The sequence below is a fragment of the Actinomycetota bacterium genome (assembly GCA_004297305.1).
GTDB lineage: Bacteria > Actinomycetota > Actinomycetes > S36-B12 > FW305-bin1 > FW305-bin1.
In genome coordinates this window covers 1-57,671 of the sequence record SCTR01000011.1, presented here as the reverse complement: position 1 = coordinate 57,671, position 57,671 = coordinate 1, and the positions used below count along the sequence as shown (strand labels likewise).

General features: G+C 71.0%; 52 protein-coding genes, 3 tRNA genes and 1 other RNA gene (1 of these 56 running past the window's edge). 40 read left to right on the top strand and 16 right to left on the bottom strand.

Annotation, left to right across the window (positions count from 1 at the left end):
- The 5 genes in view from EPO13_11710 to EPO13_11690 are tightly spaced (at most 46 nt apart) and all read left to right on the top strand, a layout consistent with a single transcriptional unit that may run on beyond the window.
- On the top strand, positions 1–570 hold the final stretch of the coding sequence (locus EPO13_11710; protein ID TAK68213.1) for a sodium-translocating pyrophosphatase. Its footprint begins 1,761 nt before the window's first position; only the last 570 of its 2,331 coding nucleotides appear in the window; its start codon lies off the left edge, out of view; the stop codon is at positions 568–570.
- A 46-nt stretch (positions 571–616) separates the two neighbouring features.
- Positions 617–2,212, top strand: coding sequence for a methyltransferase domain-containing protein (locus tag EPO13_11705; GenBank protein ID TAK68212.1), 1,596 nt, complete (start codon positions 617–619; stop codon positions 2,210–2,212).
- Positions 1,888–5,025 carry a type I DNA topoisomerase gene (gene topA / locus EPO13_11700; protein ID TAK68211.1) on the top strand — a complete coding sequence of 1,046 codons (3,138 nt, stop codon included), beginning with the start codon at positions 1,888–1,890 and terminating at the stop codon, positions 5,023–5,025. The genes EPO13_11705 and topA overlap by 325 nt, the downstream gene beginning before the upstream one ends.
- Positions 5,022–5,768, top strand: coding sequence for a dTMP kinase (locus EPO13_11695; protein TAK68210.1), 747 nt, complete (start codon positions 5,022–5,024; stop codon positions 5,766–5,768). The genes topA and EPO13_11695 overlap by 4 nt, the downstream gene beginning before the upstream one ends.
- A complete protein-coding gene (locus EPO13_11690) occupies positions 5,765–6,943 on the top strand; it encodes a DNA polymerase III subunit delta' (GenBank protein ID TAK68209.1) in 1,179 nt (392 codons plus the stop codon). Before EPO13_11695 ends, EPO13_11690 begins: the two co-directional genes overlap by 4 nt.
- Positions 6,944–6,965: 22 nt before the next feature.
- On the opposite strand, the gene EPO13_11685 is transcribed toward EPO13_11690, so the two are convergent.
- Positions 6,966–7,787, bottom strand: coding sequence for a hypothetical protein (locus tag EPO13_11685; GenBank protein TAK68208.1), 822 nt, complete (start codon positions 7,785–7,787; stop codon positions 6,966–6,968).
- A 246-nt stretch (positions 7,788–8,033) separates the two neighbouring features.
- Between EPO13_11685 and EPO13_11680 the strand changes: the two genes are divergently transcribed.
- The 3 genes from EPO13_11680 to EPO13_11670 all read left to right on the top strand — a co-directional run bounded on the left by EPO13_11680 (position 8,034) and on the right by EPO13_11670 (position 10,672).
- Positions 8,034–9,740, top strand: coding sequence for an alpha/beta hydrolase (locus EPO13_11680; GenBank protein TAK68207.1), 1,707 nt, complete (start codon positions 8,034–8,036; stop codon positions 9,738–9,740).
- 171 nt (positions 9,741–9,911) lie between these two features.
- Positions 9,912–9,988: transfer RNA gene (locus EPO13_11675), tRNA-Thr, on the top strand.
- 363 nt (positions 9,989–10,351) lie between these two features.
- Complete coding sequence (locus EPO13_11670; GenBank protein ID TAK68206.1) at positions 10,352–10,672, top strand: anti-sigma factor antagonist; 321 nt, start codon at positions 10,352–10,354, stop codon at positions 10,670–10,672.
- Here the strand turns inward: EPO13_11670 and EPO13_11665 are convergent.
- Entirely contained in the window at positions 10,572–13,235 is a 2,664-nt protein-coding gene (locus EPO13_11665; GenBank protein ID TAK68205.1) for an AMP-dependent synthetase, read from the bottom strand. The two genes, EPO13_11670 and EPO13_11665, sit on opposite strands and share 101 nt — an antisense overlap.
- A gap of 132 nt (positions 13,236–13,367) precedes the next feature.
- Here EPO13_11665 and EPO13_11660 point away from each other — a divergent pair, with 132 nt between their 5' ends.
- From EPO13_11660 to EPO13_11635, 6 genes are all read left to right on the top strand, one after another.
- Positions 13,368–14,381, top strand: a complete 1,014-nt coding sequence (locus tag EPO13_11660) for an iron ABC transporter substrate-binding protein (GenBank protein TAK68204.1) — start codon at positions 13,368–13,370, stop codon at positions 14,379–14,381.
- A 50-nt stretch (positions 14,382–14,431) separates the two neighbouring features.
- Positions 14,432–15,949, top strand: a complete 1,518-nt coding sequence (locus EPO13_11655) for an iron ABC transporter permease (protein TAK68203.1) — start codon at positions 14,432–14,434, stop codon at positions 15,947–15,949.
- Positions 15,946–16,983, top strand: coding sequence for an ABC transporter ATP-binding protein (locus tag EPO13_11650; protein ID TAK68202.1), 1,038 nt, complete (start codon positions 15,946–15,948; stop codon positions 16,981–16,983). The genes EPO13_11655 and EPO13_11650 overlap by 4 nt, the downstream gene beginning before the upstream one ends.
- Before the next feature lie 145 nt (positions 16,984–17,128).
- Positions 17,129–17,656 (top strand): hypothetical protein, encoded by a 528-nt coding sequence (locus EPO13_11645; protein ID TAK68201.1) that lies wholly within the window; start codon positions 17,129–17,131, stop codon positions 17,654–17,656.
- Positions 17,657–17,669: 13 nt separating this feature from the next.
- Positions 17,670–19,022: an amidohydrolase gene (locus EPO13_11640; GenBank protein TAK68200.1), complete on the top strand. Its 1,353-nt coding sequence runs from the start codon at positions 17,670–17,672 to the stop codon at positions 19,020–19,022.
- Between the two features lie 355 nt (positions 19,023–19,377).
- On the top strand, positions 19,378–20,454 hold the full coding sequence (locus EPO13_11635; protein TAK68199.1) for an ABC transporter substrate-binding protein: 1,077 nt from the start codon (positions 19,378–19,380) through the stop codon (positions 20,452–20,454).
- 99 nt (positions 20,455–20,553) lie between these two features.
- On the opposite strand, the gene EPO13_11630 is transcribed toward EPO13_11635, so the two are convergent.
- Positions 20,554–21,699 carry an acyl-CoA dehydrogenase gene (locus EPO13_11630; protein ID TAK68198.1) on the bottom strand — a complete coding sequence of 382 codons (1,146 nt, stop codon included), beginning with the start codon at positions 21,697–21,699 and terminating at the stop codon, positions 20,554–20,556.
- A 215-nt stretch (positions 21,700–21,914) separates the two neighbouring features.
- Between EPO13_11630 and EPO13_11625 the strand changes: the two genes are divergently transcribed.
- Together EPO13_11625 and EPO13_11620 are read left to right on the top strand one after the other, a co-directional pair.
- Positions 21,915–22,352: an anti-sigma factor antagonist gene (locus tag EPO13_11625; protein ID TAK68197.1), complete on the top strand. Its 438-nt coding sequence runs from the start codon at positions 21,915–21,917 to the stop codon at positions 22,350–22,352.
- Positions 22,353–22,435: 83 nt separating this feature from the next.
- Positions 22,436–22,885: an anti-sigma factor antagonist gene (locus EPO13_11620; protein ID TAK68196.1), complete on the top strand. Its 450-nt coding sequence runs from the start codon at positions 22,436–22,438 to the stop codon at positions 22,883–22,885.
- A gap of 23 nt (positions 22,886–22,908) precedes the next feature.
- Here EPO13_11620 and EPO13_11615 read toward each other — a convergent pair whose 3' ends face one another.
- Together EPO13_11615 and EPO13_11610 are read right to left on the bottom strand one after the other, a co-directional pair.
- Positions 22,909–23,319, bottom strand: a complete 411-nt coding sequence (locus EPO13_11615; protein TAK68309.1) for a hypothetical protein — start codon at positions 23,317–23,319, stop codon at positions 22,909–22,911.
- 5 nt (positions 23,320–23,324) lie between these two features.
- Positions 23,325–24,908 carry a phospholipase gene (locus EPO13_11610; GenBank protein ID TAK68308.1) on the bottom strand — a complete coding sequence of 528 codons (1,584 nt, stop codon included), beginning with the start codon at positions 24,906–24,908 and terminating at the stop codon, positions 23,325–23,327.
- A gap of 256 nt (positions 24,909–25,164) precedes the next feature.
- Here EPO13_11610 and EPO13_11605 point away from each other — a divergent pair, with 256 nt between their 5' ends.
- Genes EPO13_11605 through EPO13_11595 form a run of 3 tightly spaced genes read left to right on the top strand, consistent with a single transcriptional unit; the run spans position 25,165 to position 27,839 of the window.
- Complete coding sequence (locus EPO13_11605; protein ID TAK68195.1) at positions 25,165–26,058, top strand: DUF1206 domain-containing protein; 894 nt, start codon at positions 25,165–25,167, stop codon at positions 26,056–26,058.
- Positions 26,051–26,941, top strand: coding sequence for a phosphatase PAP2 family protein (locus EPO13_11600; protein TAK68194.1), 891 nt, complete (start codon positions 26,051–26,053; stop codon positions 26,939–26,941). Before EPO13_11605 ends, EPO13_11600 begins: the two co-directional genes overlap by 8 nt.
- Positions 26,942–26,954: 13 nt before the next feature.
- Positions 26,955–27,839, top strand: a complete 885-nt coding sequence (locus EPO13_11595) for a diacylglycerol kinase (GenBank protein ID TAK68193.1) — start codon at positions 26,955–26,957, stop codon at positions 27,837–27,839.
- Here EPO13_11595 and EPO13_11590 read toward each other — a convergent pair.
- Positions 27,817–28,584 (bottom strand): phosphatase PAP2 family protein, encoded by a 768-nt coding sequence (locus tag EPO13_11590; protein TAK68192.1) that lies wholly within the window; start codon positions 28,582–28,584, stop codon positions 27,817–27,819. The two genes, EPO13_11595 and EPO13_11590, sit on opposite strands and share 23 nt — an antisense overlap.
- A 211-nt stretch (positions 28,585–28,795) precedes the next feature.
- Between EPO13_11590 and EPO13_11585 the strand changes: the two genes are divergently transcribed.
- Positions 28,796–29,662, top strand: coding sequence for an LLM class F420-dependent oxidoreductase (locus tag EPO13_11585; protein ID TAK68191.1), 867 nt, complete (start codon positions 28,796–28,798; stop codon positions 29,660–29,662).
- A 150-nt stretch (positions 29,663–29,812) separates the two neighbouring features.
- Here the strand turns inward: EPO13_11585 and EPO13_11580 are convergent, their stop codons facing one another.
- The 3 genes from EPO13_11580 to EPO13_11570 all read right to left on the bottom strand — a co-directional run bounded on the left by EPO13_11580 (position 29,813) and on the right by EPO13_11570 (position 33,071).
- Positions 29,813–30,862, bottom strand: a complete 1,050-nt coding sequence (locus EPO13_11580) for a hypothetical protein (protein TAK68190.1) — start codon at positions 30,860–30,862, stop codon at positions 29,813–29,815.
- Between the two features lie 159 nt (positions 30,863–31,021).
- Positions 31,022–32,122: a hypothetical protein gene (locus EPO13_11575; GenBank protein ID TAK68189.1), complete on the bottom strand. Its 1,101-nt coding sequence runs from the start codon at positions 32,120–32,122 to the stop codon at positions 31,022–31,024.
- A 154-nt stretch (positions 32,123–32,276) separates the two neighbouring features.
- Positions 32,277–33,071: an ROK family protein gene (locus EPO13_11570; GenBank protein ID TAK68188.1), complete on the bottom strand. Its 795-nt coding sequence runs from the start codon at positions 33,069–33,071 to the stop codon at positions 32,277–32,279.
- Positions 33,072–33,178: 107 nt separating this feature from the next.
- Between EPO13_11570 and EPO13_11565 the strand changes: the two genes are divergently transcribed.
- The 3 genes from EPO13_11565 to EPO13_11555 are packed head-to-tail and all read left to right on the top strand — an operon-like array spanning position 33,179 to position 35,676.
- On the top strand, positions 33,179–33,838 hold the full coding sequence (locus EPO13_11565) for a hypothetical protein (protein ID TAK68187.1): 660 nt from the start codon (positions 33,179–33,181) through the stop codon (positions 33,836–33,838).
- Entirely contained in the window at positions 33,835–34,035 is a 201-nt protein-coding gene (locus EPO13_11560; protein ID TAK68186.1) for a hypothetical protein, read from the top strand. The genes EPO13_11565 and EPO13_11560 overlap by 4 nt, the downstream gene beginning before the upstream one ends.
- 54 nt (positions 34,036–34,089) lie before the next feature.
- On the top strand, positions 34,090–35,676 hold the full coding sequence (locus tag EPO13_11555; protein ID TAK68307.1) for a Na+/H+ antiporter: 1,587 nt from the start codon (positions 34,090–34,092) through the stop codon (positions 35,674–35,676).
- A gap of 22 nt (positions 35,677–35,698) precedes the next feature.
- Here EPO13_11555 and EPO13_11550 read toward each other — a convergent pair whose 3' ends face one another.
- A complete protein-coding gene (locus EPO13_11550) occupies positions 35,699–35,959 on the bottom strand; it encodes a hypothetical protein (GenBank protein ID TAK68185.1) in 261 nt (86 codons plus the stop codon).
- Positions 35,960–36,129: 170 nt separating this feature from the next.
- Between EPO13_11550 and EPO13_11545 the strand changes: the two genes are divergently transcribed.
- From EPO13_11545 to EPO13_11525, 5 genes are all read left to right on the top strand, one after another.
- Positions 36,130–36,738, top strand: coding sequence for a hypothetical protein (locus tag EPO13_11545; protein TAK68184.1), 609 nt, complete (start codon positions 36,130–36,132; stop codon positions 36,736–36,738).
- 167 nt (positions 36,739–36,905) lie between these two features.
- Positions 36,906–38,885: an AarF/ABC1/UbiB kinase family protein gene (locus tag EPO13_11540; protein TAK68183.1), complete on the top strand. Its 1,980-nt coding sequence runs from the start codon at positions 36,906–36,908 to the stop codon at positions 38,883–38,885.
- 87 nt (positions 38,886–38,972) lie between these two features.
- Positions 38,973–40,085: an NAD(P)(+) transhydrogenase (Re/Si-specific) subunit alpha gene (locus tag EPO13_11535; protein ID TAK68182.1), complete on the top strand. Its 1,113-nt coding sequence runs from the start codon at positions 38,973–38,975 to the stop codon at positions 40,083–40,085.
- Between the two features lie 2 nt (positions 40,086–40,087).
- Complete coding sequence (locus EPO13_11530) at positions 40,088–40,378, top strand: NAD(P) transhydrogenase subunit alpha (protein TAK68181.1); 291 nt, start codon at positions 40,088–40,090, stop codon at positions 40,376–40,378.
- Complete coding sequence (locus EPO13_11525) at positions 40,375–41,748, top strand: NAD(P)(+) transhydrogenase (Re/Si-specific) subunit beta (GenBank protein ID TAK68180.1); 1,374 nt, start codon at positions 40,375–40,377, stop codon at positions 41,746–41,748. The genes EPO13_11530 and EPO13_11525 overlap by 4 nt, the downstream gene beginning before the upstream one ends.
- A gap of 125 nt (positions 41,749–41,873) precedes the next feature.
- Here the strand turns inward: EPO13_11525 and EPO13_11520 are convergent, their stop codons facing one another.
- Together EPO13_11520 and EPO13_11515 are read right to left on the bottom strand one after the other, a co-directional pair.
- A complete protein-coding gene (locus EPO13_11520; GenBank protein TAK68179.1) occupies positions 41,874–42,776 on the bottom strand; it encodes a hypothetical protein in 903 nt (300 codons plus the stop codon).
- Between the two features lie 26 nt (positions 42,777–42,802).
- Positions 42,803–45,796 (bottom strand): MMPL family transporter, encoded by a 2,994-nt coding sequence (locus tag EPO13_11515; GenBank protein ID TAK68178.1) that lies wholly within the window; start codon positions 45,794–45,796, stop codon positions 42,803–42,805.
- Positions 45,797–45,991: 195 nt separating this feature from the next.
- Between EPO13_11515 and EPO13_11510 the strand changes: the two genes are divergently transcribed.
- From EPO13_11510 to EPO13_11490, 5 genes are all read left to right on the top strand, one after another.
- Positions 45,992–46,486 (top strand): hypothetical protein, encoded by a 495-nt coding sequence (locus EPO13_11510; GenBank protein ID TAK68177.1) that lies wholly within the window; start codon positions 45,992–45,994, stop codon positions 46,484–46,486.
- Between the two features lie 75 nt (positions 46,487–46,561).
- Complete coding sequence (locus EPO13_11505) at positions 46,562–46,996, top strand: nucleoside deaminase (protein TAK68306.1); 435 nt, start codon at positions 46,562–46,564, stop codon at positions 46,994–46,996.
- Between the two features lie 122 nt (positions 46,997–47,118).
- Positions 47,119–47,208 (top strand) — tRNA-Ser (locus EPO13_11500).
- A 471-nt stretch (positions 47,209–47,679) separates the two neighbouring features.
- A complete protein-coding gene (locus EPO13_11495) occupies positions 47,680–48,117 on the top strand; it encodes an OsmC family peroxiredoxin (GenBank protein TAK68176.1) in 438 nt (145 codons plus the stop codon).
- 127 nt (positions 48,118–48,244) lie between these two features.
- Positions 48,245–48,652 carry a nitroreductase family deazaflavin-dependent oxidoreductase gene (locus EPO13_11490; GenBank protein TAK68175.1) on the top strand — a complete coding sequence of 136 codons (408 nt, stop codon included), beginning with the start codon at positions 48,245–48,247 and terminating at the stop codon, positions 48,650–48,652.
- A gap of 127 nt (positions 48,653–48,779) precedes the next feature.
- Here the strand turns inward: EPO13_11490 and EPO13_11485 are convergent, their stop codons facing one another.
- The 3 genes from EPO13_11485 to EPO13_11475 form a co-directional block, all read right to left on the bottom strand.
- Entirely contained in the window at positions 48,780–49,451 is a 672-nt protein-coding gene (locus EPO13_11485) for a LytR family transcriptional regulator (GenBank protein TAK68174.1), read from the bottom strand.
- Positions 49,448–49,780 (bottom strand): type II toxin-antitoxin system VapB family antitoxin, encoded by a 333-nt coding sequence (locus EPO13_11480; GenBank protein ID TAK68173.1) that lies wholly within the window; start codon positions 49,778–49,780, stop codon positions 49,448–49,450. Before EPO13_11480 ends, EPO13_11485 begins: the two co-directional genes overlap by 4 nt.
- Before the next feature lie 139 nt (positions 49,781–49,919).
- Positions 49,920–50,007 (bottom strand) — tRNA-Ser (locus EPO13_11475).
- A gap of 61 nt (positions 50,008–50,068) precedes the next feature.
- On the opposite strand from EPO13_11475, the gene ffs reads away from it, so the two are divergent.
- The 6 genes from ffs (at position 50,069) to EPO13_11445 (ending at position 55,769) form a co-directional block, all read left to right on the top strand.
- Positions 50,069–50,165: signal recognition particle sRNA small type (gene ffs, locus EPO13_11470), an RNA gene on the top strand.
- Positions 50,166–50,218: 53 nt separating this feature from the next.
- A complete protein-coding gene (locus tag EPO13_11465) occupies positions 50,219–52,240 on the top strand; it encodes a DNA polymerase III subunit gamma and tau (GenBank protein ID TAK68172.1) in 2,022 nt (673 codons plus the stop codon).
- A gap of 7 nt (positions 52,241–52,247) precedes the next feature.
- Complete coding sequence (recR, locus tag EPO13_11460) at positions 52,248–52,847, top strand: recombination protein RecR (protein ID TAK68171.1); 600 nt, start codon at positions 52,248–52,250, stop codon at positions 52,845–52,847.
- Positions 52,848–52,947: 100 nt separating this feature from the next.
- Positions 52,948–54,246 (top strand): aspartate kinase, encoded by a 1,299-nt coding sequence (locus EPO13_11455; protein ID TAK68170.1) that lies wholly within the window; start codon positions 52,948–52,950, stop codon positions 54,244–54,246.
- Between the two features lie 11 nt (positions 54,247–54,257).
- Positions 54,258–55,316 carry an aspartate-semialdehyde dehydrogenase gene (locus EPO13_11450; GenBank protein TAK68305.1) on the top strand — a complete coding sequence of 353 codons (1,059 nt, stop codon included), beginning with the start codon at positions 54,258–54,260 and terminating at the stop codon, positions 55,314–55,316.
- A gap of 21 nt (positions 55,317–55,337) precedes the next feature.
- Positions 55,338–55,769 (top strand): SRPBCC domain-containing protein, encoded by a 432-nt coding sequence (locus EPO13_11445; GenBank protein ID TAK68169.1) that lies wholly within the window; start codon positions 55,338–55,340, stop codon positions 55,767–55,769.
- Between the two features lie 33 nt (positions 55,770–55,802).
- Here the strand turns inward: EPO13_11445 and EPO13_11440 are convergent, their stop codons facing one another.
- Positions 55,803–57,242 (bottom strand): GuaB1 family IMP dehydrogenase-related protein, encoded by a 1,440-nt coding sequence (locus EPO13_11440; GenBank protein ID TAK68168.1) that lies wholly within the window; start codon positions 57,240–57,242, stop codon positions 55,803–55,805.
- A 233-nt stretch (positions 57,243–57,475) separates the two neighbouring features.
- Here EPO13_11440 and EPO13_11435 point away from each other — a divergent pair.
- The coding region (locus EPO13_11435) for an iron-siderophore ABC transporter substrate-binding protein (GenBank protein ID TAK68304.1) at positions 57,476–57,671 on the top strand (196 nt) is incomplete at its 3' end.

Genomic DNA, 57,671 nt, shown 5'->3' with positions numbered 1-57,671 from the left:
ATCTTCGAGGTACGCCGGCAGTTCCGCGACCACCCGGGGATCATGGCCGGCACCGAGAAGCCCGAGTACGGCCGCGTCGTCGACATCGTGACGCGCGACTCGTTGCGCGAGTTGGCAACTCCGGGCCTGCTGGCCGTCCTGACACCGATCGCGGTCGGTTTCGGGCTGGGCATCGGCCCGCTCGGGGCCTACCTGGCCGGCACGATCGCCACCGGCACGCTGATGGCGGTGTTCCTGTCGAACTCCGGCGGCGCCTGGGACAACGCGAAGAAGTTCGTCGAGGACGGCAACTTCGGCGGCAAGGGCTCCGAGCCGCATGCGGCGACCGTCATCGGCGACACCGTCGGCGACCCGTTCAAGGACACCGCCGGTCCGTCGATCAACCCGCTGATCAAGGTGATGAACCTCGTCGCCCTGCTGGTCGCGCCGGCGGTGGTCATGGTCAAGCTGGAGGACCGGACCTGGCTGTCGTGGCTCATCGCCGTCGTCGCGGTGGCGATCGTGGTCGGCTCGGTCGTGATCAGCAAGCGGCGGCCGATCGCGGTGGGCGACCCGGTCCCGACCGGCTGAACCGCACGCGATCCCTGAACCGCATCCCGACCGCCCGGGCCACGCCATGAGCGGCGTCTCCGGCGACTCAGCCGACGGTGTCGCCGGTGAGGCTGCCAACGCCGTGTCCAGCGACGGCGCCAGCGCCGTGTCCGGCGATGCCGCGGCAGCGGTTGCCGGGTACGGCGCTGCGCTGCGGCGGGCGTCGTACACCGTCGACGGGATCCGGCAGCTCATCGGGGCGGACGCGGATACCGCCCTGGCGGCCGGACGCGTCGGTCCGGCCCGGCGAGCGCTCTCCGCTCCGGACGTCAGCGGGGAGCCGGCGGCGGTCCTCGCCCGGCTGTTCCTGCTGGGAGACCCGGTGCCGGTGCCGGTCGCGCGCGCGGTCCTCGGTGACCTGGCGGCCGCCGTGGGTCTCGGGCTGGTCGCGATCGACGGCGAGATCGTCCGCGCGCCGGTGGACGTGACCCCGTACGCCGAGGACGGCGCCGACTGGTGGGTCGTGTCCGACCGCGGCGATCCGGCGGCTGCCGACCATGTGCTGGGCGTCGGGGGCGCGTCACTGTCGTTGGCCGGGCTGACCCCGCGCCGGCCGGCCGGTTCGGCGCTGGACGTCGGCACCGGTTGCGGCGTGCAGGCGCTGCACCTGTCGCGGCACTGCCGCCGCGTCGTGGGCACCGATACCAACCCGCGAGCGCTGCGGCTGGCGGCACTGACCGCCGGGCTGTCCGGCGTACCCCTGCAGTTGCGGCACGGCTCACTGCTGGCCCCGGTGGCCGGTGAGCGTTACGACCTCGTCGTCTCCAATCCGCCGTTCGTCATCTCGCCGGGACAGGTGTACCGCTATCGCGACTCCGGGCTACCGCTCGATTCCCTCGCGCCCACCTTGCTGCGGGCCCTGCCGGACCACCTTCACGACGGCGGTCACGCGGTCGTGCTGGCGAACTGGCTGCACGTGCGCGGTCAGGACTGGCGTGACCGGGTGGCGCAGTGGGTCGACGGCATCGGTTGTGACGCGTGGGTGGCGCAGCGGGAGGTCCAGGACCTGCCCTCGTACGTCGAGCTGTGGCTGGGCGACGCCGGCCGGCAGGCCGGCGCCGCGCACGAGCATCAGTACGACGAATGGCTCGCGGCGCTGACCGCCGCTGGTGCCGAAGGCGTCGGGTTCGGCTGGGTGGTGCTGCGCGCGTCCGGGCGGGCCGACCCGTGGGTCGAGGTCCAGGACGTGCGTACTGCGCCCCGGCAGCCGCGCGGTGACGAGGTCCTGGATCGGCTGGCCTGGCACGACAGGCTGGGCGCTGCCGATGCCGCGAGCCTGCTCGCGTCGCCGCTGCGATGGTCGGGCCCGGTCCGGATCCGCCGGGAGTACGCCGTACTCGACCAGCAGGCCTCGGCGACGGTCGAGTTGCCGGCCGCCGTGGATCGGTGGGACGGCTGGCAGGCACCGATCGGTGTCGCGGTGGAGGTCCTCGACGTCATCGACCACATCACGACCCACGGCGTGCCGCTGGCCGATGCGATCGACGCGAGGGTGGCCGCGACGGCCGGCGAACCGGCCGCTGCCGATCCCGACGAGCTCCTCGCGGCGTGCCTGATCAGCGCGCGCGAGCTCATCGACGCGGGATTGCTCGTGCCGGCGGCTCCCCCGATCCCGGGTTGACACGGGTCCCCGGGTTACCGTCAGACTCCGCGCTGTCCGCCCGGCGGGGTGGGCAACCAGCCGGTGATCCGGCGACCGGAGTCTCGTTCGACCCTGTTGAGAGGACACCTGTGCCCCCGAAGGCCAAAGCAGGCGGCGGCCGCCGCCTGGTGATCGTCGAGTCGCCGGCGAAGGCGAAGACGATCCAGGGCTACCTGGGCCCGGAGTACGACGTGGAGGCCTCGGTCGGGCACGTCCGCGACCTCGCCACACGGGCGTCGCAACTGCCCGACGACGTCCGCAAGCAGCCGTGGGCCAAGCTCGCGGTGAACGTCGACGACCGCTTCCAGACCTTCTATCTGGTGGACGCGGACAAGAAGTCGAAGATCGCCGAGTTGAAGAAGAAGCTCGCCGCCGCCGACGAACTGCTGCTAGCGACGGACGAGGACCGCGAGGGCGAGGCGATCGCCTGGCACCTGCTGGAGGTCCTCAAGCCGCGAGTCCCGGTGCGCCGCATGGTGTTCCACGAGATCACCCAGGACGCGATCCGCGCCGCGGCGGCCGACACCCGCGAGCTGGACATGAAACTGGTGGACGCCCAGGAGACCCGGCGAATCGTCGACCGTCTCTACGGGTACGAGGTGTCGGAGGTCCTCTGGAAGAAGATCGGCCGCGACGCGCGCTCGGCCGGCCGCGTGCAGTCGGTCGCGGTGCGGCTGGTCGTCGACCGCGAGCGGGAGCGGATCGCCTTCCGGTCCGCGGAGTACTGGGACCTCGACGGACTGTTCGACCCCGGTTCGTTCTCGGCCCGGCTGACGTCGCTGGACGGGACCCGGGTGGCGGCGGGCCGGGATTTCGACGACCAGGGCGCGGTGACGACCAGCGGGGTCGCCGTCCTCGACGAGCCGACCGTGCGGTCGCTGGCCGATGCCTTGCAGGGCAGCCAGTTCACGGTCCGGTCGGTCGACGAGAAGCCGGGGACCCGGCGCCCTTCGGCGCCGTTCATGACCTCCACGTTGCAGCAGGAAGCCTCGCGCAAGCTGCGGTGGGGTGCGCAGCGGACGATGCGGGTCGCGCAGGGCCTCTACGAGCGCGGCTACATCACATATATGCGAACCGACTCGACGACGTTGTCCGAGACCGCGTTGAGCGCGGCGCGGGCCCAGGCCGCTCAGCTGTACGGCGCCGACCACGTGGCCAGCGCCCCGCGCCGCTACGAGCGGAAGGTGAAGAACGCGCAGGAGGCGCACGAGGCGATCCGGCCGTCGGGCGACACCTTCCGTACCCCCGCCCAGGTCGCCGGTGAACTGCGCGGCGACGACTTCGCGCTGTACGACCTGATCTGGAAGCGGACCGTGGCTTCGCAGATGGCCGATGCCCGGGTGTCGACCACCACGGTCCGGCTCGGCGCGCAGACCGCTGCCGGGGTGGATGCGGAGTTCGCCGCGTCTGGCACCGTGATCGTGTTCGCCGGGTTCCTGGCGGCGTACGAGGAAGGCACCGACGAGGACCGCGACAGCGGCGCTGCCGACGACGAGCGCCGGCTGCCGGTGCTGACCGCGGGCCAGACGTTGACGGTGCGCGCCCTGGAACCGGACGGCCACCGCACCAACCCGCCGGCCCGCTACACCGAAGCCTCGCTGGTGCGGGCGCTGGAGGAGCGCGGCATCGGCCGGCCCTCGACGTACGCGTCGATCATGTCGACGATCGTCGACCGGGGGTACGTCTGGAAGAAGGGGTCGGCGCTCGTGCCGTCCTTCCTGGCGTTCGCCGTGGTGCGGCTGCTGGAAGAGCACTTCACCGATCTGGTCGACTACTCGTTCACGGCCCGGATGGAGGAGACCCTCGACCTCATCGCCGGCGGTGAGGTCGACCGGTTGTCCCAGCTGGAGTCCTTCTGGCGTGGTGGACAGTCCGCGGGCCGGCAGTTCCCCGGACTGCGCGAACTCGTCGGCGATCTCGGCGACATCGACGCGCGGGCCATCGCGTCGTTCCCGATCGCCGGGTCCGACGCGGTCCTGCGGGTGGGGCGCTACGGGCCGTTCCTCGAGCGGGGCGAGGAGAAGGCTTCCGTGCCAACGGATATCGCCCCGGACGAACTGACCGCGGCGCGGGTCGACGAACTGCTGTCGATGCCGTCCGGCGATCGCCCGCTGGGGGTGGATCCCGCCACCGGTCACGAGGTCGTGGCCAAGGCGGGCCGATTCGGGCCGTACGTGACCGAGGTCCTGCCGGACGGTTCGCCGAAGAGCGCCAAGCCGCGGACGGCGTCGCTGTTCAAGGACATGTCGCTGGACACCGTGACGATCGAGGACGCGCTGCGGTTGTTGTCATTGCCCCGCGTCGTCGGGATCGACCCGTCCGACGGCGTCGAGATCACCGCGCAGAACGGGCGATACGGCCCCTACCTGAGCAAGGGCAAGGATTCCCGCTCGCTGACCAGCGAGGACCAGCTGTTCACCGTCGGCCTCGACGAGGCCCTCGCGCTGTATGCCCAGCCGAAGACCCGGCGCGGCCAGGCCGCCGCGGCACCACCGCTGCGCGAGATCGGGGTCGACCCGGCCTCCGGGCAGCAGATCGTGCTCAAGGAGGGGCGTTTCGGTCCCTACGTGACCGACGGCGAGGTCAACGCCTCGCTGCGCCGCGCCGACGATCCGGCCACGATCTCGCTGGAGCGAGCCGCAGACCTGTTGGCGGAGAAGCGGGCGAAGGGTCCGGCCCCGGCCAAGCGTGCCCGCCGCGCACCGGCGAAGAAGGCGGCCAAGGCCACGCCGAAGAAGGTGGCCAAGGCCGCGGCGACGGCGGCCGCTGCGGACTCCGCGCTGGACGGCTGACGCCGCCCCGGGTGGTCGGCGCGGCGGCGTACCCTCCGACCGTGTCCGAGCCGACAGCCGCCGCGGCCGGCCGCGAGCCGGCCGTCGCTGACGATCGCCGGTCCGGGCCCGGGCTCTTCGTCGTCTTCGAAGGGGGCGAAGGAGCCGGCAAGTCCACTCAGCTCGCCCGGCTGGCCACGTCATTGCGCCGTGCCGGCGGCGAGGTCGTCTGTACCCGCGAGCCGGGTGGGACGCCGGCTGCCGAGGCGATCCGCGGGCTGCTGCTGGACCCGGCGACGGGCGGCCTGGATTCGCGGGCCGAGGCGCTGCTGTTCGCTGCGGCGCGCGCCGACCACGTCGCCCGCGTGGTTCGCCCCGCCCTGCAGCGCGACGCGATAGTGCTGTGCGACCGGTACGTCGACTCCTCCGTGGCCTACCAAGGGAGAGGGCGCGGCTTGGGGGTGGCGGCGGTGGCGCAGTTGAGCCGATGGGCCACCGAGGAGTTGCATCCCGACCTCACGGTGCTGCTCGACATCGATCCGGCGGCCGGCCTGCGCCGGGCACGGTCGGCGGCGGGCCCGGACCGGCTGGAGGCCGAAGAGATGGCATTCCACGACCGGGTGGCCCAGGCGTTCCGCGACCTGGCCGCGGCGGATCCCGGCCGTTACCTCGTCCTCGATGCGCGTGCCCCGGCGGACCAGGTGGCCGCCGCGATCGCCAGCCGGGTCGAGGCCAGCCTCGCCGCGAAACGGTTGCCGCAGTGAGTGTCTGGGATGCCCTGGTCGGTCAGCCCGGGGTCGTCGAGCAGTTGCGGCGTGCGGTGGCCGACGCCCGGCTGGCCGAGCGGGGCCGGCCGGCCCCGGCGATGACGCATGCCTGGCTGGTCACCGGTCCGCCCGGCTCGGGCCGCTCCGTCGCGGCGACCGCCTTCGCGGCCGCCCTGGTCTGCCCGGCCGACGGCTGCGGGGTCTGCGAGCAGTGCCACAAGGTGCCACTGGGCGCCCACGTCGACGTCGAGGTGGTGCGCCCGGATCGGTTGTCGTACGGCGTGGAGGCCGCCCGCGAGCTGGTGCTGGGCGCTGCCCGGATGCCGGCCGACGGCCCCTGGCACGTGATGGTCGTCGAGGACGCCGACCGGATGACCCCCGAAGCCGTCAGCGCCCTGCTCAAGGCGATCGAGGAGCCCACCCCGCGGACGGTCTGGCTGCTGTGCGCGCCGAGCGCCGAGGATGTCCTGCCGACCATCCGTTCCCGTACCCGGCAGGTGCTGTTGCGCACACCGTCGGCGGCCGAGGTCGCGGCGGCACTGGTCACCGGGGACGGAGTCGATCCGCAGACCGCCTCGTTCGCGGCCCGGGCGTCGCAGGGGCACATCGGCCGGGCCCGGGCCCTCGCGCTGGACGAGCGGGTCCGGGCGCGCCGGATCGAGGTGCTGCGGGTGCCCGCCCGGCTGCGCGACGTCCCGTCGTGCTTCGCCGCGGCGGCTGATCTGCTGGCGGCCGCCACCGACGACGCCAGCTCCATCACCGACGCGCTGGACGCCGCCGAGCACAGTGCGCTGCTGCGGTCGTACGGCGAGGGCGCCGAGGGCGTCACCGCGGCGCGCGTCGCCCGGCTGGCGCGGGCGGCGACGAAGGAACTGACGGAACGCCAACGTTCCCGGCGTACCCGGACCGTGCGCGATCAGGTCGATCGGGCGTTGCTGGATCTGCTGGCGTTCTACCGCGACGTGCTGGTGCTGCAGACCGGCGGCTCCGTGGCGCTGGTCAACGAGGAACTGCGCGCGCAGCTGAGTTCGTCCGCGGGGGACGGCACCGCGACCGAGACGGTCCGCCGGATGGAGGCGGTGGCGCAGGCCCGGCTGGCGCTGGAGAAGAACGTGGCGCCGCTGCTGGCTCTCGAGGCGATGTGCGTCGGGCTGTTCGCCCCGGCCGCCTGACGGGTCGGCGTGCCGGCCCCCGTCAGGGCCGGAAGGTGTCGGCGCTGCGGCGCAGCCCAGCGGTGTACGCCGCGAGCGCATCGACCGCGGGGCCGAGCACCTCGTCGGTGCTGCGGCCCAGGTCCGGCGCGGCGAGCATCGTGGCGGCGGCGGTGAGCAGCCGCTCGTAGGTATCGACGCCGGCGGCGAGCCGGTCGAGCAAGTCGTCGGCTGCGGCCGTCGCCGCTGCGGCTGCCGCCGTACCGGGCAGATCGGCGGCGATCCGGTGTGCCGCATCGAGTCTGTCGACGAGCGCGTTCAACACCGGCGCCGCTTCGCAGTCCGCGCGCAGCAACTCGGCGCCGGCGTCCGGGTGCAGCCGGCTGACCGCGGGCAGGACCTGGGCGAGCCGCAGCCGAAGCGCGGCCAGCCGGGCGACGGCGGCTGCGCCGGGGACCGTCGGGGCCAGCGCCGGTGGGGGTGGCAACAGCACAGCCGGCGGCGGCGGCGGAACCGCCTCACGCACCCGGCGCCTCGCGTCGAGGCCGGCCCAGGTCCCGACCCCACCCGCGGCCAGCCCGAGCCAGGCCCACGGTTCGACGACGTCGGGCCCGACCAGGATGCCGGCGAGGAAGGCAGCGATACCCGTTCCGGCACTGACGAAGCCGGCCGTCGACGTCGACTGCAGCCGCCGGACGCGGCGCCGGTACCGGTCGACCGCTCGATCGTGGGCTGCGACGGCTCGGTGATGATCACGCCGCAGCGCGCGCAGCTCGCGGGAACCGCTGCGGCGCTCGGCGACCACGTCGAAGCCGCGGGCGAACCCCGCCCGCAGCCGCGCCGCGAAGTCGTCGCCGGTGGCCACGCCCCATCCTCTCCCTTTCTTCGCGTCCCCGGTCGCGGGATCCGGCGGCCGGCACAGCGTTCCCAGGGCACTGACTGCCCCCGGTCGTGGCGAGGTCCGGAGTGCGTACGCGGCGGTCCGATCCCGCGGTTGGCCGGGCTACGGTGCAGGGCTCCTCCGTGGGCGTCCGTCGTACGGCCGAACGGCAGGCCGGTCGCCGGGCAAGAGTCGTTCGAGGCAAGAGTCGGTCGAGTCAGTAGTCGTTCGGTGGCCGTTCAGGAACGCGGTACGCCGGTCGACCGTCGTACCGCCGACGCCATGACAGTGTCGGCGCACGTCACGACCACGAGGGAGGTCCGCCGGGTGGGTCGCGGACTGCCTCGACGCTCGGTCGCGCTCGTCGCCGGGTCCGCTGCGACCCTGCTGCTCGCCGGCTGTTCCGGCGAGCCGGGCGCCGCTCCGACCGCGACGGCCTCGCCGTCGACGTCGTCCGCAGCGCCGACCTCGTCCGCCTCGCCGAGCGCGACCAGCAGCACACCGCCCGCCGGGCAGGACGATCCGCGGCTGGCGACGTACTACTCCCAGCAGCTGGCCTGGGCCGGTTGTGGCGGCCGGTTCCAGTGCGCCACCCTCACCGTGCCGGTCGACTACGACCAGCCGGCTGGGGCGACGATGCACCTGTCGGTCGTGCGGTTGCCGACGACCGAACCCGGCCGGCTCGGCTCGATCGTGCTGAACCCGGGGGGTCCTGGCGGCAGCGGGGTCGAGTACGCCCGGTCCGCCGCCTTCCCCGGCGCCGTGCTCACGGCGAAGGTCATCCGGCGGTACGACGTGGTCGGCTTCGACCCCCGCGGGGTGGGCAAGTCCGACCCGGTCGACTGCCTGACCGATGCCCAGACCGACGAGTTCATGGCGTCGGACCCGACACCGGACGACGCCGCCGAGGTCAGCGACTGGCAGCGGATCGCAGCCGGCGTGGGTCGAGGCTGCGCCAGCCGGGCCGCCGGCAGCTACTCCCACCTGGACACCGTCTCGGCCGCCCGCGACCTGGACATCCTGCGCCGAGCGCTCGGCGACGAGCGGTTGACCTACCTGGGCAAGTCGTACGGCACCTACCTGGGCACGACCTACGCCGAACTGTTCCCGGGCCGGGTCGGCCGCATGGTGCTGGACGGTGTCCTGCCGGCGGACCTCAGCCTGCAGCAGCTCAGTCACGACCAGGCCGTCGGGTTCGAAGACGCCTTGCGCCGGTTCGTCGCCGACTGCGACGGCCGTCGCGGTTGCCCGCTACCCGACGGCGTCGACGCCGGTGTCGCGCGGATCCAGCAGTTCGTCACCGGCCTGGACGCGGCTCCGCTGCCCGCCCAGCAAGGGCGGCCCCTCACCGAAGCGTTGGGGCTCAGCGCGATCCTGTCGTACCTCTACGCGCCCCCCTCGGACTGGGCGCAACTGCGATCCGGTCTCGCCACAGCCTTCGCCGGCGACGGCGGCGAGTTGCTCGACATGCTCGACTCGCGTATCCAGCGCCGGGCGGACGGCACGTACGTCGACAACGCCAACGAGGTGTTCTACCCGGTCACCTGCCTGGACCGGCCGTTCGCCACGACGCCGGAACAGTTGCAGGCGTTGGCAACCCAGTGGTCTGCCGACGCTCCCACCTTCGGCCGGGCGCTGGCCTGGGGCATGCTGGCGTGCAGTGGTTGGCCGGCATCGACCGGCCGTACGCCGGTCCCGCTCAGCGGTGCCGCGGTCCCTCCGCTGCTGCTGGTGACCACCCGGCACGATCCGGCGACGCCGTACGCCTGGGGTGAGCGAATGGCCGCCCAGTTGCCCGGCTCGACGTTGGTGCAATGGACCACCGGCGACGGCCATACGGCGTACCTGTCGGAGGACCGGAATCGCTGCGTGGACGACGCGGTCGACACCTACCTGCTGACCGGCACGACAACCGGCCCCGTGGTCCAGTGCACCTGAGGTGCCGTGCTGCTGACGTGGCGCTGGCCCGCGTGCAGTCGCTGCTGGCGCAGCGCTGCTGACCAGTACGGCGATAGGCCGGCCGCCGGACGACGCCGAACGCGGTCCGGGCGGCCGGCGCTGCTGGGGTAGCATCGGCGGGCTGGTCGGGCCCTCGGGGCTGCCCGGCACGCCGCCTTAGCTCAGTCGGCCAGAGCGACGCACTCGTAATGCGTAGGTCGTCGGTTCGATTCCGACAGGCGGCTCCCCGCCAGAACTGTTCTGCCAGAGGCGTTCTGCTGCCTCGGCACGGCCGACCAGGTGCGGTCCGATTGTGAATCTGCAGCAAACTGCAGCTGCCAGTGTCGCGGCCATGACCGCTACCGTGCGTCAAGGGTTTCCCGGTGTGGCGGAGCTCTCCCTGGCGAGTTCACCCGCAGATACCCGCGGCGGCGGGGCGTGGCCCCGACAGGCAGGGCTCCGCCATCCGGACGCCGGTTGTCCTCAAGTGCCGACATCGCCCCGGAGGTGCGGTACCGTCGATCACGCGAGCCCGATGCGTCCTCATTCGACGGCGCGGGCGGTAGGCCCTGATCGAGGCCCGTTCGCGACCTGAAGAATCGAGGGCCGGCATGGCCCCAAGCCCGTCATCCCGTCGTGTCCAATTCTTCGGCGAGCTGGACCTGTGCTGCACGGAGGAGATGCAGGCGGCGATCTGGTCGCAGCTTCAGGCCCCGGTTTCCGAGCTCGTCATCGATCTCGGAGGGGTCACGTTCCTCGATTCTTCGGCGATGAGTGTCCTGGCGCAGGCGCAGGGGGCGGCGCTGAGCGCCGGCGCCCGCTTGCGCCTCATCAACGTGCGGCGGATCCCGCGCCGGGCACTGGAGTTCGCTGGCCTCGATCAGCTTCTGGACGTGCACGCCGGGCTGGAACCGCAGGCAGCTTCGGCGTAACCGCAGAAAGGGGAGCGGCCCGCCGGGACAGGTAACGGCGACCGGCCTTGACTGCGCCAGTGATCATTCCGAGCACCCCCGGCTGTAGCCGGCGTACCGCGTGGAACGTCACGATGCCCGCGGCGAGGGAGACGATCAGCGCCGTCCAGCCGTAGTCGAGGACGCCCAGCACGAGCCAGTGGACGAGATAGATGTAGAGCGAAGCCTGGGCGACCCGCAGGATCGGCGGCACGAGTGCCGACGGCAGCCGCAGTGAGGGCAACCAGAGGATCGCCAGCAGTCCCAACGGGATCACCCACTGGCGGCTCGCGTCGAACGACGGCACGACGGTGACCACGACCAGCAGCGACGTCGCCAGCTTCAGGCGACGGGTGTGCGCCTCCGCCGCGGTCCAGCCCAGGAGCACGACCCACGCCGCGGCGAGGGGGGAGAACAGCGACGCCGGACGGGCGTCGGGGAGCAGGTGCTGGGACGCCACCCAGACCGCGCAGGTCGCGGCCGCCGGCAGCAGCCACGGCGAGCCGCGGCGTAGCGACTCCACCCAGGGGATCCGCAGCACGACGGCGACCAGTGGCAGGACCCACACCAATGCCTCGACGAACCAGAAGCGCCACTCCGGGGCCTCGGTCGTCGGGATCACCCAGGACGTCGCCCCGAGCACGTACCACTCGTAGAAGGGGCTCAGCGCGAGCGCTGCCAGCAGCACGAACGACGGGACGAGGATCTCGCCGGTACTGCGCAGCATCCGGCGCAGCCGCAACGCCGGATCGGCGACGCTGAGGTGGAAGCGTGCAAGGTTGAACCCCACCAGCGCGAGCAGCAGATGGGCGCCGCCGCGAATATCGACCATCCCGACGTGCGAGGCGACCACGACGAGGATGGCGAGCGCGCGCACCACCACGCTCGTCTCCACCTGCCGTGTCAATCGCGTCGGTGCCGCGGACGGCTTGCCGGGCGGCAGCGCGGCGGCCAGGTCGGTGACCGACGTACGGTGCCAATCCCGCGGCAGGTGGCCCAGGGTTTCCTCGACGGCGACCGATACCGCGACGTAGGCCAGTGAGTCGCCGCCCACGTCGGCGAACGACTGGTCCGCCCGGACCGGCACACCGATCAGCGCCTCGTACCTGCGGCGCAGCTGCTCCTCACTGGGCGTCTCCGGGGCAGGCCTGGCGACGTCCGCCGCGAGCACGGCTCGGGTCGTGGCCGTGCGGTCGAGCTTGCCGTTGTCCAGACGCGGGAGAGCGGGGAGCACGGCGACCCGAAGGGACGCGGGCGGGAGTCCGGTGCTCGCCGAGGCGACGGCGGTCGCCACCGGAGCCGCGACGCCGACCACCGCGACCCCGAGGGCGTCGTCGAGCGCAACCGATACACCTTCGAGGCCGGCCTCCTCCAGGGCGCGATCGACGTCGGCCAGGTCGACTCGCAGCCCGTGGACCTTGGTGATCTGCGCGCGTCGGCCCACGATCTCGAGGAGGCCCTCGACGGTGAGCCGGGCTCGATCCCCGGTCCGCCATTCGGTCAGGTCGCGACCGCGGGCCAGATCCGCCGGATGCTCGGCGTAGCCGAGCATCAGGTTCGGCCCGGAGTAGACGAGGTCTCCCACACCGTCGTCGCCGACGTCGTCGAGTCGAAACGCGCCCCCGGGGATGGCGCGACCGACCGTGCCGGGGTTCGACGCCGTGAGGTGCGGCGGGAGCACCGCCATCCGCGCGGTCGCTTCGGTGGCGCCGTACATCAGGACCAGATCGAAGCCGTGCCGGCGCCCGAGCTCGGCGTACCGTCGCGCGGTGGGCGCTGGCAGGCGTCCGCCCGCACAGGTCACCTGGCGCAGTGACGGCGCCGCGAGTACCTGCGTGCCGTGCCGGTCGAGCAGGTCGAAGGTGTACGGCACCGCGGCCATCGTGGTGGCGCCGCTGTGGCGGACCACGTCCTCGAAGGCGCTGTCGGTGACGGACAGCTCGGTGAGCACGAGGCCCGCCCCCGCCGCGAGGTGCGAGTGCAGGACGGACAGGCCGTACGAGTACGTGAACTCGAGCGTCGTCACCGCCCGATCGGCGTCGGTGAGTCCGAGGGTCGCCACGACGGCGGCGGCGTTCGACTCCAGGTTCGCCAGCGAGAGCCGGACGACCCGGGGACTCCCCGTCGTCCCCGAGGTGCTGAGCAGGACGGCCAGGTCGCTGTGCAGATCGCGGTCCAGCACCGGCCGCGTGTCCGCGACGATCTGCCCGTCCCTGACGATGACGTCGGGCGCGTAGCGCGCGAGTGCGGCGTCGGGACGACACCGGGGAACGAGCAGGACGGGCAATCCCGCGCGCAGCGCTCCGAGGTAGTGCACGACATCGTCGATCCGCCGCCTGGCGAGGATGGCGACGAGTCGGCGTGGGCCGTCCAGACGCGCCGCGGCGTCGTCGACTGCTGCGTCGAGTTCGCGGTACGTCAGCTGGACGTCGCCTGCGACGAGTGCTGTGCGGTCACCAAAGCTGCGCAGGCCGGCGACAAAGTCGGGCTCCGCAGCAGGAAGAACCGGCCTGTCGAACGCCACCAGTGATGCTGGCGTCACCACACACTGCCTCCCTGCGCAGCTTCCTGAGAATCGTGCGGGTAGGCTAACCTAACGCCAACCGCGTGATGCTCGACGCTGTCTCGGACGAGCGAGAGCTGCCGGCCGCGGGGCGCTGCAACGAGAGGAGACCACATGCTTCGGCGCGCTCTGGCCGCGGCGATGACGCTCGCCGCGGGCCTTGCTCTGACGGCATGCGGCAGCGGCGAGCAAGTGGGTTCGGACACCGTGGTCGTCTATAGTGCCCAACACGAAGGACTGACGAAGTCCTGGGTCGACGCATTCACGCAGGAGACCGGGATCCCGGTCATCGTGCGCAGCGGCCGGGATTTCGAGATCGCGAATCAAATTGTCGCCGAAGGCAAGAACTCCCGCGCGGACGTCTTCCTGACGGAGAACTCGCCAGCGATGGGCATCGTCGAGCAGGCAGGCCTGTTCGCCGAAATTCCCGCGGCGACGCTCGCTCAGGTGCCCGCCGAATTCACGCCCAAGTCGCAGCGGTGGGTTCCGGTGGCGGCCCGCTCGACGGTATTCGTCTACAACAAGGACAAACTGTCCGCGGACCAGCTTCCCAAGTCACTCATGGATCTGGCCAAACCTGAGTGGCGTGGTCGGTGGGGCGCGGCTCCGGGCGGCGCTGACTTCCAGGCGATCGTCAGTGCGATGCTTCAGCTGTCGGGACAGGCGGCGACCAGTGCCTGGCTGGACGGTATGAAAGCGAACGCCAAGGTGTACACCAACAACATCACGACCATGCAGGGCGTGAATGCGGGCGAAGTCGATGGCGGTGTCATCTACAGCTACTACTGGTACCGGGATCAGGCCAAGACTCAGGAGAACAGCCGCAACACCCAGCCCCACTATTTCGGTGGCAAGGATCCGGGCGCTTTCGTTTCGGTGTCCGGCGGCGGTGTTATCGCCGGCAGCCCGCGAGTCGACAAGGCTCAGCAGTTCCTCGCGTACGTCACCGGGAAGCGAGGCCAGGAAGTTCTCGCGAAGAGCGACGCGATGGAGTACGTCGTCGGCAATGGCCTGGCGTCGAACCCCGTCCTGCCGCCGTTGTCCGGGCTCGACGCCCCGGTGATCGACCCGGCGACGCTCAACGGACCCACGGTGATCAAGCTCATGACCGATAAGGGCCTTATCTGACCTCCGTCGATGCCGCACCGGCGCCTCGTGGTGTCCCGGCCCGGCGTGCTGTGCGCCGTCGCGGCGGGGGACGCTGGCTTTATCTTGCAGCCGTAGGCGTTGCAGCGGTCGGCCTCCTCCCGATCGCTTTCATCGTCGGCGAGACGCTGAGCCTGGGCGGGACGCAGATCGCGTCGTCGATCCTGCGGGAGCGCGTCGGTGCGCTCCTGGTTAACACGGTGACCCTTACCGCCGTGACGACGCTCTGCTGTTCACTGGTCGGCCTCGGAGCGGCCTGGCTCGTCGAGCGCACCGATGTGCCGGCCAGGCGGCTGTGGGCGGCCCTGCTCGTGGCTCCGCTCGCCGTCCCGGCTTTCGTGACGAGTTACGCGTGGGCCTCGCTGCAGCCCGGCTTCGAAGGCTTGCCGGCAGCCGCGCTGATCACGACGCTCGCCTATTTCCCGTTCGTGTACCTGCCGGCGGCCGCCGCGATCCGCGGGTTGGACCCCGGCCTCGAGGAGGCGGCGGCTGCTCTCGGGTTCGGTCCGGTTCGCGTCTTCTTGCGCGTGACGTTGCCACAGCTGCGCCTGGCCCTTCTCGGCGGTGCGCTGCTGGTCGCCCTGCACGTGCTCGCAGAGTTCGGTGCCCTGCAGATGATCGGCTACGAGACGTTCACCGTGGCGATCCTCACGCAGTACCAGTCGTCCTTCAACGGCTCTGCGGCGACGATGCTCGCGGGGGTATCGGTCATCCTCTGTCTGGGCCTGCTCCTGCTCGAGGCGCTGTTGCGCGGGCGCGCTCGATACTCGCGCATCGGTTCCGGCGCTGCGCGCGTGGAGCGAACTGTCGCGCTACGGGCCTGGCGTTGGCCCGTCACAGCAGTCGTTGCCGCAGTCCTTATTGCGGCGATCGGCGTCCCGGGCGTCGCGGTGAGCCGATGGCTCTCGTACGGAGCCGACGTCGCCGACGAGCTCCTGCCGGCATTGCGGACCAGCCTGGAGCTCGGCATCGCCGGTGCGGTCGTCGCCACGCTCGTCGGTCTGCCGCTGGCCTGGCTTGCGGTGCGACACCGGTCGGCGCTAACGGCGATCCTCGAGCGCTGCACGTATGTCTCCAGCGCGTTGCCGGGGGTTGTGGTCGCCCTGGCGCTCGTCACCGTCTGCGCGCGGTGGTTCGACGCGCTCTACCAGACCATCGCCTTGCTGATCGTCGGCTACGTCATCCTCTTCCTTCCGAGGGCCATCGTCAGCCTGCGACCGGCGATCGCCCAGGCTCGTCCCGAGTTCGACGATGCTGCGCGGTCCCTCGGGGCGAGCCACCTGCGACGGGTCGGTCGGATCGCCTTGCCGCTGCTGTCTCCCGGCCTTGCCAGCGCCGCAGCCTTCGTCTTCGTCGCGGTCATCACCGAGTTGACAGCGACCCTGCTGCTGGCGCCGGCCGGCGTGAATACTCTGGCAACGCGGTTCTGGAGTTACAGCGACGAGCTTGACTACGCTGCCGCCGCTCCGTTCGCCGCCGCCATGGTGCTGTTGAGCGTGCCGTTTACGTACCTGATCCTGCAGCAGTCCCGAAGGATGCGACGTCGATGAATTCCGATGCGGTGCACGTCGTCGGTGTTCGTCATGCGTACGGTGACCTCGAGGTGCTCCACGGCATCGACCTGACCATCGAACCCGGCTTACTCGTCTCCGTCCTCGGCAAGTCCGGCTGCGGGAAGTCCACGCTGCTTCGGGTGATTGCCGGGTTCGAAACACCGACCGCGGGGACGGTGTCGATAGGCGAAACCGTGGTCGCCGGACCGGGAGTGTGGGTGCCTCCGCAGCGACGCCGCATCGGCTACGTGTCGCAGGACGGTTCCCTGTTTCCGCACCTCACCGTCCAGGCAAACGTCGAGTTCGGCATGCGGCGAACTGAGCGTGACGCCGGTATGGCCGAACAGCTGCTGGCGACCGTGTCGCTGGATCCGTCGTATCTGCGGCGCTGGCCACATGAGCTGTCCGGCGGCCAGCAGCAGCGGGTGGCGCTCGCCCGTACCCTGGCCAGGTCGCCAGACGTGGTGCTGCTCGACGAGCCGTTCTCCGCTCTCGACACCGATCTGCGCGCCTCGACCCGAAGCGCGGTCGTCGGCATCCTGCGCGACCAAGGGGTTACCGCGGTGTTCGTCACGCATGACCACCACGAGGCGTTGTCGTTCTCCGACATCCTCGCGATCATGGTCGACGGCCGCCTCACTCAGGTCGCGTCGGCGGCCGAGGTCTACGACCAGCCCACCGATCTGCAGACAGCGGCGCTCGTCGGTGGCACCGTGGTGCTGCCCGCCGTCGCGTGCGACGGCGTGGCCCGGACACAGTTCGGAGACATTCCGTTGCGGAATTCTCCGCGCAACGGGCCGGTCGAGATCATGCTCCGCCCCGAGCAGGTACTCGTCGACAACGACGAGCAGGGCAGCGCGTGCGTGCGCGGCGTGGAGTATTTCGGTGATTCCCACCTCGTCCGGGTCGAGGTCCACGGAACCACGCAGGAGCTTCAGGCCCGCACCGGCGGAGGGTGGAGCGGCCGAGCAGGTGATCGGGTCTCGGTCAGCTTCCGTGGGACGGCCGTGGGATTCCCAGCTCTGCAGTGATGCGTCGAGACGTGACTGACCAAGGGCGGGCCAGCTAGTCAGCCTGGCGAGTCTTGACACCGGATACGGCGAGGCGGATCCTCATCGGGAATTGACCGTCCTACCGGCGGTCACGTTGCGTGGTTCCTACGACTGGGATCCTGACATGCCCCTTGCACCCCGGGTCGGCACCAGCTACGAGCTCGACTTCAAGATCCCGCCCGATCCCGCGGCGACCCGTTTCTTCGACGCCGGCGGACTGCGCTTCGGCGTCGAGCGCCGAGCGCTGAACGCGGCGGTGTTGCAGCAGGCCTACGGGCATGACCCGGAATGGCTGGCGCGGACCCGGCCGGAGTTTCAGCAGGGTCTGGAGTTGCAGGCTCCCTCGATCCACGTGTTCGACGCCGACAGCGCCGAGGAGTACCTGCGTATCGACGCGTTCGACGAGGAACCGCACTACCACTACATCTATCCGGGGAGCCATCACACGATCGTGTGGTGGGACCAGTGCGCGCTCGGCCCGTTTCCCGAACAGGTTCCGGTGCTGCTGCACCATCGGCTGCGCTCGATGCTCGCCGTCGTCGTCGAGGCGGACCGCCTTGCCCGGATCGACTGGGACGCGGTGGCTGCGGTCGTGCCCGAGGTCGTCGCCGAGTTCGATCGGTTCGAGGCCCAGGTGACCGCCTCCTCGTGAGGCTTTCCGCGTCATGCGGTCTCGCCTCCCGCGATCCGCAGCCCGAGTAGCCACCGGAGGGGTCATGACGACGACAGGGACAGCGACGACGGGGACCGACCGGTTCGACCTGGACGACGCCGTCCTGCGTATGGTGCGCAAGCATGGCCGCGACCACCCGGTGACGTTCCTGCCGGATCCTGAGCCCGAGGAACTCTTCTGTCCGATCATCTCGGTCGACGACCATGCCCTGGAACCCGCGACGTTGTTCGATGGTCGCCTGCCGGCGCAGCTGCGCGACCGCGCGCCGTATGTCGAGCAGGCCGCTGACGGCGGCTCGTGGTGGGTGATCGACGGTCGGCGGGTGCCGATCCTGATGGCCAACGGCTCGGCGGGCCGCCCGATGGCCGAGTGGGGCAATATTGCGTGCAACTATTCGGAGTTCCGTCCGCAGGTGTACGACTCCGCCTTGCGGCTCACCGACATGGATGCCACGGGCGTGTGGGCGAGCCTGTGTTTCGGATCCATCGTCTGGGGTTTCGCCGGCACCCGCTTCTCGACCATGTCCGATGCCGAACTCGGGTTGGCCTGTCTGCGGGCCTACAACGACTGGATGATCGACGAGTGGTGCGGGGCGGCGCCGGACCGCTACATCCCGTGCCAATTGCCCTGGCTGCGTGATCCCGAGATCGCCGCGACGGAGATCCGCCGCAACGCCGAGCGGGGCTTCCGGGCCGTCTCCTTCTCGGAGAACCCCGAGGGACTCGGCTTCCCGAACGTGTACGACCGGGTGTGGGATCCGTTCTTCCGCGCGTGCGAGGAGACCGGGACCGTCGTCAACCTGCACGTCGGGTCGTCAGGCGCCACCGCGGCGGCGTCGTCCTCGTCAGCGGAGTCGGTCGCGACCGCGCTGTTCCCCATCAGCGGCATCAAGGCGCTGATCGACTGGATCTACTCCGGCGTGCCGATCCGCTTCCCCGGCCTGACCATCGCGCTGTCCGAGGCGGGGATCTCCTGGGTCCCGATGGCGTTCGAGCGGTTGATTCGCGCTCATCGCCAGTCAGGCGCCATCGGCAAGACCTGGTACGCCGACGCGCCGACCCCGCTGGAGGTCGCGCAGCGGAACTTCGTCTTCACGTCGATCGAAGACCCGTCGGGATTCCGGATGCTCGACGTCATAGGCGAGGACAGCGTCATGGTCGAAACCGACTACCCCCATTTCGACATGACCTGGCCGGCCAGCCAGGAGATGGTCCGCCACGAACTCAGTCACCTGCCGGCCGAGACCATCAGAAAGGTGTGCTACGGGAACGCGGCGCGCGTCTATCGCCATCCTGCGCCGCCGCCGGACCTGCTGGCGGCTTCGGCGGTCGGCCGGCCCGAGTAGCGGCCGCCCGTTGGTCGAAGGTCGGCTGTCCGAGACGAGAACGTCGCCCACCGCAACGTGGGTGCCGGTGACGGCGGACCTGCGGGATGGTCACAGCTCGGTCTCGGCAACTCGTGTTGATGGTACTGGGTCTTGACAATCTTCTCGCCACCCTTCACGGTGCTCCGCTAGATGGACTCGGCAGCGAGGCCGGCCGCTCGTCTTGAGGACCGGTCAGACGGGCGGCCAACGGACGACCGAGGGACGGGTGGATACCAGACGGGGTGGACGAGGCACACTCGGCCACTGGCGTGTGGCGCCCAACGAGGTCCGCCGGCATGGCGGCGTCAGCATGAGGGAGAACTGATCAGTGACAATGAACACCAACGTCTCGGCCAACGCGCAGGAAAGGTCCGGCCGTCGTCGCCGGACGAAGAGACTGGCGACGGTTTCGGCCCTCTTGGCCGTGCCGGTCATCGTCGCGGCGTGTGGGAGCAGCGACAACAGCGGAGGTAGCAACTCGGGCGCTGCGGTCGCGCCGCTCGTCTTTGCCAACGCGTCGTACGACGTCTCCCAGGCGCTGATCTACGTCGCGCAGTACGGCGGCTACTTCAAGCAGCAGGGCGTCGACGTCACCGTCAACATGGTCGGGTCGGCGGTCGCCACCAGCCTCACCAGCGGACAGGCTGACATTGCCGGATCCGGTGGGTCGCAGGCCTTCGCGATCACCAACCAGGGCAAGGACACAACTCAGCTCTTCTGGACGCTCAGCGGCAAGGCTGTCGGCTTCATGATCGCCAAGGCGGAGATCAAGTCGCCGACCGAATGCAAGACGCTTGTCACCTCGGTTCCTGGTGGGTCCGCCTATGGTTGGGCTGTGGCCTACAAGAAGGCCTACAACGCCACCTACGACATCACCGGCACGGCTGACCAGACTCTGAGTGCGACCGGTGTGGCCAGTGGCAAGTTCGACTGCGCTGCCAACACGATCGGGCAGTTCAGCCCGTCGGTGAATGCGGGCAAGGCCCACTACATCGTCGACCCCCGCGACCCGAATTCGCTGCCGGAGGCGGCCCGGAACCTCGAGAACCTGGGCACGTCGTACTTCGCCATGAAGAACACGATTGCCAGCAAGCGGGAGTCGGTCGTCCGCTTCATCAAGGCGATCAACCAGGCGGTCGAGTACGTGAAGACGCACACGCCGGAAGAAGTCGCCGCTGTGCTGCAGAACGACACGAACTACAAGGCCATCGACAAGACGGTCCTGGCCGGGCAGATCAAGGACATCACCTTCGGCTACGCGCCCAACGGTGGTTTCATCAGCAAGGACGCATGGGCGAGCATCATCGCGTTCAACCAGGGCGCCGGGCTCACCTACCTGTCGACTACCGACCCGAAGTGGTCGTACGAGAGCAACGTCGACATGAGCTACTGGGAAGCGGCGAAGAAGTAGCCAGCCTCGCTCAATCCCGCACGACGAACGGCCCCGGTGCGCAGGCACCGGGGCCGTTCGGTCGTTCGGAGCACACAGGCGCCGGTCGATCGGCGTTCGTCACAGGCCGAGGTCGCGCCCGATGATCTCCTTCATGATCTCGTTGGAGCCGGCCCAGATCTTCGTGATGCGGGCGTCGCGCCACGCGCGCGCCACCCGGTACTCGTTCATGTAGCCGTAGCCGCCGTACAACTGCAGGCAGGCATCCATGACCTCGTTCTGGATCTCCGCGGACCACCACTTGGCCTTGGCGGCGTCGACCGCACTGAGGTTCCCCTCGGCGTGAGCCCGCACCGCGTTGTCGACGTAGGCCTGCGTGACGTCGATCTTGGTCGCCAACTCGGCGAGGACGAACTTGTTGTGCTGAAAGCTCCCGATCGGCTGGCCGAACGCCCGGCGCTCGCGCACGTACTCCAGCGTTTCGGCGAGGATCGCGGTCGCATGCGCGAGGTTGGCGACCGCTGCGCCGATCCGCTCCTGGGGCAGGCGTTCCATCATGTGGATGAAGCCGCGGTCCACCTCGCCGATCACGTCGGCATCGGTCAGCACCAGGTCGTCGAAGAACAACTCCGACGTGTCGGACTCGGCCTGCCCCACCTTGTCCAGCTTGCGCCCGCGCTGGAAACCCTTCGCGGTCGCCTCGACCGCGAACAGGGTGATGCCCTTGGAGCGTTCGTTGGGGTTGGTGCGAGCCGCGACGATGACGAGGTCGGCCGACGCGCCGTTGGTGATGAAGGTCTTCGAGCCGTTCACCACCCAGGTGTCGCCACGCCGTACCGCGGAGGTCCGCAGCGCGGCGAGGTCCGAGCCTCCGCTGGGTTCGGTCATCGCGATCGCGGTGACGAGTTCGCCCGTGCAGAAGGCCGGCAGCCACCGCTGTTTCTGATCCTCGGTGCCGAGTTCGACCAGGTACGGGGCAACGACGTCGAAGTGGATGCTGACACACGACGCGAGGCCGGGGGTCACTCGTGCCAGTTCCTCGTTGAGTATCGCGTTGAAGCGGTAGTCGTTCGCCCCCATACCGCCGTACTGCTCCGGCACGTCCAGGCTGAGCAGTCCCTGGGCGCCGAGGGCGAGCCAGAGTTCCCGGGGTAGTGCCTTGGCTGCGAAGAAACTCTCGAGGTTGGGTTCGACGTGCCGGGCGAGCGTCTGCCGCACCGAATCACGGAAGGCGAGGTGTTCCTCGCCGTAGATCTCTCGTTTCACGTTGCCTCCGTCGTACGGCGCTGGGTCGTGCTAGGGCGCTCGGTCCGCCATGGCGGACCCGGCGGCGCCAAGCCGCGGCGTCGCCCCGTCGCTGCGGCTCGACTCGGCGACCGGATCGGTTGCCGTGGGCGCCCCGGCAACCTAGCGTGACTGGTGAGCCGCACCGGCGGGCCCTCGGTGCGCGAGGCTCACCGACCGGTGACGAGGCGACCGAGATGGCTGAGGACTGCGTGCTCGTCATCACCTCGACGGTGTCGGGTGGGACGGCCGTCATCGTGCTGAGCGGCGAGATCGATCTGGCCGAAGCGCACCGCCTGGCGGACTATCTGCGCGGCTTCGCCCGACCGGAAGTCGACGACGTGATCGTCGACATGGCGGCGGTGTCGTTCGTCGACGTCGTCGGGTTGCGCTGCCTGGAGTCGGCCACGCGGTCGCTGTCGTGGGCCGGCAGGCCGATGGTGTGCCGGGACCTGGCCCGGCAACCAGCCCGCTTGGTGGTTCAGGTCCGCGGGGGCGCGCGCATCGTGTGGGCGGACTCGTTGGTCGCGGACTCCCGTGCCCGGCGCGATCCGGTCGTCGTCGACCTGCGTGGTCCGATCGGCGGGCCGGCAGGAGCCGCCGAGGTGGTCACGCCGGCGGGGCCACCCGCGTGACTGGCGGGGCAGCCGCGCGACGGTCCGGCGTCGCCGATCGCTAGGGTGGAGCCCGTTGTCGAACGCATCGCAGTCAATCCGGACTGCAGTCGGGCTCCGGTGGCGGCGCCTTCACGGTGCCCGACGTGACAAGATCACGGCCGATCGGCCGAAGACCATCGGTGTCGAGCACATGGGGCCCGCGCGTGGCCACGGCGACACTGCACGTGGAAGGTGTCGTCGTGACGTCATCCTCTGTCCAGCGAGTCGCGCTAGCCGGCGAACTCGACATCGCGTCGGTCGCCCAGATCGAGTCGACGCTGCTCGGCGCGGTATCGCCCGACCTGACCACCGACCTGGTGGTCGACCTGGCTGCCGTGACCTTCATGGACTCGTCGGCCCTCGGCGCGCTGGTGCACGTCAACAAGGCGCTCACCGCGGGCGGCGGGACGATGCGCCTCGCCAACGCGGGCGGTGCCGTGCTGCGGGTTCTCGAACTGGCCGGCCTCCTCGACGTCCTGCGGGTGGACCGGCCGTCCCACGACGACCGATGAACGTCTGGCGCTGACCCAGCCCGTCAGCCGTCCAGCAGGGCGGTCGCCAACTCGATCTCCTGCCGCAGCAGACCGTCCGGTGCACTGCGCAGCAGACTCCAGCGCGAGACCGCGCCGTCGGGTCCGCGCACGGAGCCGTGCTGCAGCGCGGCGGTGATCGTCATCCGTACCGAGTCCTGCTGATCCGGTTCGGTCGCGAACACCGTCCGCACCACCAGGCCGTCCGGTCCCAGGCCGGTCGCGGTGTGGTGCGGGGCCACCGGGCACCGGCCGTCGTGGTCGAAGCTGCCGCACAACGCCACCGTGATCGCCGCGCCCGGGCCCGCCTCGTCGGCGCCTGCGTCGAGAACCACGACGGATTCCTGGACGAAGACCTCCCGCCCCTGCCCGGCCTCCCGCCCCTGCCCGGCCTCCCGCCCCTGCCCGGCCGGTATGTCGTTCACCGTCGTCCCCGGATCCGGTCGCGCAGCGGCCGGCCGTCGGGGTCGTACAGCAGGCGATACAGCGGCACCGCCCACAGCCGGTCCTTCCGCGCGATCGCCACGTCGCGATGGGGGCGGAGGCGCCCGGCGGGCCGCTCGCCCACGCAGCCGCCGTCGTACCAGTCCTGCAATCGCTGCGCGGACGTCGCGATCGCCGCCACGGCGTCCGCCGGATCGATCAGCTCGTCCAGTTCGTCACCGACGTCGAGGTGCTCGCTCAGCAGCCGCAGGCGCAGGTCGCGGGCGAATCGGCGGGCTCCGTCGCCGCTGCCGGGTGCGTCGACCGGCTCTCGCCCGTCGCGTTCTTCGTCGAGGATGGCGATGGACAACTCGCTGTCGTGCGTCCACGAGCGACGGTTCAGATTGTCCGACCCGATCATCGCCCACACGTCGTCGATCACGACGACCTTCGCATGAACGTAAACCGGTGTGCCGGAGTTGTTCTCGACGTCGTAGATCGCGAACCGGTCGCCCCCGGCCGCGCGGCAGCGGCGTACCGCCTCGTCACGGCCCACCAGCGCGGGGGGACGACCCACCCGGCCGTCCTTGTCCGGGTAGCGCGGAACGACGACGACGACGTGGAGTTCGGGGTTGTCACGAAGTGCAGAGGCGATAACCCAGGCGACGTCGGCGGACCACAGATACTGGTCCTCCAGGTACACCAGCCGGCGGGCCCGGGAAAACGCCTTGCGGTACGCCCGGGCGATACTGCGCTCGCCGTGCGGCGCGAACGGATAGCGGCGCAACCGCGCCGGGTAGGTCCGCAGGACCTGGACCGCAGCGGTTCCCGGCCGTTGGGTCGGTTCGGGCAATGCGTCGGGCAGTGGCTCGGTGGTCGTGGCTCCCATGTGATACGTCCGGTCGTACAGCTGGCGCACCGGGCTCGGCAGATCCAGTACCGAACTGCCGTACCAGCGTTCCCGGAAGGTGTGTTCCAGGTCGTGGACCGCCGGTCCGCTGACCTCCGCCTGGATGTCGTGCCACGGCGGCCGGTCGCCGTACTCCGCAGGAAACTCCGCCATCGCCTGCGGGTCACCAAGGTGACTACCGCCGTCGTGACGGCTGTATCCCAGGTCGATCCCGCCGACGAAACCGACATCGGTGTCCGGCCGTTGCGGGCGGCGTATGACGACGAGTTTCTGGTGGTGGCTGCCGGCCCGGCGGGTTCGCGAATCCAGCAGAACCTGCCCGCCGTGGTCGCGGATATGGCGGACGAACTCGGCGTTGGTTTCCTCGGTCTGCCGCAGCCACCGGGGGTGCGATCGCCACAGCAGGCCGAACACGTGAACGCCGCGCTCGGCCGCGGCCGCCAGTACGGTCCCGACCTCGGTGCCGGGGCCGGCGAGCCGCTCGGTGAGGTCACCGCAGAAATCCAGGAAGTAGATGTGATCTCCCGCGGTGGTGTCGCTCAGCTGTTGGCAGAGCCGGGGAAAGTACGTCGCGCCGTCGATCAGCGCGGTCACGGCGTTGCCGGTCGAATGGTCGCGCAGGTCGGTAGCGGGGTTGCCACGCTGCTGCCCGCGCAGGAACCACCGGGCCACCGCGGGATCGGCTGTAGGCGGCGTTCGGGCGTCCTGGTGCAGCGGGTCGTCGGGAGCTGCCGCGGGGATCACAGCGGGATTATGGGGTCCCGGATGACGGGCGCTGCCGGCCACCGCCGTGACCCTCGCTTGGGTGGCCGTTTCTGGCGCGGCCCCGCCGGGTAGGCCGCAGCCGCGAGGCCCGCTTCCGGAGGCGTCAGCCCCGGCATCAGGCCTCGGCGCCGCGAAGCGCGGCCCAGGTGCACAGGGAGGTCCGGTGTCCGTTCTTGGCGCTCTGCGGCGCCGATCCGGCGCCGCGGCGACGGCAGGCGCAGCCCTCGCCACCGTGGCCGGCGCCGCGGGGGATGCCGCGGCCACCGTGGCCGCCGGCGTGGATTCGGTGGGCGACTCACGCGCGATCGGGTGGGCAGCGCGGGCCGGGCTGGTGGCCCGCGGCGTCGTGTACCTGCTGCTGGGACTGCTCGCGCTACTCGTCGCGCGTGGCGCGGCGGTCGAGGTGGACCAGAAGGGCGCGCTGGCCGAGGTCGTCGAACGGCCTTTCGGGGGGTTCGTCGTCGGCGCGATCGCCGTGGGGTTGGCGTGCTACGCCGCGTGGCGGCTGTCGGAGGCCGCCACCGGCGTCGACGGTGAGCCGGGCACCGGTCCCCGGCTCAAGTCGTTGATCCGGGGGGTGTTGTACGCCGGGTTCGCCGTCACCGCTGTGGTCGTGCTGCTCGGCTCCACGTCGTCGCAAGCGGCTGACCAGGCCACGCTGTCCGCGCGGCTGATGCAGTCGGAGGCCGGTCGATGGTTGGTGATCGCCGTCGGCGCCGCGGTCGCCGTCACCGGTGTCATCCAGGTCGTCGAAGGAATCCGCTCCCGCTTCATGCGCTACTTCCCGGCCGGCGCGATGCGGCCGACTGTCCGTCGTACCGTGCACCGCCTCGGGCAGGTCGGAACGATCGCTCGCGGCCTGGTCTTCATGCTGGCCGGCGGGCTCGTCTGCGTCGCGGGCTGGACGTACGACGCGAGCCGCGCCACCGGCCTGGACGGCGCGATGCGGACACTGCTGGAGCAGCCGTACGGCGGCGCGCTGCTGGTCCTCGCGGCGCTGGGACTGATGGCCTTCGGCTGCTACGGCCTGGCCGAGGCGCGGTACCGCCGTGTCTGAGGCGCCGGTGGGGTCATTGCCCGGGGGGACGACCGGGGCGACCGGTGGCAGCGCCGGGGCGGTTGGCCGTGCGACCGGGGCGCCTGGTGGTGCGGCGCCCGACGCGGTGCCGGCCCGGCGCCACCGCCGACTGCCACCGGGATCTCGCCGCGTCGTCGTGGGTCTGGCCGTCGGGGCAGTCAGCACGACACTGCTGCTGCTGATCCTCGGCACCGTGGTCACGTCGGCGTTCAGCCACCCCGACGAATCCTGGGACGGCACGGTCCTGCGCTGGCTGGCCGAGCACCGCACCGCGGTCCTGGACTGGGGCTCGGCCACCGGCAGCGCCCTGGCCAATACCCAGACGGTCGTCGCCGTCGGGCTGGTCGCCTTCGTCGCGCTGCGGCTGTGGCTCGGGCGATGGCGGGAGTCGTGGCTGATCGCTGCTGCCGTCCTCGGCGAACTGTGGATCTTCCTCGTCGTGACGGCGGTGGTGGAGCGGGCGCGACCCGATGTGGCCCAACTGGACGCCGCGCCGCCGACGTCGAGCTTCCCGTCCGGCCACACCGCAGCCGCCGTGGCGCTGTACGGCAGCCTGGCGCTGGTGATCATGGTGCGGCTCGGCGCGGCGAATCGGCACCGGTGGTGGCTGCTGGTGTTGTTCGCCGTGCCGGTGATCGTCGGCGCCGCCCGGTTGTACCGCGGCATGCACTTCCTGAGCGACGTCGTCTGCGGGCTGCTCGGCGGCGCCCTGTGGCTCGCGGTGGTGATGGTCGCGTTCGGTGCCGTGCTGCGCCCCGAACCCATCGCGGGAGAGGGATCGGCAAGTCCGAGCCGGTCGGGCAGTCGGCCGCCAGGCCCGGGGACCGCAAGTCGTGAACCCGCGGCGGAGGAGTTCCGATGACGACGGAGTTCCGATGACGGCGGCGGACGGTCCGCGGGTCGCCGTGGTGGTCAAGCCGGCGGACGATCCGCAGCAGCGGGCCGAGCTCGCCGCGGCGTTGTCGGCCGCCGGGCTGACGGTCATGGGCTGGTGGGAGACCACGGCCTCTCAGCCGGGTACCTCGCAGGCTAGGGCGGCCGTGGCAGCCGGCGCCGATCTCGTCGTCGTGCAGGGCGGCGACGGCACGGTCCGCAGCGTCGCCGCGGCTCTGCTGGGCACCGACGTCGCCCTCGCCCTGGTACCGGCCGGGACGGGAAACCTGCTGGCCCGCAACCTGGGAATCCCGGCGCAGCCAGCGGCGGCGGCTGCGCTCGCGGCAACCGGCGCGCGACGGCGTATCGATGTCGTTGAACTGGACGACGAGCCGTACCTGGTGATGGGCGGCTGCGGCTTCGACGCGCGGATGTTCGCCGCCACGTCCCCCGCGCTCAAGCAGCGGGCCGGGTGGCTCGCGTACGTCGTCGCCGGGCTGCGCGCGCTGCGCTCCCCGGCCGTCGGGGTCCGGCTCGAATCCGACGGCCGGATCGCCCGTACCCGGGCTACCGGGGTGGTGGTGGGCAACGTCGCCTCGCTCACCGGCGGCGTCGCCTTGCTGCCGGACGCGCGACCCGACGACGGGCTGCTCGACGTCGCCGTCCTGACCGCCGCCCGGCCGCGTGAGTGGCTGGGGCTCGGGTGGCGCCTGCTCGCCCACCGGCCGCCCACCCGCGGGCAGTTGCGGCGGTTCACCGGCCACGCCGTCGACGTCGTCTGGGACGTCGATCAGCCGGCTCAGGTCGACGGCGACGTCATCGCCAGCCGCCGTACGGCGCGATTCCGCGTACGGCCGCAGGCACTTACGGTGTGTGTGCCTCGGTGACGTCACCGCGGGCAGCCGCGAGCGTCCCGGCGGGGTCGATCCCTTCGGTGAGCGGATCGTGGGGGGCACGGCCGACCGATCGCCGCCACGACTCGAAGGCGATCGACGTCGCGGCCAGCCACCCGACGCCGATCAGCACGCCGGCGACGACATCGCTGACGTAGTGCACTCCCAACCCCACTCGGGCGAAGCAGATCAGCGCGATCAGCACCGCGCCGACGACGACGGCCACCCGCCGGCCGCCCGGTTGCAGCAGCGGGAAGCCGAGGAGCAGCAGGACGCCGACGGCCACCGTGATCGACAGCGCGTGGCCCGAAGGGAACGAATAGCCGCCGGCGCTGGCCACTGCCTCCGGCAGGATCGGTCGGGCCCGCTGGACGGCCTCCTTCAGGATGATGTCGAGGACGCCGCCGCCGAGCACGGTGATGGCGGCCCACCAGGCGAGCCGTACCTGGCCGCGCAGCAGCAGCATGACGACGACCAGTCCGAGGTACGCGCGCAACGCCCAGGGGTGCAGCACGTCACTGGCGAACTGCAGGACCGTGACCGCGGTCGGCGTCTGGATCGCCCAGCGATGCAGGCCCTCGGCCACACCGTTGTCCAGGTCGCCGATCGGTCCCCAGCCGTGGGTGGCGGCGTACCCCAGCACCGTCACCGGGACGGCGACCACCACGGCGACCCCGGCGGCCAGCGCGAGCCGGGGGCTGAGTTGGCGACGCAGCACGACCGCGACCGGAGGGCTCACGGTCGCCCTTCTACCCGCTGCGCGCGACGATCATCCGGCCCACGCTGCGGGAATGCCCCGAAGGATCGAACCTGAAGGCACGAACCGGCAGTGACGGAACCGGCAGTGACCGAAGCGGCCGGCACCGCACCGCAGCGATCGAACCGGCAAGGGTCGAACCGGACGGCCCCGAAGCGGGCGCGGCCGACCTGAGCGAGGGGAGTGGACAGGGATGAGGCTGGGGCTGCACTACTGGTCGTTCAGCACGCCGCCGGACGCGGCGACGATCGCTCCCGTGCTGGCCGAGACGGCGGTGGTCTGCGAGCAGTCCGGAGTGGCGTCGTTCACCGTGATGGATCACTACTTCCAGATGGACGCCGTCGCGGCTGCATCCGAGCCGATGCTGGAGGCGTACACGACCTTGGGCTATCTGGCGGCTGCGACGCAGCGGATGACGCTGGGAGTGCTGGTCACCGGCGTGACGTACCGGCACCCCGGCTTGCTGGCGAAGATCGTCACGACGCTGGATGTGTTGTCGGCCGGTCGCGCCCGGCTCGGAATCGGAGCCTCCTGGTACGAGCGGGAGCAACGTGGCCTCGGCGTCCCCGTGGTCCCGGTCGCCGAGCGGTTCGAGCGACTGGAGGAGACGCTGCAGATCTGCCGCCAGATGTGGAGCGACGAGGACGGGCCCTTCACCGGTCGGCACTACCAGCTGGCCGAGACCCTGTGCCGGCCGGTGCCGCTCAGCCGGCCGCATCCGCCGATCATGATCGGCGGTGCCGGTGAGCGTCGCACGTTGCGGCTGGTCGCGCAGTACGCCGACCTGGGCAACGTGTTCGGGACCGGCGTCGCTGCGGTGTCACACAAACTCGACGTCCTGCGGCGTCATTGCGACGACGTCGGCCGCGACTACGAGGACATCGTGAAGACGGTGCTGATGACCCGGCCCGCTCTCGTCGACGTCGACGCATGGCTGGCCGAGGTCGCCGGCTACGCCGACCTCGGCGTTGCCGAGGTGATGGTGATGCCCGACCGCCATCCGGTGGAGTTCGCCGAACAACTCGCCACCCGCATCATCCCGACACTCGAGTCGATGTGACCGAGTTCGATGTGACCGAGTTCGCCGTGACCGAGTTCGCTGTGACCGAGTTCGCTGTGACCGAGTTCGCTGTCACTGAGTTCGAGGTGACGATGTGACTCAGCTCGACGTGTGCTGGGCGTGACACAACCGCACGGCCGGACGATCCACCTAGCGGCGCGGCAGCGCCACGGCCCAACGTGAGACCTTGGCGTGACCGCGCTTGAGCTTGACGGACTTCGTCCACGTCACGCCACCGCCCTTGGCCGTCACGAGCAACGTGCCCGGCAGCCGGAACGAGCGCACCTGGATCTTGCCGTACGTGAAGCCCTTCCCGCCGAACGAGGCGAGCGTGCTTGCCTTGGGCGAGAGGCGGAGTGCGGCGACGACGCCGTCGGCGAACGATTGCCCGTACGACCGGGAGGCGATGGCGTTGAAGGCTCGCTTGTTCTTGCGTGGGCTGAGCAGCACTGAGGCCGGCGGAATGACCGCACCCGGCGCGGCGTAGGCGGCGACCTCGACGCCGCCGGTGGAATCCGACACGCGGGTCAGCCGACCCTGACCGTCGGCGTGGATCGTCACCGTGACCGACCCGGTCTTCTTCGCTGCCTCGACGGGATCGGACGAGAGTGCCCCGGCGGGCACGACGAGGGTGGTGGTCACCGCGTCGACGACCTGGCCGGCGGTGGCGACCGCGACGAGCTGGCGTCCCAGCCGGTACGGACTGCTGGCCGTAAGAATCTGATCGAACGAGGCCGTCGAGGGGATGCTGCTGACGACCAGGGACGTCGGCTTCACGCCGATGCGCTTGAGCACCTTGCGTTGCTTACGGTCCAGCGGCGCGGGCGGGGTCAGCAGGAAGGTCGCAGAACTCGCGCGGGCCACCGAGCCCAGCGGCAGGAAGATCGTCGTCGCGCCGCCACCCTTGGCGAGGATCGATCCGGGCAGGCGCAGGATCGATCCGTCGGACGACTGCTGGACGACGAGGGACGCGCCCGAGCCGCCGGCGCTGAGGGTGGTCGCTCCGGTGACCGATTCGGTCTGCTCGGCCAGCGTCGCTGCGGTGAGGACGGCGCCCTTGGCCACTGCCAGGTCGGAGGCGGCGTCGGCACGGGCCGGGGCAGCGGTGGCGACCAGGGTGCCGACGGCGAGGGCGACGCCCAGCCCGCCGGCGATGGCGCGGCGCGCCGGGCGTGTGGTGGTGTCACGTGTCGTGGTCACGGAGTCCCCCGTCTGTCAGTGGCGACGCCCCCGATGAGCGCCAACGATGCTCGTATGACGTTAAGCCAAGCCCCCGACAACGGCCCGCCAGCCGCCCCGAATGGACGCACCCGCCCGGGTGACGACGGGGCTGGCGCTGCTTTCTTCGCCGGCGCTGCGCTACGCCGCCGCTGCCTTCTTGTCCGGCACTGCCTTCTTGGCCGACTTCTTTGCCGGCGCCGCCTTCTTCGGAGGCAGCGTCAGGCGAAGCGGGCCCAGCACGGCCTTGCGGCCCGAGAGGGTCACGGTGTCGGTCCACGTCACCTTCGCCGCACTGCTGCTGAACACAATCCGGGTCCCGAGGACGGTCGCCTTCAGCCGCTGCTTACCGCGCCCGAGCTTGGCTGCGATCTGACGCAACGTGGCGATGTCGGGGTCGCGGGCCAGGGTGCGGCGAGCGCTGGTGGCCGCGCTGCGCACCTGGTCGGCGGCAAACAGGACGGCCTGGATCCGGCTGCTGCGCCGTACCGGAACCCACAGCGACGGCGGCGGCAGCACGGCGTTCGGCGCCGCGTAGGCGATGACCTCGATGCTCTGGGGTGAGCCCACGATCAGCTCGTAGGACACCCTGACGACCCGTCCGGCGCCGTCGAGTCCGACGGTCACCGGGATGTTCCCGACCAGGGCAGGGGTGTAGAGGCCGCCCAGAATCGTCGTCATGAAGGTGGCGTACGGGATCTCCAGCTGGACCGACGTCGCGGAGTCGACCCGGCCGGCGACCGCCTTGTCGACCAGGTCGCGGGCGAATCGGTAGGGGCTGCCCTGGGTGAGCAGTCGTGCACCGGGGAAGCCGACTGCGGCGCCGCCCAGGACCAACCACTGCTTCCGCTTGACTCCGAAGTGCCGCAGGACCTTGCCGAAGGCGTTCCGGTATGGACCTGTCAGTGCCGCGACCGGGTAGTACCCGCGGAACCCGGACGCCGCGTCCAGCGACAGCACGGACCCCCGCGACGCCAGCACGGTGCCGTCGGGGGAGATCTGCAGGTCGCTGGAGCCGACCGTGATCCCACCCAGTCCGAATTGCGATCGGACGGTGCTGCCGGTCGTGGCCTCCAGCGTCGCGGCCAGGTCGATGCCGTTGCGAACCGTTGCCTGGGCGGTCACCAGGTCCGAGGCGGCGTCGGCCCGCGCCGGCAGCGACAACGCGGTGCCGGTGAGCAGTAGCGCCGTCCCGAGCACCAGACCGATGCGCAGCGTCGAGCGAAGCGGTGCGAAACCCATGATTCCCCCTCAGTGCCCGGCGACGACGCAACCCTCGGTGGCGTTCATCTCATCGGGCGCGACGGCACCGTACCTGCTGCGGCTCCCGCCCGGGTCGTCCGGACACTCCGAATGACGTAACCCGTTCGGACGGGGTCAGCCGACGACCGGCCCATCAGGTGTCCGGGTTCCACGGCTGCGGGGCGAGCCGCCAGGCGCGAACCGCACCGACGATACCGGCGGAGTTCGGTACGACGACGACGTCGTCTCCCATGTCCGCCAAGGCATCCGGCAGGATCCGGCGGCTGTTGCCACCGCCGAGATAGAGCCGGTCCCACAGGAACATCGGACGCAGCGCGGCCACCATCCGCAGTACCCGGCGCGACCAGAACGCGTTGCCCAACCGCCGCCGTTCCCGTTCCCCGACATACCTGTCGTAGAGCTGCCCCCAGCGCGTGGTCGCCTGCGACAACTCCAGATGCGGGGCGAGCCGGCCGTCGTCGAAGGTGGCGCAACCGAGGCCGGTGCCCAGCGTCAGGACCAGTTCCAGACCTGTTTCGGCGATGACGCCGGCGCCGTGAACTTCGGCGTCGTTGAGTACCAGCGCGGGCAATCCGAGGGCAGTGCTGACCCCGGCCCGGGCGTCGTAACCGGACCAACGGCGCAGCAGTGGTGGATCGATTCGGCTGCGTGGTCCCGATCGGGTGACGTAGTGGGGAGTGGTGACGACGACGCCGTGCCGGATCATGCCGGGCATTCCGACGGTGACCCGCTGCGCAGCGGGCAGGGTGCCGGCGATGTCGACGAGCAGGTCGAGCAGTCGCTCCGGGGGCAGCGGGTACGGCGTCGGCACCCGGATCGGCTTGGCCTGCATGGCGCCGTCGGCGTCGAGCACCGACGCTTTGATTCCGCTACCACCGCAGTCGATTCCGAGTGTCGCACCGGAGAGGACCGGGATCGGTGTCGCCATCGGCCCTCCCGCTGGTCGGCCCTCGGGCGCGGTGACGTCCGCGGGCGACCCTACCGGCGGGTCGGGCCGTGGCAGGGTGTGCCGCAGCGGCGGGAACTGGAGTGGCGATGGGCAGACTGCCGGGATCCGCGGCCAGCCGATCCGGGCTGTCCGCGGTGATCCGCAGCCCGCTGGTGTGGGTGCTCGGCCTGGCGGCGATCTTCGACGGCCTTGCCGACAACCCGGTTCACGCCGTGGTGCTGGGTGGGGCGGCGGTCCTGGTCGGACGCGACGCCGCTGCCGCTGACACCGTCGAGCAGATCGGCGCGCCGTTGCTCGGCTCGCGACGCCGGGCGCTGACGATCGGGATCGGACTCGGCGTCGTCGGCTACGCCGTCGTGGTCGGCAGTGCCGAGCGCTATTCCTGGCCGCCGACTGTCGCGGTCGCGCTGCTCGGCGCGGCCGCCATCGCGCTGGCGTGGCGGCGTCCGCTGGTCGAGCGGGTCTGTCCGCCGCCGGTCTCGCGTGCCACCGTGCTGGCCTGGTCGGCCGTCTTCGTCACCGCGGCAGTGTGGGAGCTGCAGGCGCTGTTCCAGCAGCCGACGCTGCAGCAGGGGTCAGCGGATCACCCGACCCTGAGTGTGCTGGCCGACGAGCTGCTGCACTACCCCGTCGTGCGCGTGGTCGCCCTGGCCGGCTGGCTGGCGCTGGGCTGGTTCCTCTTGTCGCGCATACCGTCCCGGGTGCCGCCCATCGATCTCGGCCCGGACCGCGGCGGCGCGGCATGAGCTGGCGCGCCGTCACCATCGGTGGATACCTGGTCGTCGCGCTGGCGGGGCTGGTCCTTGCCGTACTCGCCCGCAGGCCGGCGAGCCGGGTCGAACGCCTGCCGATCGTGTTGTCCCGCATCATGCGCACCCGCGGCGGCCGCGTGGCCGTGCTGGCTGCCTGGGCATGGCTGGGGTTGCACTACTTCGCCCGGTGACGCCTCGACCGGCTGCCACGACGTCCTTGCCGAGCGCGGGTGCGCACTGCCGTCATGGGCCACACTGCCGACGTGCACGAGCTGCTGGAGGTCCTGGGACTCCTTGTGGTGGTCACCGCCGTCGGCGGCGTGGCACGCCGGTACGGGCTGTCCTCCCCGCTGCTGCTGGTCGTCGTCGGAGTTGCCGCCTCGTTCGTCCCCGGAATCCCGTCGTTCGAGCTGTCCGCGGAGTTCGTGCTCATCGTGGTGCTGCCGCCGCTGCTGTACTCCGCGGCGCTGGGCAGTTCGTTGGTCGGCATCCGTGCCAACCGGCTCACCATCGGTCTGCTCAGCGTGGGGTATGTCGCGTTCTGCACCCTCGTCGTCGGCCTCACCGTCCACGCGATCGTGCCGGGTCTGCCGCTGGCTGCGGCGTTCGCTCTCGGCGCCGCCGTGGCGCCGGCCGATGCCGTCGCGGCGACCGCGATCGGTCGCCGGTTGCGGCTGCCGAACGGCCTGCTCACCGTGCTCGAGGGGGAGAGCCTGCTCAACGACGCCACCGCGATCACGCTGCTGCGCGTGGCGGTGGCCGCGGCACTCACCGGCGGCTTCTCCTGGCTCGAGGCAGCCGGCCGGCTGACCTGGGCCAGTGTCGGTGGGGTGGCCATCGGCCTGGTCGTGGCGGTGCTGGTCAGCTGGGTACGACGACGGCTGGACGACCCGGTGGTGGAGACCTCGCTGTCGCTGCTGACGCCGTTCATCGCGTTCCTGCCCGCCGAAGAGGTCGGGGCCTCGGGTGTGGTCGCGGTGGTGACGACCGGCCTGGTCCTCGGCCACCGGTCAGCGGAACTGCTGGGGTCCGCCGCCCGGCTGCAGGCGCAGTCGGTGTGGCGCACCATCGACTTCATCCTCGAGGGGACGGTCTTCGCTCTCATCGGGCTGCAGCTGCGCTCGATCCTGGTCCGGCTGGGCGACTACACCCCGGCGGACCTGCTGCTGTACGCCGTGGTGGTCTGCTCGGTGGTCATCGTCAGTCGTTTCGTCTGGGTCTTCGGTACGGCGTACGCCGGCGGACTGCTGCGGGCCAGCCGCCCGGACCGCCGCTGGCGCGAGTTGGTCGTGGTGTCCTGGGCGGGGATGCGCGGCGTGGTGACGCTGGCTGCCGCGGCGTCGATCCCGCTGACCGTCGACACCGGCGAGGCGTTCCCGCAACGCGACCTCATCGCGTTCCTGGCGTTCTGTGTCATCGCCGTCACGTTGCTCGGCCAGGGTTTCACGCTGCCGCCGCTCATCCGATGGTTGAATATCCGGCGGGACGAGACCCAGGACCGGCTCGCCGAGGCCGAGGCGGCCCATCTGGCCGCCGAACAGGCCGCGCTTCGACTCGAGGAGTTGCTCGAGGCCGAAGGTGCTCTGCCGCACGGTGTCGCGGACCGCCTGCGACAGGCCACCCAGTCGCGTTCGCTGGGCGCCTGGGAGCGACTGGGTGGACCGGGCCCGGAGACCCCGAGTGCGGCGTACCGGCGGCTCCGGGTGGCGATCCTGCAGGCCGAACGTGCCGCGCTGGTCGCGATGCGGGACGACGGGCGGATCGACGACGACACGCTGCGGACCCTGCAGCGCGAGGTCGACCTGGAGGAGACGCTGCTGGGCGACCAGTAGCGGTCGGTCCGGCCCGGCGCGGTCAGCCGGTCTGGTGGTCGATGAAGCACCAGCGCCAGGACTCGCCGGGCTGGAAGCTGCGCATCACCGGATGGCCGGTCGCGGTGAAATGGGCGGTGGCGTGCTGGTGCACCGACGAATCGCAGCAGCCCACGTGCCCGCAGGTCAGGCACAGTCGCAGATGGACCCAGGAACTGCCCAGCTGCAGGCACTCCTCGCAGCCGTCGGGGGTGAGCGGTTCGACGTGGTCGGGCGCGGCGGCCAGATGCGTGCAGTCAGCCATCCGCCGAGGATGACGGGTCGCCCGGCCGGCGCCTGCACGGGGGTCGGCGTACGCCGGGCGTCCCCCGACAGCCCGCCCGTGGGCCTTCTGCCCGCGGCCGCTCGCCCCTAGCCTGGTGCGGTCGCGCCGGACGTCATCCGGCGCCCCGTCCAGGTACGGGAGGCTGACCCATGTTCATGCAGATCATCCAGGGCAAGGTGCGTGACACGGCGGCCGCACAGGCCTGCCTCGACCGGTGGATGCTCGAGCTCGCACCCGGGGCCACCGGGTGGCTCGGCACGACCCACGGTTTCACCGACGACGGCACGCTGATCGCCGCAGTCCGCTTCGATTCACGAGAGTCCGCGCGTACCAACAGCGAACGGCCCGACCAGTCCGCCTGGTGGGAGGACATGGCGACCTGCTTCAGCGAGGGCGCCACGTTCCACGACTGCGACGACGTCCAACTGTTGCTCGGCGGAGGTACGCCGGATGCCGGCTTCGTCCAGGTGATCCAGGGCAGGGTGCGTGACCGGGCCCGCGCCCAGGCGATTCTGGACCAGTCGGCCCAGATGCTGCACGACCACCGGCCCGACGTCCTGGGCGCGACCATTGCGGTGGACGCCGACGGCATCTTCACCGAGACGGTCTGCTTCTCCTCGGAACCCGCTGCGCGAGAAGGGGAAGCCAAGCCGATGCCGCCGCAGTTGCGGGACATGATGGCCGAGGAGATGTCGTTGCTGGACGACGTCGCGTACTTCGACCTGCGCCATCCGACGATGTCGGGGATGCGCGGATAGCAGCACCCCGCTCGCCCTGCCGCTGACCGACCGTGGGGAAATCCCGCCGACGCCGCAGCGCCGGAGATTTCCCCACGGTCGTCGTCAGGCGCGCGGTTCTGCCACGATCGGCCGGCGGCCCGGGACACCGAACCGAGGTTCGCGCCGAGGCCAGCGGAGGCGAGTTCGTGGACGACGGGATCACTGTCACACTCGATGGCGTCCTCGGGCTCGCCGTCCTCATCGCCTTCCTCGTCGTGGTCGGTCTGATCGCGGGTCGGATCCTCGGTGTGCGGCGGGGCTTCTGGCGGGCGACGCTCGCCGGCCTGGTCGGCTTCTTCGCCGGCCAATGGCTCATCAACATGCAGTACGAGAACTCCACCGAGGCCGATTTCAACGATCTGGGCGACCTCGGCCGGCTGGGTGTGGGTTTCGTCGGCTACGTCCTGCTCGTGACGATGCTGGCCAGCATCGTCATCGACGTGATCGCCCGGCCCCGCGGTGGCGATCGACGGCGCCGGTGGCCGCGGCCGATCAAGGCGGTACGCCGGCGCTGGCAGGTGGTCACCCGGCTGCGGCAGATCGTGGGTGCCGCGCGCCGGCACGGCTTCGCCGGGCGTCGATACGCCTCCCGTGCCGCGCTGGCGACCCCGGAAGGTGCCCGGGCGCTGCGGGCCACTCTCGAGGACTGCGGCGGGATGTTCGTGAAGTTCGGGCAGATCGCGTCGACCCGCGAAGACCTGTTGCCTGCCACCGTGACCGAGGAACTCGGCCACCTGCGGACAGCCGCACCGGGCCTGCCCGCCGCGGTCGTCACCGAGATCGTCGAACAGCAGACCGGACGACCTGCCGCGGCGACCTTCGCGACCTTCGCCGCCGAGCCGTTGGCCGCTGCCTCCATCGGGGTGACCTACCGCGCCACGCTGGCCGGCGGACGCCGGGTGATCGTGAAGATCCGCCGACCCGACATCGAGGACATCGTCGACCGGGACGCGCGGGTATTGCGGTGGGGCGCAGCCCAGTTGGAGCGACGTTCCGAAGGGGCTCGCTCACTCGGCATCCGCGACCTCGCCGACGAATTGGTCAGCGGGATCGCCGCCGAACTGGACTTCCGTACCGAAGCCGCCAACAACGCGGCCATGCGGCGGGCGGTCCCGGGCGGGCACGGCGTCGAGGTGCCCCTGGTCCACGCCGACCTGACGACCCGGTCGATGCTGGTCATGGACGAGGTCGACGGCCGGCCGGTATCGGATCCGGCGGCCTTGCGGGCCAGCGGCATCGCCCGCCCCGTGCTGGCCGACCGGTTGTTCCGGGCCTTCCTCGAACAGGTCCTCACCGCCGGGGTGTTCCACGCCGACCCCCATCCCGGCAACGTCCTGGTCGACGCCGAGGGCACGCTGTGGTTCATCGACTTCGGTGCTGTCGGGCAACTGGATCCGGTCACGCTGGACGGCCTGCAGCAACTCGCGCTGGGCTTCATGCTGGCCGACCCCTCGATGCTGGCTCGTGCCCTGCGCCGGCTGGCCGGCCCCGACGGCGACGCGCTGGACATGCGGGCCATGGAGTTCGAGCTGTCCAGCGTGCTGACTCGAGTGCAGGGCGGCGGGTTCGACCCCGCGGTGTTGCAGCTGGTCGTCCACGTGCTGGCAAGGCACGGTGTGAAGGCGCCGCGGGCGCTGACCGTGCTGGGCCGGGCCATGCTCACCCTGGACGGCACGTTGCGGATCATCGATCCGGGGTTCCGGATGGTGGAGCGGGCGACCGAGACGATCAGGGAGTTGCCCGAGGCGGGCGTCGGGTCGCTCAAGGAGCGGCTGACCCACGAGGCGATGCGGGCCCTGCCCGCCGTCCGCAGCATGCCGCAACTGGTCGAGGACATCGCGCTGCAGACGCGCAGTGGCCGGCTGGGGATCCGGGTCGGCCTGTTCGGCGGCGAGGACCGGCTCGTCCTGGACGACTGGATCGACCGGGTGCTGTTCGCCGTGGTCGGCATGGTCGGCCTGCTGTCGTCCGCGGCGCTGCTGGTGGCTGCCGGAGTGGAGGACAACGCCGACGTCGCGGTGGTGCTGCGGGCAGCCGGCTTCACCGGCCTGGTGGCGGCCACGGCGATGCAGATGCGGTCGGTCGCCCAGATCCTGCGGCGACCGCGCACGAACCGCCGTCCCTGACGGTCACCGGGGTAGGTTGCCGCTGCCCGACCCAGGCTGCCCGACCCAGGCTGCCCGACCCAGGCTGCCCGACCGAGGGGGTGAGCGATGCGGCTGGTCACACTGGCCGAGGACCGGCCCGGTGAGCGCCGCGTGGCGGTCGTGCCTGACACCGTCGGCCGGCTCGCCGGCCTGGGCTTCGACGTCGCCGTGCAGGCCGGCGCCGGCGCGGCGGCCCTGGCCACCGACGCCGCCTACGAAGCCGCCGGGGCCTCGGTGTTCCCGGCGCAGGAGGCGCCGTCGGCCGTGGCCGCCGCCGACGTCGTCGCGACCGTGCGCGCGCTGCCCGCGCCGCTCGCGGCCGCGCTGCGCCCCGGTGCGGTGAGCCTGAGCCTGCTGCAGCCGGCCGCCGACCCGCAGACGGTGCAGGCGGTCGCCGCTGCCGGCGCCACGCTGCTGTCCTTCGAACGGGTCCCCCGCATCGCCCGGGCGCAGCCCATGGACGCGCTCACTTCCCAGTCCCTGGTCACCGGGTACCGGGCGGCGCTGGTCGCCGCCGACCTGTTGCCGCGCTTCTTCCCGCTGTTCATGACCGCTGCGGGCACCATCCCGCCGGCACGGGTGCTGGTGATCGGCGCGGGTGTCGCCGGGTTGCAGGCGATCGCGACTGCGCGGCGGCTGGGTGCGGTGGTGTCGGCGTACGACGTCCGTCCGGCCAGCGCCGACGAGGTGCGATCGGTCGGGGCCACCTTCATCGATCTGGGCCTCGACGTGATCGAGGGTGCCGGCGGGTACGCGCGAGAGATGGCCGCCGAACGTGCCGCCATGCAGCAGGAACTGCTCACGCCGTACGTCGCTGCCTCCGACGTCGTCATCACCACCGCCCTGGTCCCCGGGCGCCCGGCGCCCCAACTCGTGAGCGCCGAGATGCTGGCGACCATGGCGCCGGGCACGGTCGCGGTCGACCTGGCCAGCGAGAGTGGCGGCAACATCGCCGGGTCGGTACCCGGCCAGACGGTCACCGTCGGCGGAGTCACCGTCTGGGGCGGCCGCGACGTCGCCAGCCAATTGCCGGTGCATGCCTCCCGGCTGTACGCGATGAACGTCGTGGCGCTGGCCGGGCTGCTGGTCGCCGACGGCTCCCTCGCCGTCGATGCCGACGACGAGATCATCGCGGCTGCTGCCGTGGTCCTGGCCGGGGACGTTCGGGAAGGGGTCTGAAGGTGGACGGCGTCGCACTGCTCACCGTGTTCGTGCTCAGCGTGTTCGTCGGTTTCGAGGTCATCTCGAAGGTGTCGACCGTGCTGCACACCCCGCTGATGTCGGGTGCCAACGCCATCCACGGCGTCGTGCTGGTCGGCGCGATCCTCGTGACCATGCAGGCCGACGGCGCCCTCGCCCTGACGCTCGGGGTGGCCGCGACGGTGCTGGGAGCGATCAACCTGGTCGGCGGTTTCGTGGTGACCGACCGGATGTTGGAGATGTTCCGGCCGCGGGAGCGGGACGGCCGGTGACGCCGACCTGGGTCCAGCTCGCCAACCTGCTGGCGGCCGTCTGTTTCGTCCTGGCGCTCAAGGGTTTGTCGTCGCCGAAGTCCGCCCGCAACGGCAACCTGCTGGGCGCCGCCGGGGCGGCTGTCGCGGTCGTCGTGGCGTTCTTCACCGGTGTCGAGGTGCGCAATCTCGCGCTGATCCTGGTCGCCACGGGTGTCGGCGGCGTCATCGGGTGGTTGTCCGCTCGCCGGGTGCAGATGACGGCGATGCCCCAACTGGTCGCGCTGTTCAACGGTGTCGGCGGCGGCGCGGCGGCACTGGTGGCGATCGCGGAGTATCTGGCCTCGCACAGCGAGGACAAGGTTGTCCTTGCGGCCACGGTCTTCACCGTTGTCGTCGGTTCGGTGTCGTTCAGCGGGTCGGTCGTGACGTTCCTGAAACTGCAGGAACTGATGACGACGAGGCCGGTCGTCGTCCCTGCCGGGCCGTACGTCACCGGGCTGATCGCCGCGCTGGTGGTGGCCGGTGCCGCCTGGCTGGTCGTGGCGCCGGCGACGTGGCTGCTCGTGGTGCTGTTGCTGTTGTCGCTGCTGGCCGGCGTGCTGTTCGTGCTGCCGGTGGGCGGCGCCGACGTGCCCATCGTGATCTCGCTGCTCAACGCGTTCACCGGGTTGTCCGTGGCCACCAGCGGCTACGTGCTGGACAACGTGCTGCTCGTGGTCGCCGGGACGCTCGTCGGCGCGGCCGGCACGTTGCTGACCCGGATGATGGCGCAGGCGATGGGTCGTCCGTTGCGCAGCACGCTGTTTGGCGCCTTCACCGCGTCGGCGGCGTCCGCCGCCGGTGGGGCGGGGGATCGGCCGGTGCGCTCCGGTTCCGCGGCCGACGTCGCGGTCATGCTCGGCTACGCCCGCAAGGTGATCCTGGTCCCGGGGTACGGCCTGGCCGTCGCGCAGGCACAGGGCACGTTGCGCGAACTCGCCGACCTGCTGGCGGCGAAGGGTGTCGAGGTCGACTACGCCATTCATCCGGTGGCCGGCCGGATGCCCGGGCACATGAACGTGTTGCTGGCCGAGGCCAACGTGCCGTACGAACGGTTGCGGGAGATGGACGAGATCAACCCCGAGTTCGCGTCCGCCGATGTCGCGCTGGTGGTCGGTGCCAACGACGTGGTCAACCCGGCTGCCCGGACCGATCCGACCGCGCCGATCTACGGCATGCCCGTCCTCGCGGTCGACAACGCTGCGCAGGTCGTCTTCCTGAAGCGCTCGATGCGGCCAGGTTTCGCCGGAATCGACAACGAACTGCTCTTCGATCCACGCACCACCATGCTGTTCGGCGATGCCAAGACATCCCTGGCCGGTGTGGTGTCCGCCCTGAAGGCGCTCTAGAAGGGAAGGCGCTCTCATAACTGGGCCGCTCCGGAAGCAAGGCGCTCCAGGGCCGACGATGCCTTCGGGCTAACGCCTTTCGAGTAGGAGAGGCACTGGGGGACAGCCGTTGTCCGTGGTGATGCTCACCGGGGAGCGTGGCCGGCGATCTCCTGCAGGACCTCGGGCAGTGGCCGGCGCAGCACCGATTCGTCGTGTCCGTAACGGTGCAGGTACTCACGCAGGACGTTGCGCAACAGTTCCGGGTCGGCTGCTGGGTCGGCCAGCGACACCGCGAACTGGCGACGGCCGAGTCCGGTGATGGTCAGCCGGTGGCCGGCGGCGTCGTACGCCGTGACGTCGTCGGACCGCTCCAGCCAGCCGGCGAGCTGCCGGCAGCTGGCGAACACGTGCGGCCAGCCGCCTTCGACCTCCACCAGCACGATCGGCGTCACCACGGCCCAGCCGGGGTCGAGCGCGCCGCGCAACGCGGCGATCCCCTCCGCACCGGCCGCCGCAGGGCTGTCCGCTGTACCGCCCGGCGCAGGGTTGCCCGCCGTACCGTCCGCCGTGACGCCTTCCGCTGTGCCGGGCGTGGCGGCGTTGGCCTCCTCCTGCTCGGCCCACCGGTGACCGGCGAAGGTCCACCGGCCGCCGTCGATCTCCAGGACCGGCCGGATCGACAGCCGGGGCCGGCGGCGTACCACCGACCCGCGGGCGACTGCGGTCAGCAGCGCGACGACGTCGGTCCAGTCCCCGTCCGCGACCGGCCACTCGGCTGCCTCCGACGACAGCTCGCCGACCAGGGCGACGGCGACGTACGCAGTCGTGGTGCCGCCGAGGAAGACCGTCGCTTCGGCGCGATCGTCGTCGGACCGGACCAGCACCGTCGGTACGGCGCGACCCGGCACGGGCCGGGCTGGTATGGCGCCGCCTGTCGCGGGCACGGCCTGCCCGATCGCGACGCGCGCCGGGTGGCCGAGCGCGCCGTCGACCGCCGTGCGCACCCGCGCGGTAGTACGGACCAGTTCGTCGTCGATCTGCGGCACGGCCGGCAGCGTGTCAGATCCGCAGGTCAGCTCGCGCGGATGCCCGCGGCGGCTGTGGCGTGCGCGCAGTCCGTCGCCGGCGCCTCCTCGCCCTCGATGTTCAGGTGGGGCAGGATCCGGTCCAGCAGGCGCGGCAGCCACCAGGTGGCCGCGCCGAAGATTGCCAGCAACGCCGGCGCCAGCAGCAGCACCATGATCGCGGCCAGGAGGACCGCGACGGACAGCCCCACCCCGAACTGTTTAATCGTTGGATCGGGATTGAGGATGAAGCTCGCGAAGACCGCGATCATGATGAGTGCCGCGGCGACGATCACCCGGGCGCTGCCGGCCAGACCGGACCGCACCGCCTGCCGGGCGGTTTCGCCGGCCGCGTGATGCGACTGCACCTGGCTGACCAGGAAGACCTGGTAGTCCATCGACAGCCCGAACAGCGCCGCGAACATCATCAACGGGACGTAACTGGCGATGGGAACTGTCCCGTACGGACTGTCGAGTCCGACCAGCGACAAGCCCCAGCCCCATTCGAAGCAGGCGGTCAGCACACCAAAGGCGGCGCCGACGCTGAGCAGATTCGTCACGGCGGCCTGGACCGGCACGAGCAGGGACCGGAACGCGACCAGCAGCAGGACGAAGGACAGCGCGAGTACGGTCGCGATCACCAGGCCGAGCTTGGAGGCGATGAGGGCCGCGAGGTCGACGTTGCTCGCAGTCGATCCGCCGACGTAGGCGACCAGGCCCCCGCCGGCCGTGGCGGCCGGGATCGCTTGCGTCCGTTCGGCGATGACCAGCTGCGCGGTGGCCTCATCGGCGGGTCGGGTGGTCGGGATGACCTGCAGGATCGCGGAGTCACCGGCGTCGTTGATCCGCGGCGGCGATACGAGGGCGACGCCCGACGGCGTCGCAAGCTGTTGCTGCAGTAAGACGATACGTGGGTCGGTGCCACGCGGATCACCGCCGGCGGCGGTCAGCATCGTGGTGAGCGTCTGCTGCAACGCCTCGGCCTGCTGCTGTTCGGCCTGTGCTTGCGCCTGCTCGGCCTGCAGTGCGTCGGCTTGTTGCTGCAGTTCGGCGCCCTGCTGCTTCAACTCATCGGCTTGGCGCTGCAGCGCAGCAGCTTCCCGCTGCAGCGCGGCGCCCTGCTGCTGGAGTTGCTCGGCCTGCCGTTGTAGCGCGGCGGCTTGAGCCTGCAGCGACCGGGCCTGCCGGACCAGGGGCGGAATCGCTGCGGCGACTCGACGGGCATCGGCCCGGTTGGCCCGTAACCCGTCGCGGACCAGCTCCTCGTGTTCCTGTTCGCGGTCCACGTCGGCCGTCAGCGCGGCGACCACCGCCGGATCGGTGGCGGCATCCAGGGCGGTCTGCAGGATCCGGATCCGGACCGCCGTGGCGGCCAGGTCGGCGAGCAGTTCCCGTTCGCGGGCGGCAATTCGGCGCGCTTGTCGCCGTAGCGATTCCGCCTCGGCCTGCAACGCGTCACGTTCGGCGATCAACCGGGCCTGCTCAGCCCGCAGCGCTGCCTCCTGCCGTCCCAGTTGGGCGGCCTGCGCCTGCAGCGCCGCCTGGCGGCTCTCCAGCTTCTGCTGCTGCGCGAGCAGGTCCGCCTGTTCGGCCTGCAACTGTTGGGCCTGCGCCGGCAGCGTCTGTTGCTTCTGGTCGAGGTCTGCCTTCAGCGCGTTCGCCTGGTTGTCGTCGTCGGTGTACTCCTGGCTGGGTGCGGCCGGCGGAGACAGTTCGGTCGCGATGAGCAGCGGGCCGTTGTAGCCGGGCCCGAAACCGGCAGACATCAGGTCGAATGCCTGCCGCTCCTGCGAGGCGGGCGGCGCGACGCCGATGTCCTCCATCCCCAGCGTCAGGGAGAACGTCGGCACGATCAGCGGCACCATCACCGCGACAGCGATCAACGCGGCGATCCACGGATGCCCGGTGACGGCCTTGGCCCACCGCTGCCAGACCGTCGTCGCCCCGGGCGCGGCTTCCCGGCGCAGCCACCGTGGCAGGCGCCCGCGGTGTACGCCGTGCCCGATCAGCGACAGGATCGCCGGCAGTGCCGTGATCGACGCGATCACCGCCGTCACCACGGCGATCGCTGTCGCATAGCCCAACGACGACACCAGCGGGATGCCGGCGACCGACAGTGCCAGCAGGGCGATGACGACCGTCGTACCGGCGAACACGATGGCCGAGCCCGAGGTGGCGACCGCGCGGGCGATGGATTCCCTGACCGGCATGCCGGACGTGAGTTGATCGCGGTGCCGGGTGACGAGGAACAGCGCGTAGTCGATGCCGACGCCGAGCCCGATCATGGTGGCCAGCGTCGGTCCGACGCTGGGGATGTCCACGACGTGTCCGACCAGGCCGATGATGGCGATCCCGGCGGCGAGCCCGAGCACTGCGGACAGCAGCGGCAGGCCCATCTCGATCACGCTGCCGAAGGTCATCGCGAGGATGACCATCGCGGCGAGGATGCCGATGAGTTCGCTGCTTTCGGTGTCGGTGTCCGACAGCGTGCTGCCGATCGGGCCGCCCACGGCGACCTGCATGCCGAGGCCCTGCGCCGGTGCTGTGGCGGCGTCGAGCACCGCGGCGGCGGTGGCCTCGTCGAGTTCACCGGCGTCTTCGTCCAGCAGGACCGGGATGTACGTCGTGTGATGGTCCTGACTCACCAATCCAGCTGCCGGCTGCGCGAACGGGTCGGTCGCCGAGTACACGTGCGGCAGCCGGGAGATCGCCTGGTAGGCAGCCTCGATGGCGGCCTGGTTCCTGCCCCCGTCGTCGACCGTCCCGGTGGTGGTGTGGAAGACCACCGGGCTGGTCCCGTTCTGCTGCGGCGGGAAGCGGGCGGCGAGCAGATCCGCGGCGGCCTGGCTGTCCGTGCCGGGCAGTGACAGGTCGTTGGTGGTCTCCGCACCCACCCGGCCGACGGTGATGGCCAGGATGCCGAGCGCTGCCACCCACACCAGCAAGGTGGAGATCCGGTACCGGGCGCACAGCGCGCCGAGACGGTGCAGGAGCCGGGCCACGTTCGCACCTTCCCACGCCGGAGGCCACGGTTCAGCCAGCTGGCGCAGGTCGGTGATCTTCCTCCCCGGATGATCGTCATGGATTGACCATCACGGCGGCGGCACGCCTATTGTCGTGCCGCCGGTTGTGCCAGCGACGCAGGTGTCGTCCGCTGGTCGACAGCACCGGCCGACCGCGCGAGGGACGGAGGCGCCGTGGACGACGACACAGTCGACTTCGCGCTGGCCGTATGGCGCGAGGACGGTTCGTGGGTGGTCAGTCCGCTGCCGGCACGGGCCCTGTCCGGACTGGACGAGATCCTGCGGTCGTTGCGGCAGTTGCCCGCCGACGACGGTGCGCTCGGCCTGGTGGCCGTTGCCGACGAGTTCTTCCTGATGATCCGGGTCAACGGCGAGCACGTGCGGTTGCTGCTGTCGGACCTCAACGCGGCGTACGACTGGGCGCTGGCCGACGAGGTCGCCGAACGCCTCGGTATCGACGTACCGGATGACGAGGAGGAGCTGGCCGAGATCGAGCCGGCCGGTGACCTCACGCTGCTGGCCGACCTCGGCATGGAGGCAGCGGAACTGGGCCTGCTGTGCAGTGATCCGGAGCTGTACCCCGACGAGCAGGTGTCCTCGATCGCGGCGCGGCTCGGGTTCGCCGAACCGCTCGCCCACGCCCTTCCCAGCGGCGGTACCCGCGCCTGACCGTCCGTCGCCGGCTCGCCCGGCGCCCGGTGCCACACTCGGCTCGTGAGGATCGCCCCGGCCGACGACGAGGCGATCTCGGCCGCGTTGACGCTGGCGCGCGAGGCGGTCGACGCCGGTGAGATCCCCGTCGGAGCCGTCGTCCTCGACGCCGACGGCGTGGTGGTCGGTTCGGGGCGGAACGAACGCGAACGCTCAGGCGACCCCACCGCGCACGCAGAAGTGGTCGCGCTGCGGGCCGCGGCCCGCGCCCGGGGCACCTGGCGACTGGACGGCTGCACGCTCGCGGTCACGCTGGAGCCGTGCCCGATGTGCGCGGGCGCGATCGTGCTGGCCCGGGTCGACCGGCTGGTCTTCGGTGCCTACAACGAGGAGTACGGCGCCGCCGGGTCGCTGTGGGACCTCGTCCGCGACCGCCGGCTGTCGCATCGGCCCGAGGTGGTGGCCGGCGTACGAGCGCAGGAGTGCCGTGACCTGCTGCAGTCCTTCTTCGCCCCGCGGCGGGTCTGACCTGACTGCGCCTGCACGCTCGGCGCGGCGGCGAAGGCCGCGCTGGCAGGCGGGTCGTGTGGCGATCACGCGGGTGGTGCGGCCGTCCGCCGTGCCGCGCGGCCCCCTGTACCCTCTGCGGCGGTGGCGTGTCCGAGCGGCCAAAGGAGCACGCCTCGAAAGCGTGTGTGGGGGCAACCCCACCGTGGGTTCGAATCCCACCGCCACCGCCAATGTGATGTCTCGGGACACCGTGCATCGGTGTCCCGAGACCTCGTGCCTCCGCTGCTCATCTACCGATTTCGGTCGCCGCCCGGGTCGTCGTGAACCGAGTCGGTTGCCGCCGCGTTCACCGACACCACCCGCCGCTCGGAATGTGGTCGCGCCAAACGCTTCGCGGCCCACAGTGCGTTGGTAGGACAGCATCGCCAGCTTCGTCTACGACACGGCCCGGCGAGGATCGCAGCCAACGCAATCAATACCGAATCGACGTCTTCCAGTACAGGCCAGAGACCGGAGAAGGTTTCTGTGATCGGTATGCAAGCGGTGCTGTCGCGGTTAACCCTGGTGACGCCGTTTGTCGTCCACGAGGATCGGCCGCTCTCATTCTCGCGCCGGACTGACGCCGGCAACCGGGTCGCGGCGCGGTGTCAGACGGTCCCGGCTACCGTGGCGGGCGACTGACTGCTGACTTTGGAGGTTCGATGGCCACGCGTACCGCCCGCACTGGATGGAACGGCACCTTGCAGGAGGGCTCAGGCAAGGTCGAGTTGTCCAGCTCCGGCCTGGGGACGTTCGACGTGTCGTTCCCGCGCCGTACGGCCGACGACGCCGACGGTTGGACCAGCCCGGAGGAGCTCATCGCGGCCGCACATTCGGCGTGCTTCTCGATGGCCCTGTCGAACATCGTGGCCCAGGCCGGTGGCACGCCGCAGGCCCTCGACGTGACCGCGGCCGTCACCCTGGGTCCGGACCCGGCCGGTGGTTCGCGGTTGACCGGCATCACGATCACCGTGCGAGGCGAGGTCGAAGGCCTCGACAACGCCGGTTTCGTTGCGGCCGCGGAGAAGGCGAAGGTCGGCTGTCCGGTCAGCAAGGCGCTGACCGGCGTCGAGGTCACGTTGGACGCCGCGCTCGCCTGACCGACGTTGCGGACCGGCACGGGCGCCCCGACAGGGCGGCTGCGGCCGGTCCGCGCCTGCCTGACCGGCGCGGTGGCCGCAGTCACCCCGACCCGGCCCGCCGCACCACCACAGGAGGATCACCGCCGTGCCCAACAAGTGGAACGAGAAGATCATCGCCGAGTTCCGGGCGAATGAGGGCAAGGTCGGTGGCCCGTTCGAGGGCTCGCCCTTGGTGCTGCTGACGACTCGCGGTGCGAAGACGGGGACCAGCCACACCACTCCGGTCATGTACCTGGCCGACGGGGACCGGGTCGTCGTGTTCGCGTCGGTGGGCGGCGGGCCGCGAAACCCGGATTGGTACTACAACCTGCTCGCGCATCCCGAGGTCAGCGTCGAGCAGGGGACGCAGTCGTACGACGCCGTTGCCCGCCCGCTGCAAGGCGAGGAACGCGATCGGCTGTATGCGCGGCAGGCCGAACTGTTTCCGGTCTTCGCCGACTACGAGGTGAAGGCGCCGCGCGTCATCCCGGTCGTCGGGCTCGAACGGGTCTGAGCGGACAGACTGCACGGCCCAGCCCAGATCTCAGCAGGACCACAGGGGCGGGCCGAGGATTCAGGCGGCGTCGCGGATATGAACGGCCCGAGCTCAGGGCGGGCCGAGGATCTGGATGGGCCGAAAATCAGGACGCTGCGGGGCTCGCCGAGCGTGACCCGGTCGTCGAGCCGGACGACGCCGGTGCCGACGATGCGGCCGTCGAGGGCGCAGCAGTAGGTGAACAACCCGGACCCGAGGCGACAGGCGTGGGCTGGGTGAGGGCTCGTTGCACCGCCTTGGCGCCGGCGACGCTGGTGAAGCCGGTGCCCAGCACGACGTCGACGGTGGCGTCGGTGCGGGGGTCGGCCAGCAGGATCGCGCCGGGGACGTAGTACGCCGCGAGCTGCGCGCCGGCGAGCCCGGTGGCACCGTGCCGGATCTCGGCGGGCGCCGTGATGGTCTTCTGCAGCGGATCGTTGGCGACCTTGCCGACGACGAAGCCGCGCGACTTCAGGACGGTGCTGGTGTCAGCGGCCAGGCCGGGCCGGGTGGTGGCGTTGTACACGTTCACCGTGACCTGGCCCGGCTTCGGCAGACCGGTCCCGGGCACGAGGGTCACCGTCGTACAGGGCCGCGGGGCCGACGACGACGGCGAGGCTTCCGGCGTGGTGGAGTCGCCGCGCAGGTACCACGTGATGCCCAGCGCTGCCGCGAACAGCACCGCCATCGCGATCACCACGAACACCGCCGTCCCCACCCAGGAACGGCGACGACCGGGTCCGCCGGGCAGCGGACCGCTCGAGCCGAGCAGCGTCATTGTGGCCCTCCGCTCGGTCCGGTCACGCCCCGGATCGAATCCAGATCGAGTACGCGGGAGTGCAGGGTGCCCCGCTGCTGCAGCGCCGCCCGCACGGCGCGGTGCAGGCCATCTTCCAAATACAACGTGTCCTGCCACCGCACGACATGCGCGAACAGGTCACCGAAGAACGTGGAGTCCTCGGTCAGCAGCGCGTCCAGGTCGAGCGTCCGCTTGGTCGTGACCAGTTCGTCGAGCCGGACGGGCCGCGGCGGGACGACAGCCCAGTCCGCCGCGCTGAACCCGTGGTCGGGGTAGGGGCGCCCGTCGCCGACACCCTTGAAGATCACACACCGGAGTCTAGGCGGCACCGGCGGTGGCCGCCCGGACCCGCGACCGGCGCGGGACGTCCGATCGTCGACGTGGGATCGGGTCCCGCTGCTGGTCGGGCACCGGCGCCGCCCAGGTGTCGACCCTGCCGGCGAAAGTTGGCGGAGGATACGGGATTTGAACCCGTGAGGGGTTGCCCCCTACACGCTTTCCAAGCGTGCGCACTCGGCCACTATGCGAATCCTCCGCCGGAGAGGTTACCGGTCACGCCCGGCCGCCCCCGGGTCGGGCGGGTGCGTAGACTGCCGGCCGACCCCTCGTGCGGCGTCATCCCGCGGAACTCCCCCAGGGCCGGAAGGCAGCAAGGGTACGCAGGCTCTGGCGGGTGCGCGGGGGGTCCTTTTCGGGGCTCCGCTTGCGGCGTGAGCCCGGTCGTACGGCGGGGCTAGGGTTCCCGCATGTCGCTCGCGCTGTACCGCACGTACCGGCCGGGCCGACTGTCCGAGGTCGTCGGCCAGGAGCACGTCACCGAGCCGCTACGGCGGGCGCTCGAGCGCGATCTGGTCCACCACGCGTACCTGTTCTCCGGCCCGCGCGGCTGCGGCAAGACCTCGACCGCCCGCATCCTGGCCCGCTCGTTGAACTGCGAGCAGGGCCCGACGCCGGACCCGTGCGGGGTGTGTCCGTCCTGCGTCGACCTGGCCCCCAACGGTCCGGGCTCCCTCGACGTCATCGAACTCGACGCCGCCTCGCACGGGGGAGTGGACGACACCCGTGACCTGCGTGAGCGGGCGATGTTCGCCCCCGCCGCGTCGCGCTACAAGATCTACATCATCGACGAGGCCCACATGGTGACCTCGGCCGGCTTCAACGCCTTGCTCAAGCTGGTGGAGGAACCGCCGGAGCATGTGCGTTTCATGTTCGCCACGACCGAGGTCGACAAGGTCCTGCCGACGATCCGGTCCCGGACCCACAACTACACGTTCCGGCTGATTCCGGCGAAGGTGCTGACCGAACACCTCGCGGCGGTCTGCGACGCCGAAGGCGTTGCGTACGAACGTACGGCGTTGACCCTCGTCGCTCGCGCCGGCGCGGGCAGCGCGCGGGACGCGATGTCGATCCTCGGCCAGCTCATCGCCGGGGCCGGCCCGGACGGCTTGACGTACGCCGATGCGGTGCAGCAACTGGGGGCCACGGACGCCGCGCTGCTGGACACCGTGGTCGAGGCGCTGGCCGTCGGCGACGGTGCCGCGCTGTTCGCCGCCGTGGACCGCGTCGTCGACGCCGGGCACGATCCACGCCGGTTCGTCACCGACCTGCTGGAGCGGGTGCGCGACCTGGTCGTGCTCAACGCCGTCCCGGACGCTGCGACCCGCGGTCTGGTGGATGGGCCGGACGATCTGCTCGCCCGCATGACGACGCAGGCGGAGTCCTTCGGGCTGCCCGAGTTGTCCCGTGCCGGGGACGTCATCAGCGCCGGGCTGACCGAGCTCAAGGGCGCCACGGCACCCCGGTTGGCCCTGGAACTGCTGTGCGCCCGGCTATTGCTGCCCGCGGCGGCTGCGGACCCGGCGGCCCTGGCGGCCCGGGTCGACCGGCTGGAGCGACGGCTGACCGGGGCCGGCCCGCTGCCGGCCGAGACGCCGATCGCCCGCACTCCTGGTGGTCCGCCCGCACCGGACACGCCGATGGCCCGGAGTGCGGCCGGCCCGGCGCCGACCGACGACGGGCCCGGTGACGTCGCTGGCGCCCCCGCAGCCCAGAGCCCCGGCCCCGCGAGGCCGGCGCGTCCGGCGGAGTCGACGCGATCGGTTGCCGCCGTAGCAGAATCGCCGTCCAGGCCGCCAGTGCCGCCGGTGCCGGCTGGGTCGCCAGCATCGTCCGGCCCGCCAGTGCCGCCAGTACCGGCTGGGCCGCCGGCACGCCCGGCAGCCGCCGTACGGTCGGCGACCGCCAGCCGCCCGACGGCTCCCGCTCCCGATGCCAGTAGCGCCCTGCCGGCCGACGACGCCGGTGCTGTCTCCCCGGCTGTCCGCCCCGCCGGCGACATCGGCTCGGCCAGAGCACAGTGGCCGGCCGTGCTCGACGCGCTGAAAGCCCGCAGTCGAGTGGCGTGGATGGGTTTCGAGAGTTCCATCCCGTTGTCCTGGGACGACGGCACGCTGGCGGTCGGCGTTCCGGCGCAGGGCACGCTGGTGAACATCCGCGAGGGTGGCCGCGACGAGCAACTGCGTCAGGCGGTCCTGGACGTGCTGCAGGTCGAGGTGCGCATCGCGGTGGTCCTGGATCCCGGCGTGGGCAGCCGGACGCCGGTGGCCGCCGCCGGCGACGTGCCATCGGCCCCGTCCGGGCCGCCGCCGGTCGTGCCGGACGAACCGGAGCGCGACGATCCCGAGGAGCCGTCCGCCGGCCTGACCGGGGTCGACCTGGCCCTGCGCGAGTTGGGTGCCACGAAGATCGGCGAGATCGAGAACGGGTGATCGTGGCGTGTACGAGGGTGTGATCCAGGACCTCATCGACGAACTCGGACGGTTGCCCGGGGTCGGTCCGAAGAGCGCTCAGCGCTTGGCTTTTCATCTGCTGCAGGCGGATCCGGTCGACGTACGCCGGCTGGCCCACGTCCTGCTGGAGGTGAAGGAGAAGGTTCGTTTCTGCGTCACCTGCGGCAACGTGGCCGAGGAGAGCGAATGCCGGGTGTGCCGGGACCCGCGGCGCGATCCCGCAGTGATCTGCGTCGTCGAGGAGCCCCGCGACGTGGTGGCGATCGAACGGACCCGGGAGTTCCGGGGTCGGTATCACGTGCTGGGCGGCGCGATCAGCCCCATCGACGGGGTCGGCCCGGATGATCTGCGGGTCCGCGAACTGATGACGCGGCTGGCTGACGGCACGGTGACCGAACTGATCCTCGCCACCGACCCGAACCTCGAAGGCGAGGCGACCGCGACCTACCTGGCCCGCCTCGTGCAGCCCCTCGACCTGGCCGTCACCCGGCTCGCCAGCGGCCTGCCCGTGGGAGGGGACCTGGAGTACGCCGACGAGGTCACTCTTGGCCGGGCCTTCGAGGGCCGGCGTCGGCTGGACCTGTAACGCGCAGCGACGCCCGGTGGCCCGCCCCGTAGACTGACCGCCGCTCGCGCGCCGTCGGCGCGGTGCGTCCGCCAGCCGTCGACCGTCCGGAGCCTCAACCGTGGGACTCGTCGTCCAGAAGTACGGCGGCTCGTCGGTCGCCGACGCCGAAGCCGTCCGCCGGGTCGCCAGCCGCATCGTGGACACCCGCGCAGCCGGACACGACGTCGTCGTGATCGTCTCGGCGATGGGTGACACCACCGACGAGTTGCTCGATCTCGCGCAAGAGGTATCGCCGGAACCGCCCGCCCGTGAGCTGGACATGCTGCTCACCGCCGGCGAGCGCATCTCGATGGCGGTGCTGGCGATGGCGATCCACGACCTGGGTGTGCAGGCACGGTCGTACACCGGTTCGCAGGCCGGCCTGATCACCGACTCCGCGCACGGCCGCGCCCGCATCATCGACGTCACCCCGGGCCGTATCAGTACGGCGCTGGCCGAGGGCGCGGTCCCGATCGTCGCGGGCTTCCAGGGCGTCAGCCAGGACACCAAGGACGTGACCACCCTGGGCCGCGGTGGCTCGGACACCACCGCGGTCGCGCTGGCCGCCGCGTTGCAAGCCGACGTGTGCGAGATCTACACCGACGTCGACGGGGTCTTCACCGCCGATCCCCGCGTCGTCGCCGCCGCTCGCAAGGTCGAGTTCATCACCTACGAGGAAATGATGGAACTGGCCGCCGTCGGCGCGAAGGTGCTGCACCTGCGCTGCGTGGAGTACGCGCGGCGGTTCGATCTGCCCATCCATGTGCGCTCGTCGTTCTCGGCTCACGAGGGCACCTGGGTCATGTCCGAATCTGCCGTCCGGGACGCCTACGCGAAGGCCGCCATCGAGAGGGACACCGTGGAGCAGCCGATCATCTCCGGGGTCGCCGCCGACCTCAACGACGCGAAGATCACGGTGGTGGGGGTGGCGGACAAGCCCGGACAGGCCGCCGCGATATTCCGCGCGCTCGCCGACGCGGCGGTGAACCTGGACATGATCGTGCAGAACGTGTCGGCTGCCGCGACCGGCGTCACCGACGTGACGTTCACGTGCCCCCAGGCGGAGTCGGCGCAGGCGCTGGCCGCCTTGGAGGCGACCCGCGATTCGATCGGCTTCCAGACGCTGCTGTTCGATCCCGATGTGGCGAAGGTGTCCCTGGTGGGAGCCGGGATGCGTTCCCACCCAGGCGTTTCGGCGGCCTTCTTCGCCGCGCTGGCCGAATCCGGGGTCAACGTGGAGATGATCTCCACGTCGGAGATCCGGATCTCGGTGGTGACCCGGCGGGCCGATGCCCAGCCGGCGGTCCGGGCGCTGCACACCGCGTTCGGCCTGGATGCCGACGGCGAAGCCGTGGTGTACGGCGGGACCGGGCGATGACGGGACCCGCGATGAACAGCCGGCCGACCCTGGCCGTCGTCGGCGCCACCGGCGCCGTGGGCAGCGTGATGCTGGAGTTGCTGAGTACCCGCCCGGACGTGTGGGGTGATATCCGGCTGGTCGCCTCCCCGCGTTCGGCCGGCAAGGTGCTCACCGTCCGTGGCAGGCCGGTCAGGGTCGTCGCGCTGGCCCCGGAGGTCTTCGACGGTGTCGACGTGGCGATGTTCGATGTGCCCGATGAGGTATCGGCCGAATGGGCGCCGATCGCGGCCAGCCGTGGCGCGGTCGCGGTCGACAATTCCGGTGCGTTCCGGATGGACCCCGACGTCCCGCTGGTGGTGCCTGAGGTGAACGCCGCCGCGGCCCGGCAGCGACCGCGCGGGATCATCAGCAATCCGAACTGCACGACACTGTCGATGATCGTGGCGCTGGGGGCGCTGCATCGCCGCTACGAGTTGCAGGAGCTGGTCGTCGCGTCGTACCAGGCGGCGTCCGGCGCCGGCCAGGCGGGGATCGACGCACTACGCAGCCAGGTCGCGGCCGTGGCCGGACATCCGCAGATCGGGGAGTCGGCGGGTGACCTGCGTACCGTCGTCACCGACTTCGGGCCGTTCCCAGCGCCGCTGGCGCTGAACGTGGTTCCGCTGGCCGGCTCGGTCAAGGACGACGGCTGGAGCAGCGAGGAGCTCAAGGTACGCAACGAGTCCCGCAAGATCCTGGCCCTGCCCGAGCTGCGGGTGTCGGCCACCTGCGTCCGGGTACCGGTGATCACGACGCACTCGCTGGCCGTTCACGCGCGTTTCGCGTCGGTCGTCGACGCCGACGAGGCGCGCGCGTTGCTTGCCACCGCGGAAGGCGTTGTCGTGGTGGACGATCCGGCTGCCGGCGTGTTCCCGACGCCAGCGGATGCCGTGGGTACCGATCCGACCTGGGTCGGCCGGATCCGCCGCAGCCTGGACGACCCGACCGCGTTGGATCTCTTCCTGTGCGGGGACAACCTGCGGAAGGGCGCAGCGCTCAACACGGCCCAGATCGCCGAAGTGGTTGCCGCTGAACTGGTGGGTAGCTAGTCGAGTTCCTGGAGGTCCGTGATGCCTGGTCAGGTAGCGACCGCCGAGGTCACCATCAACGCGCCTGCGTCGCGGGTCTGGGAGGCGCTGACCGACCCCGACCTGATTGCCCGGTACATGTTCGGCGCTCGCGTCCAGACCGACTGGCAACCTGGACACCCGATCACCTGGAGCGGCCAGTACGAGGGCAAGCCCTACCAGGACAAGGGAACCGTGCTCGACGTCGTCGCACCGACCAAGCTCGAGGTCACTCACTACAGTCCACTGAGCGGCCTACCCGACATCCCGGATCACTACCACCACGTGGCCTATCACCTCGCCGAAGCCGGCGATCGGACGACCGTGACGTTGCGCCAGGACGGCAACGACTCGGCGGCCGCCGCGGCGCACTCGCAGCAGATGTGGCAGGCGATGCTCGACGGCATGAAGGGCGTCGTCGAAGGTCGCCAATGAACGTCGGTCACGAATGAACCTCCGGACTGGACGTCACCATCCGGCAGGCAGCGCTCGACCTTCGGCGTAGCCGGCGGCGGACTGCAGTCCGAGCACGGCGCGGTCGTAGAATTCCGGCAGCGTACGGGCGCCGGTGTAGGTCAGCGCCGACCGCACTCCCGCGACGATCAGGTCGATCAGATCCTCGACTCCGGGCCGGTGCGGGTCCAGAAACATCCGTGACGTGGAGATTCCCTCGTCGAACAGACCTTTGCGGGCGCGCTCGTACGCCGTTTCCTGTGCGGTCCGCGACGCGACGGCCCGCGCCGATGCCATACCGAAACTCTCCTTGTACAGCCGGCCGTCGGCGTCGTGGTGGGCCTCGCCGGGCGACTCGTACGTCCCGGCGAACCACGAGCCGATCATGACGTTGGACGCGCCGGCCGCGAGGGCCAGCGCCACGTCGCGAGGCTGGCGTATGCCGCCGTCGGCCCACACCGAGATTCCCCGCTCTCGCGCCGCGGCGGCGCACTCGAGAATCGCCGACAGTTGCGGCCGTCCCACCCCGGTCATCATGCGGGTCGTGCACATGGCTCCCGGCCCGATACCCACCTTGACGATGTCGGCGCCGGCAGCGGCCAGGTCGGCGACCCCTGCCGCGGTCACCACGTTGCCGGCCACCACCGGGACGGCCGGGTCCAGGGCCCGGATCGCCTGCAGCGCCTCGATCATCCGGTCCTGGTGTCCGTGCGCTGTGTCGACCACCAGGACGTCGGTGCCCAGGGCCAGCAGAGCTGCCGCGCGGGCGGCGACGTCGCCGTTGATGCCCACGGCCGTGGCGATCCGCAGGCGGCCACCGGCATCCACCGCCGGTTGGTACAGGGTGGACCGCAAGGCGCCGGTCCTGGTCAGAATGCCCAGCGTCACCCCCTCGGCCGTCACCACCGGGGCCAACCGATGCCGTCCGCTGGCCAGCAGATCGAATGCCGTCGCTGGATCGGTGCCCTCGGCGATGGTCAGAAGGTCCCGGCTCATCACCGAGCTGACCGAAGCGAAGGGGTCGGCACCGAGGCAGTCCTGTTCGGTGACCACGCCCAGCGGCCGGTCCGTCTCGTCGATGACCACGAGTGCGCCGTGGGCCCGCTTGGGCAGCAGCGCGAGCGCATCTCCCACGATGCCCGTCGGGGGGAGCGTGAGGGGCGTGTCGTAGACCAGATGGCGTTGCTTGACCCAGGAGACGACCTCCTCGACGACGGTCAGCGGCACGTCCTGCGGGAGGACCGCCAGACCGCCGCGGCGGGCGAGGGTCTCGGCCATCCGGCGCCCGGCGACCGCTGTCATGTTGGCCGCGACCAGCGGGATCGTGGTCCCCGTCGCGTCCCGGGTGGTCAGGTCGACATCGTGACGCGACGGGATCGACGACCTCTGCGGTACGAGGAATACGTCGTCGAAGGTCAGGTCGGTCGTCGGCGAACTGCCAGAACTGAATCGCACGGGATCAGGAGGCTACGCGATTGCGCCCGGGCGGGCAGGGCCAAGCGCGCAGTCCGCTCCGGGCTGTCGCGGCGGGCTGCCGCCGGCCCGACACGGACTCATCTCGACTAGGATCACTTGACCTCGGATGGTCAATAGCCTGTAATCAGCCGGGGCGCGATCGCGTCCAACGCGGCTTGACCGTCACTACAGGGGACACCATGACATCAAGGATCAATCGGCCTTTCTCTGCCCTGAACGCGACACGTACCCGCCGACCGCGGGGCAGCGCCATTCTCGCCGGTGTCGGTGTGTCGGCGGTGGCGCTGACGTTGGCCGCCTGCGGCAGCGGCGACAGCGGCGGTTCAACGCCGTCGGGGTCGGCTGCCTCCGTAGGCACCCTGAAGCTCGCGGTGTCGACCACGGACGCGACGCAGATCCAGCCCGTGG

Coding starts and splice junctions, on each gene's coding strand:
- EPO13_11485 (TAK68174.1), bottom strand. CDS start 49,451: ATGACGCTGCTCGGCTCGAGCGGTCCGCTGCCCGGCGGACCCGGTCGT.
- EPO13_11670 (TAK68206.1), top strand. CDS start 10,352: ATGGCCCCAAGCCCGTCATCCCGTCGTGTCCAATTCTTCGGCGAGCTG.
- EPO13_11650 (TAK68202.1), top strand. CDS start 15,946: ATGAATTCCGATGCGGTGCACGTCGTCGGTGTTCGTCATGCGTACGGT.
- EPO13_11645 (TAK68201.1), top strand. CDS start 17,129: ATGCCCCTTGCACCCCGGGTCGGCACCAGCTACGAGCTCGACTTCAAG.
- EPO13_11660 (TAK68204.1), top strand. CDS start 13,368: ATGCTTCGGCGCGCTCTGGCCGCGGCGATGACGCTCGCCGCGGGCCTT.
- EPO13_11575 (TAK68189.1), bottom strand. CDS start 32,122: ATGGGTTTCGCACCGCTTCGCTCGACGCTGCGCATCGGTCTGGTGCTC.
- EPO13_11635 (TAK68199.1), top strand. CDS start 19,378: ATGAACACCAACGTCTCGGCCAACGCGCAGGAAAGGTCCGGCCGTCGT.
- EPO13_11445 (TAK68169.1), top strand. CDS start 55,338: ATGCCTGGTCAGGTAGCGACCGCCGAGGTCACCATCAACGCGCCTGCG.
- EPO13_11545 (TAK68184.1), top strand. CDS start 36,130: ATGTTCATGCAGATCATCCAGGGCAAGGTGCGTGACACGGCGGCCGCA.
- EPO13_11705 (TAK68212.1), top strand. CDS start 617: ATGAGCGGCGTCTCCGGCGACTCAGCCGACGGTGTCGCCGGTGAGGCT.
- EPO13_11640 (TAK68200.1), top strand. CDS start 17,670: ATGCGGTCTCGCCTCCCGCGATCCGCAGCCCGAGTAGCCACCGGAGGG.
- EPO13_11560 (TAK68186.1), top strand. CDS start 33,835: ATGAGCTGGCGCGCCGTCACCATCGGTGGATACCTGGTCGTCGCGCTG.
- EPO13_11535 (TAK68182.1), top strand. CDS start 38,973: ATGCGGCTGGTCACACTGGCCGAGGACCGGCCCGGTGAGCGCCGCGTG.
- EPO13_11565 (TAK68187.1), top strand. CDS start 33,179: ATGGGCAGACTGCCGGGATCCGCGGCCAGCCGATCCGGGCTGTCCGCG.
- EPO13_11555 (TAK68307.1), top strand. CDS start 34,090: ATGGGCCACACTGCCGACGTGCACGAGCTGCTGGAGGTCCTGGGACTC.
- EPO13_11550 (TAK68185.1), bottom strand. CDS start 35,959: ATGGCTGACTGCACGCATCTGGCCGCCGCGCCCGACCACGTCGAACCG.
- EPO13_11495 (TAK68176.1), top strand. CDS start 47,680: ATGGCCACGCGTACCGCCCGCACTGGATGGAACGGCACCTTGCAGGAG.
- EPO13_11595 (TAK68193.1), top strand. CDS start 26,955: ATGACGGCGGCGGACGGTCCGCGGGTCGCCGTGGTGGTCAAGCCGGCG.
- EPO13_11450 (TAK68305.1), top strand. CDS start 54,258: ATGAACAGCCGGCCGACCCTGGCCGTCGTCGGCGCCACCGGCGCCGTG.
- EPO13_11585 (TAK68191.1), top strand. CDS start 28,796: ATGAGGCTGGGGCTGCACTACTGGTCGTTCAGCACGCCGCCGGACGCG.
- EPO13_11570 (TAK68188.1), bottom strand. CDS start 33,071: ATGGCGACACCGATCCCGGTCCTCTCCGGTGCGACACTCGGAATCGAC.
- EPO13_11625 (TAK68197.1), top strand. CDS start 21,915: ATGGCTGAGGACTGCGTGCTCGTCATCACCTCGACGGTGTCGGGTGGG.
- EPO13_11465 (TAK68172.1), top strand. CDS start 50,219: ATGTCGCTCGCGCTGTACCGCACGTACCGGCCGGGCCGACTGTCCGAG.
- topA (TAK68211.1), top strand. CDS start 1,888: ATGGTCGGGCCCGGTCCGGATCCGCCGGGAGTACGCCGTACTCGACCA.